This is a genomic window from Pectobacterium peruviense (genome assembly GCF_002847345.1).
Lineage (GTDB): Bacteria > Pseudomonadota > Gammaproteobacteria > Enterobacterales > Enterobacteriaceae > Pectobacterium > Pectobacterium peruviense.
Genome location: NZ_LXFV01000013.1, coordinates 1 through 57,671, shown reverse-complemented (window position 1 = coordinate 57,671; position 57,671 = coordinate 1). Strand labels below are relative to the sequence as shown.

The window sequence follows — 57,671 nt, the reverse complement described above, 5'->3', positions numbered from 1 at the left end:
ATCGGGATCGGCGGCGGCGCGCTACTCGGTAATCAGGTTATTACCCATTTGGGCCTGCCCGACATCGGCTACATGGGGGCAGCGATGGCGATACTGGCGACGGTGTGCTGTATTTTTACGTTTGTTCGCTATTCCCATGTGCTAAAAACATCATTAACGAACTGAGTACGGGCAGCGACCCAGACGATCTGTTTTCTGTGAGGGCATGATGAATCCACACTATGCGCGTCTGGTGACGCTGGCGGCGGTGAGCGCAACGGCCGTTGCGCTGGTGCTGTTTGTGATGAAAGTGTTTGCCTGGTGGCATACCGGTTCGGTCAGCCTGCTGGCATCGCTGGTTGATTCGCTGGTGGATATCGCCGCATCGCTGGTGAACCTGCTGGTGGTGCGCTATTCGTTGCAGCCGGCGGATACTGAGCATGCGTTCGGCCACGGTAAGGCGGAATCGCTGGCCGCGCTGGCGCAGAGCATGTTTATTTCCGGTTCGGCGCTGTTCCTGATCCTGACGGGTCTACAACATTCGCTGGAGCCACAGACGCTGCACGCGCCGGAAGTCGGCATGTGGGTGACGCTCATTGCGCTGGTGGCTACGCTGCTGCTGGTGTCGTTCCAACGCTGGGTGGTCAAGCACACACACAGTCAGGCGGTACGGGCGGATATGCTGCATTATCAGTCCGACCTGTTGATGAACGGTGCCATTCTGGTGGCGTTGGCACTCAGTTGGAAAGGCATTACTCGCGCCGATTCCCTGTTTGCGTTGGGTATTGGCGTCTATATTTTATATAGCGCATTGCGTATGGGTTACGACGCCGTGCAGTCGCTGCTGGATCGCGCACTGCCGGATGAAGAACATCGCGCCATTGCTGAGGTGATCGTGAACTGGCCGGGTATTCGCGGTGCACATGCGTTGCGCACCCGACGTTCTGGGCCGACGCGCTTTATCCAACTGCATTTGGAAATGGATGACGCCCTGCCGCTGGCTGAGGCGCATCAAATCGCCGACGATCTGGAACAGGCATTACGTAAACAGTTTCCGGGTGCCGATATTATTATCCATCAGGATCCGGTTTCCGCCGTGCCGGAAAATCAACGTGGCAGGCTGACGGCGTAGTTGACGGTATTTTCAGCATTTTATGTTAAAAACGTGATAGGCCATGAAAATTTATGCACAATTTAGCCTGACCTGAATCAATTCAGCTTCGGGTGTTTGTTATAATATGCTAATAAAAGAATAAGGCGTTGCTGCCTGCGTAACGGCGGCGGTGAATTTACGATAGAAGAATCCTGCAAAATTACATCTACAAGTCCAGAGGTTGTCATGATTAGAAGAATCGGAGTGTTGACGAGCGGTGGCGATGCACCAGGTATGAATGCGGCAATTCGAGGTGTGGTTCGTGCTGCACTGTCGGAAGGGCTGGAAATCTACGGCATTTATGATGGCTATCAGGGCTTGTACGAAGATCGCATGGAGCAGTTGGATCGCTACAGCGTATCGGATGTAATTAACCGCGGCGGTACGTTCCTTGGTTCCGCGCGCTTCCCACAGTTCCGTGATGAAGCGGTGCGTCAGGTCTGCGTGGAAAACATGCAGAGACGCGGTCTGGATGCGCTGGTGGTTATCGGCGGTGACGGTTCCTACATGGGTGCTAAACGTCTGACGGAAATGGGTTTTCCCTGTATCGGTTTGCCGGGCACGATCGATAACGACGTGGCGGGTACAGACTACACCATCGGCTACTTTACCGCGCTGGAAACCGTGCTGGAAGCGATTGACCGACTGCGCGATACCTCCTCTTCCCACCAGCGTATTTCGATTGTTGAAGTCATGGGACGCCACTGTGGTGACCTGACGCTGGCGGCGGCAATTGCTGGCGGCTGTGAATTTATCGTCCTGCCGGAAGTGCCGTTCAGCCCGGAAGATCTGGTTAGCGAAATTAAAGCGGGTATCGAGAAAGGTAAAAAGCACGCGATTGTGGCAATCACCGAGCTGGTGTGCGACGTCGATGAGCTGGCGAAATACATTGAGAAAGAGACGGGGCGTGAAACCCGTTCGACCGTACTCGGCCACATTCAGCGCGGCGGTTCGCCGGTCGCGTACGACCGTATTCTGGCTTCCCGCATGGGCGCTTATTCTATCGAGCTGCTACAGCAGGGCTACGGTGGTCGCTGTGTCGGTATCCAGAATGAAAAAATGGTGCACCACGACATCGTTGACGCCATCGAGAACATGAAACGTCCTTTCAAAGGCGACTGGTTAGAGACGGCGAAAAAGCTGTTCTGATCTAGGAAAGTTGATGTTTTCGCTGAATGGCGGCTACACAAGTTTTGCTGGTTTTGCCGTTATCCGGCGTAAAAAATTATGCTGAGGAGATAGCTAGCTTAGGATGAGCCGCATGGACGCGGCTCAAGCTTGCGCCACGCAGGGAGCGTGTCGCAAGCGGTCCGTAAAGCTGGGTATCGACGAAGGCACCGCTTCAGCGGCATAATTTCCGCCGAAAGCCTGGGGTCACGGGGCGAGCGGCGTTTGAGCCGTCCCGTGTCGGGCGCGTGCTACGAGGTAGCATAAAAATAACGTCATTATCGCGCACGAAACTATTCCCCAAGTTACATAAAACATATGATCAAGAGACAGCACTAAGTGGAGATGCTATCTCCGTTGCTTCCCCCATTACATCAACCGCCTTAGATATATAACCAGTGAGCATATAAACAGCGGTTTTATTATTTTTTCTGCGCGACCAGACCTGCTAGCCTGCAAATTCCTTCCGTTCTGATGACACACCCATTGCCGCCATGAATATCGATCTTCGCCAACTGCGCCACTTTATTGCCCTGATTGAGCATCGCAATTTTACGTCTGCGGCACAGGCGATGAAGCTGTCCCAATCCGCTTTCAGCCGTAGTATCCAGTCGCTGGAGCAGACCATTGGTACCCGCCTGATCGATCGCATGAACCAGTTGGAACCCACGCCGAAAGGACTGGTGGTGCTGGAGCATGCACGTCGCCTGATTAATCAGACGCACGATCTGTTTAACGATATTCAGCAGTTCAATGAGAAAGAAGCGGGCGAAGTGAATTTTGGCTGCGGCCCGGCACCCGCCGCCTGGCTGATGCCGCAGGTGATCGGGGCTTTCTCTCGGCTGTACCCTAAGGTGCGGATGGTCTTTCGCGTTGATAACTGGCAGGCGCTGGGCCATCGGCTCATGGCCGAAGAACTGGATTTCATCGTGGCGGACATGCGTAACTTTGAATTCGATACCCGCTATCGGGTTCAGCCGCTTAGCCAGCATCGCTGGGGATTTTGCTGCCGTAGCGAGCATCCGTTGGCGGCGCAGGAAGAGATTACCGTCGAGCAGTTCTTTTCCTATCCGCTGGCAGCAACGATTCGTCCACCCAACCTGCACCGTGCACTGGTGCAACTGAGCGGTAAGCTGGATATTCGCACCAGTATTGAGTGTGAAAATGGCTATAGTCTGTTGGACGTGGTGCGCCATTCGGATGCTATCGGGACGACCAATCATTTCAATGAGCCCGATAGGCACGGCATTCATATGTTGAAGATTGCGGGTCTGGACGACAACACCGACGAATTTTATACCCACTACGGCATTATTTATCTGGCAGACGCCCGTCTGTCTCTGCTGGCACGCAAGCTGATCGACACCTTCGTGCAGGTCGACAGTGACCTGCACGGCGCGCCAGCGTCGCTTACAGCGGAGTGATGCTGAACTCGCTAATTTCCTGACGTGAAAATACCGTCCTAAAGCCGAAATAGCCCGGAGCAGGCGTATTTGGGTAGCTCGCGTGGAAATAGAGCACATCATCGACCCAGAAACGTGTTTCCCGCCGATCCACTTCAATCACGATGCGATAGCGATGATTAGGACGCAGCAGATGCGTGGCATCGGTGTATTCGCCAAGCAGCAGGCGCTCGCCGTGGCCATCGTAATAACGAAAGCGCGTGGTGCTGTTCCAGTTGCCGCCCATGCCGACATAGTACAAGTTCAGGCTGTCATATTCGTTGAGCTTACCGTGCCGGGTAAACAGGTTCGGGTGGTGCAGGTCGCGTGCAGCCCAGAACTGATTCAGGTCCGACACGCGGTCATAGGGGCGATCCGCGACCAGAATTTCCCGCGTGAAGGCAATGCGATAGGTGCCCGAGAGCGGGGCATCTAGCCAAAGCGTCAGTCCAGCGGCGCTCTCCAGAGTCAGACGCTCTGGCGTGGTCTGGATCGCCGTGCGGTCAGGATCTTCCTGCTCCACCTGCCATTGTAGCGGCTGACCCGCGGAATCCGTTGCCCAGATAAGCGCCGAACGGTGCGGGGAATCGATAATGTCATGCGTGCCGTTTACCTGTGGTGAGAGGAGGAGCGTGTTTTCAGTACAGCTAGGGTCAATCATGGTGATGTCCTGTAACGTGCTGTCGGGTGACGGCATTAAGAAGAAGGAGGAATGTCATCCAACACGGCCAGTAGGGCGATGGCGGTTAATCCCCACTGGGCAACGGCGTTGGTCGCCAGATTGGTTGCCGTGGTACTGCCGGAATGTTTATCAATGGTGGAGTCAATCACCGGCTCGTTGATCGGGGAGAGCACTTCAGGGGGCGTCAGGCGTCGTTGCGTGAGCGTCGGGTTGGCAATACCGCCGCTGCCCGCGGTAAATTCTGCCCACGCGCGCTGCGCCAGCGTACTGTCATTCAGTTGTCGTGCGGCAAAGGCGGTCAGTCGGGCATGGCCTTGAGCCAGATTGAGCTTTTTCACCGTTTTACCTACGGCGGCGCTTAGTGAGACTGGATCGTTATACAGCCGACAGTAGTCGAGCCACGCCCGTCTAAAGTCGGGATCGGGCAGCACCTCAATCAGTTCGCTACAGATTTCTGTCAGACCAAACACTGCGCTGAGGTGTGAGATTTCCACCTGATCCGCAGGAGCGGGAAGAAATCTGCCGGTATCGGGATCGATGGCGGCGCTGCCCGTGAAAAAACCGTGCGGCTGGGCGGCCAGCGTCTGCATACTGTTGAGCAAGCGTTCGCGCATCGCGGGATCGCCGTGGCGTTCCCAGGCAGTGAGCCACGCGGCGGCGACCGCACCCCAGTCGGTGCCGAAACCCAGACTGATATGGTTTGGGTTATCGGGATGCGTCTGGCCGATTTTGCGGCCCGGTAGCACCGTGCCTAGCGTGCGCAGCGCCTCAACTTGTTCATCCATCAGTTCACCGATGCGCTCATCGGCGGTGAGGTAGTAGAGAAAACGGCGGTTGGCGACGGTAGAAATACGCAGCTGTTTGGCGCTGTCGCCCCAGTGGCGGACATTGTGCCGCGACCCCAGCGGACTAAAACGTCCCAGATGGTGCACGTCGACCTCACCGGTGTGGCGTGTCATGGCTTCCGCGATACGAAACACCTCGGCGCGCCCGCTGTGCAGGAAGTAATACCAGAGCCACAGATCGGTACTCAGTTCTGAGTTATCCCATGCGTAGCCGCCCACATCGTAGCGCCAGACGTGACGGTCGCTGTCATAGGTATGCATGACGTCACCGAAATCCCAGAAGCCGTACCATTTTCGCTGCTCGATCTCCTGCTGGTAGGCGTCGAAATATGCTCCCAACTGCTTCTCCAGACTGGTTCGTGCAGGTGTTGCGGCAGAGGCGGGGGCCCACATCGATCCAAACGCCTGTGCGCGGTACAAATCCTGTGCATCTGCCACCAGCAGCGGCGGTTGCTGCATACGTCGTGCTCGATTCACCAGATTTTCCGCGTCGGGCGTCGCGGGCAGAACATCGATAAACAGTTCGCTGGTGCGCGCTACGCCAACTGCGGAGCCGAAGCCCGGTTCATAGTCCTCATAGGTGATCGCCAGCCCTTCGCGCTGTTTGTCATGGGTATCCTGACCCAGCCCGTCATGATAAAAGCGCATATCCATCGGTTCCGCCCACGGCGACCACAGCCACAGCGTGACGGTTGCCACGTCAGTGTGAGCATTTTCGATTTCCAGACTGGCGGGGTAACTCTGCCAGAAATTGCGCAGGCCGAACGCTACGCCGCCTTTCGGCGTGCCGAGATAGCCGACGCCTGCCGCCCGTTCGCCCGTGGCGGAAAGCAGCCAACCCTGTCCAGCCGTGGTGCGTTTGTGGATCTGGAAACCGTCGGGGTGGTGCTGAGTCAGGCGGTAGCTGCCAAACGCGGGGATGTAATCCAGCCGTTTGCCGACCTCCGGTGAAAAATCCGCTATCGGCGGCGTGGCTTGCCCCGCCAGCTGTGCCGCGATAACGGCTGCACCGGGATCGCGACGTAAGCCGCTCAGGCCGCGTACCGCTTCACGAAAGAGCCCGCCTTGATCCGAGACGAAGCGGACGTGTCGATCGTGCAACTCCCCCTCTAGTGGAATGTCGAACGCTAACCCAAGCCCTTTCAGGCTGAGCCGATCGTCATCGTTGTCATAGATCAGGGTGTGTACCACGCGCAGCGAGTCGGTATTCGCATAGCTATACAGCCGGATAACAAAGGGGATGCGCGTAACCCCCTGCTGCTGTGTGTGATGCGTACCGCGTAGCGCAATCACCGTGCGCTGTGGCCCGTTTTGCTCCACCGTAACTGTCTCGATCTCGCCCTGATACGTGTCCTGCGTCAGCGTATTGCCCGTCTCCGCACCGCGCTGCATGCGCAATACCAGCCTGCCGTTGGTTAACGCCAGACGGTTATCCCGCCAGACTTCTTCAATCAGGCGGGAGCCTGAACGTGGAATCACGCACCGAATATGGCCAGTATCGACTGTCCAGCCGCGATCGTGCTGGCTAACCATCCCGACACCCGATGGCGCGCCTGCTTTGGCCGTTGGCCGCAAAACGAGTGTATCTTGTGGCGGTGTCTCACCGCCCAGAGCATGTGCCGACCATTTAATCGAACCGTCCGGCCAACGCGCTAGCGGCCAGCTTTGCAGGTCGTAAACCTGCTGCTGGGTGCCGTGTAACTGGAAGTTGCTATCGCCGCGTACAGCCCCCTGCGGCCAGGGTACGCCCCAGGTGACGCCACTGAAGGCGTGAGGCATCTGTCCGTCCAGCCAGCGCAGGCTGACCTGCGGTACGGTATCGCTAGCTTGGTTGGAGGCCGCTGTAAGAGGTGCGGCGACCGCAGGTTTCCAGAACGGTGCCGACAGCGTGAGTAGCGTACTGTCGCGCAGGAAACGTCGGCGTGAGTAGGTCATCTTGTTCATGACATCAGCCCTTGAAATCGTAGCCGACTGAGATCCCGACCATGCGCGGTTCGCCAATCACGCCCGTTGTGGCGCTGGAACCTCTGACGGAGCGGTAGTAGTTTTTATCCAACGCATTTTTTACCCACAGCGACACGTTCCAACGGTTGTCGCCTTGCTTGCCGCTCAGGCCACTAGACAGATTCAGGACGCCATACGATGGAATGCGATTGCTCTCGGAATCATCAAGCGTACCGTAGGCCCAGCTCCTCCATGACCATTGACCGGAAACTGAGGCTTGCAGGTTATTTGGCGTATCCCATTGATAGCGCACGCGCGTGTTGTAGCTCAGCGTGGGAGATTTGAAGACGCGTTTTCCCGACATATCGCACGAGACGGCGGAGATTTCTGCCGGGCAGCGGGCGTTAGGGAAATTCAGGTAGTTGGTATCCAGAACAGTACCGGCGAGACTGATACTCAGGCCATCAAGCGGGCGTAGCGTCAGTTGGGATTCCCCGCCGCGTGAGCGGAATTTCCCGGCGTTAATCAGGTAGCTGGTATCCGTTTCCTCGTCATAGGCATTATTCTGGAAATCTTCGACCACACTCCAGAACAGTGCGGTATTCCACTCTACTTTGCGCTGTAGCCAGTGTGTCTTGACGCCCAATTCTGCCGAACGGGTTTTCTCTGGATCGACGTACAGTGAGTCTATCCCCAACTGCCTTGCAGCCCCGGACGATACGTTCAGGCCGCCGGATTTTTCCCCGTAGCCCACTGTGACATAAGGGGTGACGTTCGGTGCGGCGAACCAGTTCAGACTGACGGAGCCAGAAGGCAGGCGGTTGGTTTGCGAGAGCGGGCCGGAGGTAAAGTTTGCGCGGTTTCTGCGGATAAACGTCCCCTCTTTTTTCTCGTAGGTCTGTCGCAGGCCGACAATGACGTCCAGCTTATCGGCAGCGTGCCAGGTTCCGCGGCCATAGGCGGAATAGACGGTGTCATCTAACGTACCAACGCGTTGGACATTAATGTTCCGATAGCCACTGCCTACCCACGTCTGGACACGGCTGTCGTTGTAGTAGCGACTGTTTGCCTCGGTATCGAGGTTCTCTCCCCAGTAATCGACGCCCAGCGAATAATCGAATTTATTGCCTTTGGGTGAGTCCAGCCAAAAGCTTTGCGACCAGACGCGATCGCGCACGTCAGCACCGCTGTCGTGATAGAGCGGAATATTCCAGTTATCCGCCGTGCTGGGTAACACACGGAAATAGCGCAGTGATGACAGTGAATTGACGCTATAACCGCTTTTCAGTTTCCAGTTGGCTTCTACCGAGCCGCCGCCTTGTGCCACGCGAATCACGTTTTCGTCATCCATCGCGACCTGACGACCCCCGACGACCTTGAGGCCAGTCTGTTCCGCACGGGTGCGGAATGCGTCGGTTGCACTCACCAGAACTGAAACGGGACGTTGGGTGGAATCGCTGTAGTCGCCGGTGATTCTGAGGCTAAAGCTGTCATTCGGCTGATACAGCAACTGGCCGCGCACGCCGTTATTGGTGCTGCCCCCGAGCTTATGGCCATTTTCGATATTCGTGACGTTTCCACCGCGTTCGGTACGTGACAGGTTGATGCGGCCTGCCCAGTGGTCGCTGAGTAGCCCGGATGCCATCAGTTTGGATTGCAGATAGCCGCGTTGACCGAATGATTGTTCCAATGAATATTCGGGTGTGAAGGTCGGTTTGCGGGTGCGAATATCAATCGCGCCGCCGGTGGTATTAAAGCCGTAGGCGGCGCCCTGCGGGCCTTTCAACACGCGGGTGCTGTCGATATCTAGCAAATCGTTAGAGATAACGCCGGGGCGGGACAAGTAGACGCCATCGACAAACAGGCCCACGCTGCCCGGCATACCGATGTTGGTGCCGCTCTCGCCACCGTCGCCAATCCCACGGATGGTGACGGTAGTATCCATCACATCGACGGTATCGACATCCAGCCCTGTCACGAGCTGTGACAGCTCTTCAAAGCGGTATATCCGCTCTTCTTCGAGCGTTTTGCCGTCAATTACCGATGCCAGTGTAGTCGGCGGTTGAACAGTCGCACGCTGAGCGTTCACTTTCACGCGTTTCAGCTGGACGGGGGCGGCGGTGGTTGCCTCGGTTGGTGGAACGTTATTCGTTGTAATTTTCGGGTCGTCAGCTCGGGCTATAGCAGGAAGCGTTAAGACGCAGCTCATTAAAATGCCCGACGTTATTTTTCGTTGGTGTTTTTTTAAATACTGCTGGTGTTTTTTAAAATACATAGCTTCTTCCGAATGTCGTCAATAGGCTGCCGATTGCCGTGAATATCACGGCAATACGTGGGTTATAATATTTGGGGGAAATAAGTTACTGCGTTGCTTTTAGATAAGAATCATTCAGCCATTTATCAACATCAAAAGGTTGTCGAATAAGGCGCGATTCATAGGCCAATGTGACGGCACGTTTTAATTTTTCTACGAAGGCGGGATCCAATTCTGGCGAAAGACGCTCAGTTAATGGCGGCAATGTATCCCATTCGACGCGTAATATATTTTCTGGGTAACCTGATTGAGTAGCTAAGAGTTGAATAAATTCATCTTTATTTTTGTCGTCGCTAGCCCAGTTTGCCGCTTCTCGCTGAACTTTGACTAAGCGGCGAAGAATATCCTCGTTGCCTTTGGCAAATTTCTCATCGACTAACAGGAAGCCGCTGAGCTGACCCGCACCGTTCAAATCGCGGCTGGATAGCGGAATGTCTGCCAGCCCTTTATCCCGCAGTGAAAGCGTATTGCTGCCGCCCCAGGTGGCATCAATCTGTCCGGCAGCCAACGCCGCGCTGGCCGCTGCGAAATCGAGATTGATCAGCTTAACGTCAGAGGGTTTCAGACCTTGCGAATCAAGCGCGCTGACAAAGGAAAGCTCACCCGCCGTTCCACGAAAGAGCCCGATGCGTTTGCCTTTCAGATCGGGGATTTTCTCAATGCCGGAGCCTTTCGCCACCGCCAGATAGTGATTGATACCGCGTGATGCTACGGCGATCACGCGGGTATCCAGACCGCGCGAACGGCCAATAATGCTGGCTAAATCCCCCAGATAGGCCACGTCGACCTGATGGTTACCAAACGCTTCGTTGATGACGGGGCCCGCGCCTTTGATGAACGTCCAACGCACGCTGATCCCATCTTTGCTAAACTCGCGTTCCAGCAGCTTCTGACTGTGGATGACATCGAGTAAGCCACCGCCGCTGGGTTTTGTACCCGCGCCAATGTCTGGCGCGGCAATACGAATCTCGGTGATCGCTGAGGCGATGCCTGACCAGGCCATACCCATTGCCAATAAGCTGGTTACTAACCATTTTCGTCCTGATGTCGTCATTATTTTACCCGCCAGTAATGAAATCGATGAATAGGGATTGTGTTATTGCGCCTGTTTCGAACGGCGTCATATCGTGTGCAGCACCACATTTAAAGGCTTGGCAATAAACTGACTAATACAAAAAAAGCATTATTATTTTTAGTAAATAGCTAAGTCAGTATTCATCGTCTATTTCATCGGTATGCAACGAACGAAAAAAAACTATTCCAACTATGCATTAGCCTGTCGGTAATTTTTACCTTTAGTCTGAGTGTCGATTATTAACGTTATCGCTTTATTAAAGAAATAAAGAATGAAATGAATATCGATATGCAGATACATACGTTGACTTTATTAAGTAGTCGGGAAGAATCGATTATCCCAATGCTATTTCAGGCGACGTCGTCATTGACACCTGCAACGTGAAATAGAGCGATAAAGATATATTGTCAGGAGCAACCATCATGACGGAATTACTCTATGCGGGAGCCGCGCCGATACCCCGGTCTTATTCACCGGAACCAACGCCGCATGCTAGCCGAGTCAGTAGTGCGGCGCAGCAACGCTTACCGCATCTGAATACGACGCCCACGTCCCGGCCGGAGCGCTGGCTGGCGGTGGGAGCGACGCTGTTATTGCACGCTGGGGTTCTGGCGTTGTTCAACGTCGCGTCGCCGCCGCCCGTGACGGTGCCTGCGCGGCCGCAGCCTGTCAGCGTCGAACTGGTTTCTATGGTGGCAGAGCCTGTGCAGCAAGAGGTTGTTCCGATTGCAGAACCTGAAGTGCCGACGCCACAGCCGGTGGAAGAACCAACGATAACTGAGCCGCAGGTGGATGAAAATGCATTGCTGCCCCCTGTTCCTGAAAAAAAAGTGCCGGAGAAAAAAGTGCCGGAGAAAAAACCTGAACCTGTACCGAAAAAGACGCCGGTGAAAAAGAGCACTCCCGCGCCTAAACCAACCGCGCAACCCCAGAAAGAAACTGCATCTGCAACGGCACCGATAACCCCCGCTCCTGTGGCGCAAAATGCAGTCGCGCAGCCCGTTGACGCACCGTTGACACCGCCGCTCGCCAATGCCGACTACCTGCATAATCCCGCACCGTCTTATCCCGACGTAGCGATTAGCCGTGGTTATGAAGGCACCGTGCTGTTGAACGTGCAGGTACGTGCCGACGGTAAGGTGCAAACCATTCGTATTCATCAATCCAGCGGCTATCCGTCACTTGATGAGGCCGCCAGAGATACGGTGCTGCGCTGGTCTTTTGTTCCGGCGCGTCGCGGCAGTCAGCCGGTTAGCGGCTGGGTCGTTGTTCCTGTCGATTTTTCGCTGAACTCATGAGGTATTGGTTATGACGCTTGGACACATTGAACTCTTTTCTGCGGAAGGTGCGGTGATCCTGTTGCTGTTGCTGTTTTCTCTCGTCACCTGGGGGCTGGGGCTACTGAAGTTCGTCCAATATGGACGTGCGCAGCGGCGCGATCGACGCTTTCGCGAGGCTTTCTGGCAGCAGGATGACGTCAGCCAGACGCCAGAAACCAGCGCAAAGCAGCCCAGTTCACTCGCCAATCTGGCACTGGCTGCGGTCAAAGCGCCGAAGCGGATTAGCGGGCAGCTTGCTCTGAATATTCATCTGCCCGATAGGGTTGAGCGCGCGCTGCAACAGCAGATTCAACGCGAACGTCGTTCGCTGGAAAGTGGGCTGGCGGTGTTGGCCAGCATTGGCAGTACGTCGCCGTTTATCGGCCTGTTTGGCACCGTGTGGGGCATTATGGCGGCGTTGCAGGAAATCGGGCTTTCTGGTTCTGCCAGCCTCGACACTGTCGCAGGGCCGATTGGTAATGCGCTGATAGCCACCGGCGTCGGGATCGCTGTCGCGGTTCCTGCGGTGCTGATCTACAACTACTTTTTGCGTCGTCTCAAGCTGGCCGTCGCGGATATGGATGACTTCGCTCATGATGTATACAGCGTGATGCAGGCGCACGATTTTCATGTCAGCGCACTCCAGACCAGTGTGGAGCCATCGTCTGCCTCTTTCTCCGTGAAGAACCTGAGAGAGGTGGTCTGAGATGGCGTTTACCTCGCGTAATGACGACGACGTGATGAGTGAAATGAATATCACGCCGCTCGTGGATGTCATGCTGGTATTGCTGGTGGTGTTTATCGTGACCGCGCCGATGCTGACCAATGCCATTCCTATTCAGCTACCAAAAACGGCGGCGGTGTCTCCGGTCGATCGCACCGATCCGATTGTTATTAGCATTGATGGTGAGCAGCGCCTCTTCATCAATAAAGAAAACCTAGCGCGGGAACAACTGGTGCCGCGCTTGCAGCAGGCGAAAGCGGGTAATGCAGATTTGGTGGTGCAGGTGCAGGCGGATAAAGAAGCGAATTACGGTGATGTCGCCGCGCTGCTGGCCGATGTCGAGCAGGCGGGGATTACCCGTCTCTCCCTGCTGACGCAAAAATAACGCTGCGGATACCGACGATCATGATGCCTAAATCTCCGCTGCGGATACGTTCCGCTCCTGATACCTCTCTGAGCGCCGTTGCGCTGTCGGCGGGACATTCTGCGCTAGCCATTCCACTGATCGTATCGCTCGTCGTGCCGCTGCTGGTACTTGCTAGCTGGTGGCTTGCGAGTTGGCATGGGTGGATGTCTGAACAGATCCTGCCTTCGCCGCTGGCGGTGGTGGATAGTGCAAGGGATTTTATTCCTGAAGAGCTGATTCACCAGTTACCCATCAGCTTGATGCGGCTGGTGATTGGTTTCAGCGGCGGTATCGTGCTGGGTCTGGTTTTGGGCAGTTTATTCGGTCTGAATCGACGGTTGAATGCGCTGTTTATGCCGCTATTTACCGTCATCGCGCAGATCCCGACGTTAGCCTGGATCCCGCTTTTGATGCTGTCACTGGGGATCGGGGAAGCGCTGAAATTGGTGGTGCTGGTGAAATCGGTCACGGTGCCGGTGACGCTTTACACGTGCGCCGGTATTCAACAGACGCCACAAAAATTGCACGAAATGGCGCGCAGCCTGCGTTTATCACCGGTTGCCTTCCTGCGTTATCTGATTCTGCCTGCGATGTTGCCTTATGTGATGACGGGCGTTCGGCTGGCGTTTTCTACCGGATGGGTCGCCTTGATTGCGGTTGAGCTGTTGGCATCCAGCGAAGGGCTGGGCTATCTGTTGGTACAAAGCCGCCAACTGTTCATGTTGGATTTTGTATTCGTCTGCATTCTGATCATCGGAATATTGGGGTTTGCCGGGGAACGTGTGCTACTGAAGCTGGAGCGTCGCTGGATTCACTGGCCAGCACCGGTGCTGGGGCGCGATAGCCTGAGTTATGCACTGCCGAGTCTGTCGTTGACGCCTTGGTTAGCGCCATTGATATTGCTTGCCTTGTGGCAGGTAAGCAGTACGAGAGAGTGGGTGAACGTGGCTTTTCTTCCCGCGCCGAGTAGCGTGGTTGACGCGCTGTGGTCTGGGTTGATTCAGGGAGGGCTGTTGTCCGATCTCAATGCCAGCCTGCTGCGCGCACTACAGGGCTTTATGCTGGGAAGCGCAATCGGTGTGCTGGTCGGTGCGTTGCTCGGCGGCTGGCGCATCGCCGACAGGCTGTTTAATCCGGCGTTGTCCGCCTTGCGCTGCGTGGCGCTATTTGCCTGGCTACCGCTGATCACGGCCTGGTTCGGTTTAGGCGAGAGCGCCAAAATCGTATTTATCGCTGTGGCGGCATTCTTTCCCGTCATGCTGGCGACCCGTCAGGGAATCGCCCAGCTACCACCTGCGTTGTTGGAAGTGGCGCAGGTTCTGCGTCTGACACCAGTACAGACGCTCCGCACGCTGATACTACCCAGCGTGTTACCGCCGATGTTTTCCGGCCTGCGACTCGCGTTGATGCATGCGTGGACGGGGGCGATTGGCGCCGAGTATTTCATGCCGTCGGGAGAAGGATTGGGCGGCATGATGATTCGTGCGCAACAACTGCTTGAATCCGATCGCATCATGGCCGGTGTGGTGCTGATTGCGGTGGTGGCTGCACTATTTTCCCGGTTGATTACCTTGTCTGAACGGCGGCTGACCCGCTGGCGCTTTGCATGATGGCTAACGGAGGAACGATGTCCCTGCATTTTCAGCACATTACCAAACATTTTACCGTCAACGGTGTCCCGCTGACGGTGTTACAGGACATCGACCTGTCGCTGCATGCTGGCGAGCTGGTTGCGGTCATTGGTGCCAGCGGCTGTGGTAAATCGACGCTGCTGCGTTTGGCGGCTGGGATTGATACCACTGGACGAGGCCGTATTCTGATTGGCGATCGGCCTGTGAACGGCATTCCCGACGAGGTTAGCCTGGTGTTTCAGGAGCCGCGTTTGTTTCCGTGGCTCACCGTAACGGGCAATATTCGCCTCGGTATGCTTAATCTCAATCTTTCTTCTGCCGAAATTGCGCAGCAAATTGCACATTATCTCCAGATGATGGGGCTGGAAGACTTTGCCGACGCATGGCCGCATCAGCTGTCTGGTGGGATGGCACAGCGTGTAGCGATCGCCCGTGGGCTGGTGTCGACGCCGCGCATTCTCTTGCTGGATGAGCCTTTTGGCGCGCTTGATGCGCTGACCAAACAGCAGTTACAGGAACGTCTGGCGGAGATTCGTCGACAAACGGATTTGACGATCTTGCTGGTGACGCATGATGTGGAAGAAGCCGTGTTTCTGGCGGACAGAGTGGTCGTCATGTCACCCCGTCCCGGTCGGATTAGTGCAATTCTACCAGTCAATTTGGCTTATCCGCGCGACCGAACCAGCACCGCCTTGTTGGAGCAACGCCAAGCGGTCAGTCACGCGCTGCATCAGGCGGATACCGTTGAAGCCTGAGCGATCGCTTTCTTCCTAATCTTGAGCATCGACAGTCAGGCTGTTGATAAATTTATTTTGCTGAACGAAAACGGTAGTAACGGAATAGAAGAGTAAAGCGTTTGCGCCAGGGATGGCGCAAGCCGAGCGCACAGGGGTGTGTTTACAGCGTCTTTGCGATCTATCCGTTACTACCGCTCAACTGATTTTTACAGAAACTGCTGTGGAAAAGGCGGTTTTTTCTTTTCTGTTCGCCACGCGAGATCATTCATTTTCAGCATAGTGAAGTGCTGTCATTAACTGGCATAATGCGTATGTCATTCTCGGTCAATACCTTAACAGGATATTCCTATTGGGTATGCGCAGGTGTGTTGGCCTATACTCGTCATACTTCAAGTTGCATGTACGTTGGCTGCGTTCACTCACCCGAATCACTTACTTAAGTAAGCTCATCGGGATTCCTTCTCTTGCCGCCTGCCTGAAACTTGAATTATTTAGAGTAGACACTCGTTAAGGCCGCGCCGGTTAGTGCCGATGCATAATCGTGACCGAGAGAAACACTTATTGCCGATACTTGCCGGTGAAAAAGGGCGGGTATATATCGTTATTATTGAGGTTTTCGCATGAAAAAAGTTACCGTTGCCGCAACACAAATGGCGTGTTCCTGGGATCTGCCCAAGAATATCGAAAACGCTGAAAAACTGGTGCGACAAGCGCATGCAAAAGGCGCGCAGGTTATCCTGATTCAGGAACTGTTTGCCGCACCGTATTTCTGCATCGATCAAAGCCCGGAGCACTATGCGCTGGCGCAGGAGCTGGAAACCAGCCCGCTGATTAAGCATTTCTCTGCACTGGCGGCGGAGCTAAACGTGGTGCTGCCGCTGAGCTTCTTTGAGCGTGCCAATAACGCCTATTACAACTCGCTGGTGATGATTGATGCGGATGGTTCTGTGTTGGACGTTTACCGCAAAACCCACATTCCGAACGGTCCGGCGTATCAGGAAAAGCAGTTCTTCATTCCTGGCGACACGGGCTTTAAAGTCTGGCAGACGCGCTACGCGAAAATCGGCGTGGGCATTTGTTGGGATCAGTGGTTCCCTGAAACCGCACGCAGCCTGGCATTGCAGGGCGCAGAGCTGATTTTCTATCCGACTGCCATTGGTTCCGAACCGGCCTACCCGGACATCGACAGCCAGCCGCACTGGACCCGCGTTCAGCAAGGACATGCCGCGGCGAATCTGGTGCCAGTGATTGCCTCCAACCGCATCGGTACAGAAGCCAGTAAATACATCGACGGTCTGGAAATGACGTTCTACGGTTCTTCATTCATTGCCGATCAAACCGGTGCGCTGTTGGCTCAGGCCAATAAGACGGACGAAGCTATTCTGGTGCATGAATTTGATTTAGAAGCGATTGCTGCTCAGCGCGCCTCATGGGGCCTGTTCCGCGACCGTCGCCCGGAAATGTACGGTACCATTGCCAGTTCAGACGGCAAGACCCGGAGATAAGTGATGTCACAGTTAGCAACTCCTCATCTCACCACGCCACATCAGGATGTTTTTGCGATGCCCGCCGAGTGGGCACCGCATGATGCTGTGTGGATGATTTGGCCGTATCGTACCGATAACTGGCGTGAACGGGGCGTTCCGGCGCAGAAAACGTTCGCGCGCGTGGCGGAAGCCATCGCCCAAAACACGCCTGTTATCATGGGCGTGCCTGCACGCTACATGGCGGATGCGCAAAAAGTGATGCCGGTGAATGTTACGCTGGTGGAAATGGAAAGCGACGATGCCTGGATGCGCGACACTGGCCCAACTATCGTGCTGAATCAGGCTGGCGAGCGTCGGGGTATCGACTGGCAGTTCAACGCCTGGGGCGGTGAGCTGGGCGGTCTGTACGAAGACTGGCGTCAGGATGAGAAAGTCGCAGCACAGGTGCTGGATTATCACCAGGTCGCGCGCTATGCCGCACCGCTGATTTTGGAAGGCGGCTCGATCCATGTCGATGGTGAAGGCACGCTGCTGACCACGGCAGAATGCTTGCTCAATCCGAACCGTAACCCGCACCTGAGCAAAGCGGAAATCGAACAGTTGATGCGTGATTACCTCAGCATTTCGACGATTATCTGGCTGGAAGAGGGCGTGTACAACGACGAAACCGACGGGCATATCGATAACATGTGCTGTTTCGTGCGCCCCGGTGAAGTGGCGTTGCACTGGACCGATGATGAAAACGATCCACAGTATGCACGCTCCGTAGCGGCCTATGAGGTTCTGTCGGCAGCGCGCGATGCGCAAGGGCGTGAGCTGAAAATCTGGAAACTACCTGCTCCCGGCCCGCTCTATGCGACCATCGAGGAAGCGCAGGGCGTGGACAGTGGTGATGCGGTTGAGCGTCTTGCTGGTTCTCGCCTAGCAGGGTCTTATGTGAATTTCCTGATCAGCAATCAGCAGATCATTTTCCCACTGCTGGATGAGAAGACGGATGATGTTGCACGCGATCTGCTGCAACAGATGTTCCCTGGCTACGTGATTAGCGGTGTGCCTGCGCGGGAAATCCTGCTGGGTGGGGGAAATATTCACTGCATTACGCAGCAAATCCCAGCGGTGAAGTAACCGCCGAGCCGTGAACGGATGGCTTAAAAGAAGGGTAGTGAGTGTCCTGCTCGTCATAAAAAAAGCCGGTTGGCGCAATAGCGTGAACCGGCTTTTTTATCAGACGAACATTTGTCCGTCTGTTTTTCGATAAAAACTTAGCCGCGTTTAGCGTCGGCTGCAGCTTTCACGATAACGGCAAAAGCGTCGGCTTTCAGTGATGCACCACCGACCAGCGCGCCGTCGATGTCTGGCTGAGTGAACAGCTCTGCGGCATTCGCAGCATTAACAGAACCGCCGTACTGAATGATAACTTGTTCGGCAATAGCCGCATCTTGTTTGGCAATGTGGTCACGGATGAATTTGTGAACAGCCTGAGCCTGTGCTGGCGTTGCAGATTTACCGGTACCGATAGCCCATACAGGTTCGTAGGCCACAACGGTGTTTTCAAACGCTTTCGCGCCCAGCGTATTCAGCACGGCATCCAGTTGACGTGCGCACACGGCTTCGGTCTGGCCTGCTTCGTTTTCGGCTTCAGTTTCGCCAATGCACAGTACTGGAATCAGGCCTGCATCTTTCAGCACACCAAATTTCTTCGCAATGAATTCATCGCTTTCTTTATGGTAAGTACGACGCTCAGAGTGGCCAATGATGATGTATTTCGCACCGATATCTTTCAGCATGTCGGCAGACGTTTCGCCGGTGAAAGCACCAGAAAGGTTTACGTCAACGTTCTGCGCACCCAGTGCAATGCGGCTGCCTGCCAGTTGGTGATTAGCCTGATCGAGGTAGATTGCAGGGGGGGCAATGGCTACGCCACAACCGTCAACGGTGCTGAGCTCTTTACGCAGGCCCGCGATCAGTTCGTTGACCATGTTGGTGCTGCCGTTCAGCTTCCAGTTACCCATAACTAATGGATGTCGCATCTTTTTTCCTCCAGCCGGAATCGCAGTGAATCAATGTGTTAATGAATAAACGCATTAATGAAGTAAACAGTACTGCCGTTAGGCAATATAACTTGCCCACAGTATAGAGACGAAATGTGACCGTGGCTCTGTTTTTTGTCATTAATTACCGTGTTGATCACGGTTCAGATAGCGTTAGCTTAATCGGTTCAACAGCAAAAGTTAGCCCTTTTTCGCCGTCATCTGCAACAACATAGCGTAAGGCTCCTTCCGTTTGCTGATAAAAGCGCTGTCCTTTGCCTTTTCCCAGCAGTTCGGTGACTTTTTTCATACTTTGTTCTTCCGTCAGCGACGGGGCGAACGTGCGTGCCAGTGCTGCCATATAGTCGATGGCCTGTTTACGACGCGCTGCGGTTTCTTGTTCGTTCTGCGGCTGCGGTAGCCAGGTGATTTGCAGTGTTTTGATTTTCCCTGTGCCTTTCTCTAGCGCGGTTGAAGCATAGAGGTGGTCGTTGATCCGGCTAGCTGCACGGGTCAACATGCTGATGATATTGCCGGTATCGACAACCCGAAATTCACCGATCGGCAGCGTCGGGTTACTCAGGTTATAGCGGGAACGGAATTGCGTGATGGTTTGATCGAAGGTTGGGGCACCGGCCAGCAGGTACGGCGCATTGGCTGAAGCTTTGGGCGGAAACGTTGGATCGGCTCCCGCGTGAGTCTGGTACAGCACCAGCGATGATAAAACCAACAGTGAAGCGATGCGTTTTCGTGTCATAGGGGTTCGGGTCAACCACTTCATAAGATGTCCAGGCCGATAACGGCAGAATACGTTTGATTAAAGCGGCATTTGTACGTCGTTGTCAAAAATCGCGTAAAGATTGCAGGTAAACATCTTGGTTGAGGTAAAATCGCTCGGGCTAAAATACAGATTAATTCGGCCAGACAGGCTAATAATTCAGGGCGTTATCGTTAATGACATTACAGCAATGGTGCTTCTCGTTTAAAGGCCGTATTGGCCGTCGTGATTTCTGGCTCTGGATGGCTATTTGGGTAGCGCTGATGGCGGTATTGTTTACGCTTTCTGGCCAAAACTGGCTAGATACGCAACTTACGGCGTTTGGTTTGGTGGTATTACTGTGGCCGACAGCGGCGATGATGGTGAAGCGGCTACATGACCGTAACAAAAGTGGCTGGTGGGCGCTGCTGTTAGTGGTGGCGTGGGTATTAGCCTCAGGGAATTGGTACATGTTTTCCGCTATCTGGCAGTGGGGCATTGGCCGCTTCTTGCCGATCCTGATTGTCGTGATGACGTTGCTCGACTGCGGCGTTTTTCTGGGGACAAAAGGGGAAAACCGATTTGGAGCAGAGGCGGAGCCGTTTCGCTTCCGCCGCTAATTGGGAATAATTCGCTGTTTACCAATAGTTCTCGGCAGTCATATGACCGGGCCTGCGGCGCAGGTGCTTGGTCATTTGCCGCTCTTCTTTCAGCAACAGCTGAGTATCACGCACCATCTGCGGGTTACCGCACAGCATGACATGGCTGGTGGCGGTATCCATCGGTAAGCCCACAGCGGCTTCCAGCGTGCCGTTGCTGATCAACGTAGGAATACGGCCTGTCAGTGAGCCTGCTTCCTCTTCCCGGCTAACCACCGTTTGAATATGCAGTTTGCCGTGGTAGCGCTGCTGTAACTGCTGCATCAGCGGCAGATAGCTCAGATCGCGTGAAAACCGAGCGGCATGAACCAGCACGATGTTCTTAAAACGCTCCAGATCCTTGCCTTCTTGAAGGATCGACAAATAAGGGCCGATGCCCGTGCCTGTTGCCAGCATCCATAGCGTTTCACAATCAGGAATCTCTTCCAGCACGAAAAAGCCAGCGGCCTCTTTGACGATCATGACTTCCGAACCCGGCTGCATGGCATGCAGATGAGGGCTAAGTTTGCCTTCCGGCACGGTCACCAGATAGAACTCAAGTGTAGGATCGCTAGGTGCATTCACGTACGAATACGCGCGCTGCACTTTTTCACCCTCAATCTCCAGCGCCAGCTTGCCATACTGCCCGGCAGTGAATGAATCGGCGGGTGCATGAACCCGAATGCTAAACAGACTTTCTGTCCAGTTCTCTACCTGAACCACTTTGCCTGTTACCCACTCAGCCATAATTTTCTGCTCCTGTTGTACCCGTCATACTTCAAGCTGCATGTGCGTTGGCAATACTCGGCTCATCTCTGAGCCTCGCCCTGAGGGGCCGCCGCAAGCGGCGTTCAAATTGGCTAAGCCAATTTGTTCTTACTCACCCCAGTCACTTACTTGAGTAAGCTCCTGGGGACTCGCGCGATTGCCGCCTGCCTGCAACTCGAATTATCTAGAGGTATCGACGCCATTATTCGTGCACGTCAGTCGTGCGTCTAAGATACGCCATTTATTAACAACTGTGAAACAATCAGTCAGCCGGACAGTGGCCTGCTACAACAGGAATTCGTGCAGCTTGCGATCCTTACGATCCAGATAGTGCGTCGATTTAATCCGGCGGATCGTACGAGATTTACCGCGGATCAATAGTGTTTCTGTGGTGGCCATGTTGCCTTTACGCGCGATTCCGTCCAGCAAATCACCTTTGGTGATGCCAGTCGCGGAGAAAATCACGTTATCGTTGCGCGCCATGTCATCAAGTTTGAGGACACCACCCGCTTCGATGCCCATTTGTCGGCAGCGTGCCAGCTCGTCTTCGCCTATGCGGCGGTTTTCAGCGCTATCGCCTTTCACTTCATGACGTGCCAGCAAGCGCCCTTGCATGTCGCCGTCGAGCGCACGGATAACCGCTGCCGAGATAACGCCTTCTGGCGCACCGCCGATGCCGTACAGTACGTCAACTTCGCTGTCCGGCATGCAGGTGAGGATTGATGCGGCTACGTCGCCGTCTGGAATGGCGAACACTTTCACTCCCAACTGCTGCATTTCCGCGATGCAGGCATCGTGACGCGGTTTAGCCAATGTAGTTACGGTTAACTGGTTGAGCGGTTTACCTAGCTTCAGCGCGACATTGCGCAGGTTATCCGCCAGCGGCAGGTTGAGGTCAATCGACCCTTTCGCTTCAGGCCCGACGATCAGCTTTTCCATGTACATGTCTGGCGCGTGCAGAAATGTCCCTTTTTCGCCGACGGCCAGCACGGCTAGCGCATTCGCCTGACCCATTGCTGTCATCCGCGTGCCTTCAATCGGATCGACAGCGATATCAACGGCATCGCCCTTACCGGTACCGACCTGTTCACCGATGAACAACATGGGCGCTTCGTCGATTTCCCCTTCGCCGATGACAATCTGACCGTTGATATTGACCTGATTTAGCATAATCCGCATTGCCTGTACGGCGGCATTGTCTGCGGCATTCTTATCGCCACGGCCTAACCACTTATAGCCTGCCAGCGCGGCTGCTTCGGTGACGCGCGAGAACTCGATGGCTAATTCACGTTTCATAAATACCTGTCTGTTGTCGTTCGGAAGGGAGTCGCCTTATGTTAGCCACTTAAGCCTGAATTTAGGGGGAAACACGGTGATGGGGTTCCCGCAGGGAGACCTCGCACCGTGGTCGCCCCCGGTATCTCGGTTCTTAAACGATCAACATTAGGATATGGAATAGGATTTTATCACAACGGGGAAGGGGGGCGGTTAAGTGATGCGGAAAAAACGGACGCGACAGGCGCGCCCGCTATGGGGGAGTTAGGCGTCGTGATCTTCCCAGTTACGAGCACGAGCAACGGCTTTCTGCCAGCCGCTGTAGCGCACGTTACGTTCCACCGTTTCGATACTAGGGCGGAATTCACGCTCAATAGTCGCTTTGCTCTTCACTTCATCCAGATCGTTCCAGAAACCAGTGGCAAGGCCAGCCAGGAAAGCGGCACCCAGCGCGGTGGATTCACGCACTTCCGGACGTTCCACGCGCGTGCCGAGGATATCGGATTGGAACTGCATCAGGAAGTTGTTGGCGACTGCGCCACCGTCAACACGCAGTGATTTCAGACGCGTACCTGCATCTGCCTGCATTGCATCCAGCACGTCACGGGTCTGGAAGGCGATGGATTCCAGCGTTGCACGGATGATGTGGTTAGCATTCACGCCACGGGTCAGGCCGAAGATCGCGCCACGGGCATACGGGTCCCAGTAAGGAGCGCCCAAACCGGTGAAGGCGGGTACGACATAGACGCCATTGGTATCCTTCACTTTCGTTGCGAAGTACTCAGAATCCATGGAGTCGCCGATGAGCTTCAGCTCGTCACGCAGCCACTGGATAGAGGCACCGCCAACGAACACGGAACCTTCCAGCGCGTAGTTCACTTCGCCGCGTGGGCCGCAGGCGATGGTGGTCAACAAACCGTGTTTGGACTGCACGGCTTCTTTACCGGTATTCATCAACAGGAAACAGCCGGTGCCGTAGGTATTTTTTGCCTGCCCAGGATTGACGCAGAGCTGGCCGTACAGCGCCGCCTGCTGGTCACCTGCGATACCAGCGATAGGAATACGCGTGCCGCCTTTACCGCCGATGTTGGTCTGACCGTAAACTTCTGAAGACGCGCGCACTTCCGGCAGCATCTCGCGCGGGATATCCAGCGCTTCCAGCATGCGGGTGTCCCATTCCAGCGTATGAATGTTGAACAGCATGGTGCGGGAGGCGTTGGTGTAATCCGTTACGTGAACACGCCCTTGTGTCATTTTCCAAATTAGCCAGGTATCGATGGTACCAAACAGCAGTTCGCCGCGTTTAGCGCGTTCACGGGAGCCTTCAACGTGGTCCAGAATCCATTTCACTTTGGTGCCAGAGAAGTAGGGGTCGACTACTAGTCCGGTGGTGTTGCGAACGTACTCTTCTAGGCCGTCTTTCTTCAGTTTCTCGCAAATTTCAGCGGTACGACGACACTGCCAGACGATGGCGTTATAAATCGGCTTGCCGCTCTCTTTTTCCCATACGACGGTGGTTTCACGCTGGTTGGTGATACCAATACCTGCGACTTCATCCGCGCTGATATCGGCTTTCGCTAGTACTTCGACCAGCGTTGAGCTTTGTGTGGCCCAAATTTCCATCGGGTCGTGCTCTACCCAGCCCGCTTTTGGGTAAATCTGGGTGAATTCACGCTGTGAAACGCTAACGATATTCGCATCGTGATCCAGTACGACGGCGCGGGAGCTGGTTGTGCCCTGGTCGATCGCGACAATGTATTTTTTTTCCGGGTTCATAAATCCAATCCTGTAATGATTAACCGTGAAATAGGATGGTCGTGGCGTTAAGTTTAACGGCTTTCACGACGCGTAGTAGCTTCTGCCTCGGGTTCGCACACATCGCATGGCAGATTACGGCCAATCAGTGCGCGATAACCGAAGGCACCCAGACAGGCACCGATAATCGGGCCAAAGATAGGAACCAGGAAGTAAGGGATTTCGCGTGCGCCAGTAAAGGCGACGTTGCCCCAGCCCGCGAGAAAAGCGAACAGCTTAGGACCAAAGTCACGCGCCGGGTTGAGGGCGAAGCCAGTCAACGGCCCCATGGATGCACCGATAACGGCAATTAGAATACCGATCAGCAGGGGAGCAAGCGGCCCGCGCGGGATGCCGTTACCATCATCGGTCAATGCCAGAATCAGGCACATCAGAATCGCGGTGATGACAGTTTCAACCAACAGCGCCTGCATAACGGAAATGTGCGGGTTCGGGTACGTGGAGAAAATGCCCGCTAAGCTCAGGCTTTCCGTGCTGCCGCGCACCATATTGTTGGTTTGTTCAAAATCGACGAACAGATTGTAATACAGGCCGTAGACCAGTGCGGCGGCACAAAATGCCCCTGCAATCTGCGCCACAATGTAAGGCACAACCTTGCGTCCATCGAAGCAGGCAAACAGCCACAGGGCGATAGTGACGGCCGGGTTGAGGTGAGCACCGGAAATGGCGGCGGTCAGATAGATTGCCATCGCAACCCCCAGACCCCAAATGATGCTGATCTCCCATTGCCCGAAGCTGGCTCCCGCCAGTTTCAAGGCGGCGACGCAGCCGACACCGAAGAAAATCAGCAGGCCAGTACCGAGAAATTCGGCGATGCACTGGCCTCTTAGCGTTGAACGTTCTGCTTGGCTCATATTTTTTTCCTGCTGGGTAACGTACAGAGTGGTAGGTCTAAGGATACCGTCTGGCGGCATCCCCTGTTTTAAATGTATTTATGATGTGAATTTATCGTTAATGAGCGAAAACGAGAAATATCGAAATTGAAATGTGTGTTGCGCGTCAAGAAAATGAGCGTATTCGCTTATAAAATGACTCGTAGTGGTTTTTCGTCCACGGTTGATAGTAACGCTCAGGTTAAATTTATTAACACAATCGGAGTAACGGAGAAGTAAACGGGGGCGTTTTCAGTTTGAGTCGCTCGTTTTTCGGTTTGTATTGCCGGTTTTTCAGTTTGTACTGATAGTGTTAAGTAAGAAAAGCTGCGACACTCGCGTAGTGGGGGATGTGCGCTAGACAGGGGGCCATTGGCTACATACAATTTCGTTATGGTCTGTCTTGCCAGCCGTCCCGCGGTCAGGATTATGTTTGCGGGCGGATGACGCGACACCGTGAGTGTTGGTTACAGAGTCCGAAAGCCAGCGTTAACCGATCTTTGCCTTGTTGCGATTAAAAGGGGTTTGAAGAATGTCATTTGAAGTGTTTGAAAAGCTGGAAGCGAAAGTTCAGCAGGCGATTGATACTATCACGCTGTTGCAAATGGAAATTGAAGAGCTGAAAGAGCAGAACAACACACTGTCGCAGGATGTTCAGGCGGCAGCGGGTTCACGTGAAGCGCTGGTGCGCGAGAACGAACAGTTGAAAGAAGAGCAAGTAGTGTGGCAAGAGCGCCTGCGCGCGCTGTTAGGCAAAATGGAAGAAGTCTAAGTAGACTTACTGGCTCAGGCGAAGGAACGGCTTATCGATTGAGCCAAATAAAAAAGGGCGTATATCGCCCTTTTTTGTGATGATGTTGCCGCAATAAAAACGCAGAAACTCAACGATATTATTCAATATCCAGCGGGTCTTCCGACAGAATAATGCCCGTGTTGTCGGCATACAGATGGTCACCGGAGAAGAAGGTTACGCCACCGAAGTTGACGCGGATATCGCTTTCGCCAATGCCTTCGCTACCTGCGCCGACCGGAATGGCTGCCATCGCCTGAATACCGATATCCAGCTCCGCTAAATCGTCAACCTGACGCACCGCGCCATACACGACAATGCCTTCCCACTCGTTTTGGGTCGCCAGTCGAGCGATCTCCGCATTGATCAACGCGCGGCGCACTGAACCCCCGCCATCGATCAGAAGTACGCGCCCGAGGCCGTTTTCTTCAAGAAGATCAAAAAGCAGGCCGTTATCCTCAAAACATTTCACTGTGGTGATTTTGCCACCAAATGAAGTACGCCCACCAAAGTTGGAGAACAGAGGCTCAACAACATTCACCTCTTCGTGATAGATATCGCACAGTTCGGAAGTATCGTATTTCATAGGATTAACGTCAGGTTGCCGCCGGAATCATGAGTATATCCCTTTCTGACAGCTGTTGGCAAAATCATCAAATGTTAACTTGATGCGCATCAGTAAATGCATGCCGCTTTTTGCCTGTGCTCAATTTACCCGCACTAACTCAGTATCACGCCAACGGCGAACAAAATATTGGTCAACAGCGCGCCTTTCACCGTTTTTTCCAACATTGGACGCATACTGAAGGCGCTACTTTCACGCAGTACATAACGGGCCTGCTTAATCAGCAGCGGGAGTGCCAGAATAAAGAGCCAGCCCGCCAGACTGTGCAGATAAAACGTCGCGAACAGGCCAAGGCAAACTGGAGCCAGCAGCAGCAGTATCGTGTGGTAGAAGCGTGCTTTTTCCGCGCCAAGACGTACCGCCAGCGTGTTTTTCCCACTGATGCGGTCGTTGTCGATATCGCGCAGGTTATTGATATTCAGAACGGCTGTTGCCAATAGACCACAGGCCGTCGCAGGCAGCATAACAACGCTGTCGAAGTGGCCAGTTTGCAAATAATACGACCCCGCGACGCTAAGCCAGCCGAAAAAGATGAGCACCGAGATATCGCCGAGCCCGATATAGCCGTAGGGTTTATTGCCGACGGTATAAGTGATAGCGGCGAAAATCGCCAGTAGCCCTAGAATCAGGAAACCGAAGATATCCGCTGGTTTTTCACAGGCGAGAATCACCAGACTCACACCCGAAATGATGGTGAGTGCCACGGTTACGATTAGCGCATTGCGCAGTTGCGACAGCGTAATGACACCCGTTTGGATGCCGCGCAACGGCCCGATGCGTTCTTCGGTATCGCTGCCTTTTATCGCATCCCCATAGTCGTTCGCCAGATTGGAGAGGATTTGCAGCAGTCCGGCGGTTAACAACGCCAGTAATGCTACGCCCGGTTTAAAACTGCTATGCCAGCTCGCAATCGCCGAGCCGGTGACGATGGAGGCAAAAGCTAATGGCAACGTTTTTGGACGAAGACTATCCAGCCAGGCTTTGGTTTTGCTGCTATGGGTCGATATGGTCATGGTGTGCTTCAATTTTTATTGACGATTCAATTGCGTGAATCATCCGTTTATAAACAAAAAAAGTCAGTGATGGCGGTGCCAGAAACAAAAGTGGGAGGCCTACGCCTCCCACTTTATCGTTAATAGTGCGATCCGCGAAAACGGATTATAAGATAAATCGGCTCAGATCTTCATCTGCTACTAATTCATCCAGATGACTACGTACATAATCTGCGTCAATCATAACGCTTTGACCATTCATTTCGCTAGCGTCGTAAGAAACGTCTTCGATCAGACGCTCCATAACGGTATGCAGACGACGCGCGCCGATATTCTCGGTGCTTTCGTTCACCTGCCAGGCGGCTTCGGCAATGCGACGGATACCATCGGCGGTGAATGAAATATCGACACCTTCCGTCGCCATCAGCGCTTTGTACTGTTCGGTCAGCGAGGCGCTCGGCTCTGTCAGGATGCGCTCGAAATCTTCTGTCGTCAGCGCTTGCAATTCCACACGAATCGGCAGACGTCCCTGCAACTCTGGAATCAGATCGGACGGGCTGGCAACCTGGAATGCGCCCGACGCGATAAACAGGATGTGGTCAGTTTTGACCATACCGTGCTTGGTCGATACGGTGCAGCCTTCAACCAGCGGCAGCAGGTCGCGCTGAACGCCTTCACGAGAAACATCCGGGCCGGAGCTTTCGCCACGCTTACAAATTTTGTCGATTTCGTCGATGAACACGATACCGTGCTGCTCAACGGCTTCAATCGCCTGCTGTTTCAGCTCTTCTGGGTTCACCAACTTAGCCGCTTCTTCTTCTATCAGCAGCTTGAAAGCATCTTTAATTTTGACCTTACGCGCTTTCTGCTTCTGTCCTGCCAGATTCTGGAACATGGACTGTAGCTGATTGGTCATCTCTTCCATGCCCGGCGGAGCCATGATCTCTACGCCAACGGGGGCGGCTGCCAGATCGATTTCGATCTCTTTGTCGTCCAACTGGCCTTCACGCAGTTTCTTGCGGAATGCCTGACGGGTTGCGGAAGGCTCCTGAGTGCCTTCTGATTGTCCCCAGTTGTTTTTCGCCGGAGGAATCAGCACGTCCAAAATGCGGTCTTCCGCCATCTCTTCCGCACGGAAGCGGTTTTTTTCGATGGACTGGTGACGCACCATTTTGATCGCGGAATCCGTCAGATCGCGGATGATGGAATCAACTTCCTTACCCACGTAGCCAACTTCGGTGAATTTGGTCGCTTCCACTTTGATGAACGGCGCATTGGCGAGCTTCGCGAGGCGACGAGCGATTTCGGTTTTACCTACGCCAGTCGGGCCGATCATGAGAATGTTTTTAGGCGTCACTTCATGGCGGAGTGCTTCGTCCAACTGCATACGGCGCCAGCGGTTACGCAGCGCGATGGAAACGGCGCGTTTTGCTTTGTGCTGGCCGATGATATAGCTGTCGAGTTCGCTGACTATCTCGCGCGGGGTCATTTCAGACATAGTTGATCCTTACGCCTTGGAGGCTAATTCTTCTATCGTGTGGAACTGGTTGGTGTAGATACAGATGTCGCCAGCAATCCCCAGAGATTTCTCGACGATATCACGGGCACCCAGTTCGGTATTTTCCAGTAAAGCACGGGCTGCGGCCTGCGCATAAGGGCCGCCGGAGCCAATAGCGATCAGATCGTTCTCAGGCTGCACGACATCGCCATTACCAGTAATGATCAGTGAGGCATTTTCGTCCGCGACAGCCAGCAAGGCCTCCAGTCGACGCAGCATACGGTCGGTACGCCAGTCTTTCGCCAGCTCGACAGCGGCTTTCACCAGATGACCCTGGTGCAGTTCCAGCTTGCGCTCGAAAAGCTCAAAAAGGGTGAAGGCATCCGCGGTGCCACCGGCGAAACCGGCGATGACGCGGTCATGGTAGAGGCGACGTACTTTACGTACGTTGCCTTTCATCACGGTGTTGCCCAGAGTGGCTTGTCCATCACCGCCAATGACCACTTGGCCGTTGCGGCGTACGCTTACAATTGTTGTCACGAGTCAGTCCCCGTTTGAAGAAAAAGACCCCCGCATGATTCGGGGCACATTGATGTTATAGATGGGGGAAAGCGTGGGGTTTTTCAACCCCCGCTAGCAAGAGGAATACAGTTTGATGCGCCCGCACCTTTAAGACGTTGAAGCATGCTATCGGCGGCAGCGCGGTTGTTGTAAGGCCCCAGCATGATGCGGTTCCAGCCACCGTTGGAGGTGATGCGGCTTTCGATACCCGCAAACGCCAGCTGCGCTCTCACGGATTCGGCGGGGTCCATAGTTTTGAAGGAGCCGCATTGAATCGCCCAGCGTTGTGTTTTTTCGACTTTTGGTGCTTCAGGCTGTTTGACCAGCTGTTGCTTCGGTGCTTCCTGTTTTGGTGTTTCTTGTCTTGGAATGTCTTGCCTTGGAACAACAGGCGTCGTTTGCGTAACGACTGGTGCACGCGTTGCAGGCTGGGTTGTCACAACAGGCGGTTGCTGCATCGATTGCGTCGGTGGCTTAATGGTCACCTGTGAACGCGGAACCTGCGTCTGGTCGTTATACGGCACCTCAGAAAGCTGCGTTGGCTGACGCCGCATATCAGACTGCATCTGTTCCAACAGCTGGCGCTGTTCATCTGTCAACTGCACAGGCGACCGGATCTCTCCACCCGCCGAAGGTTCCGTTGGCGTCGTAACGCCCAATTGACGATTTTCCAGCTCTTTGATGTAACGCCAACGTTCTTCCGGCTTGGGTGGCAACCCGTTACCCTTGCCCACGTTCTGATGCGGAAGGACAGGGGAGTCGTCGGGTTTATTATGGGCGATAAAGTACAGACCGCCCGCGAAGGTGACCAAAACGGCAACAGCGAGCGCGACCATTGTTTTGGACGCGCCTGAAGCGTTGCCTTTTTTTCGGCTATTTGTCGTTTTCCGACGCGTTGCTGATGAACGTCCTCGGCTCACGTAGTCTCTTTGTGCCACTGTCGTTTCGCTGTGAATTGATAGGTAAATGTACCCGTCATACTTCAAGTTGCATGTGCGTTGGCTACGTTCACTCACCCGAATCACTTACCTGAGTAAGCTCATCGGGATTCCTTCCCTTGCCGCCTTCCTGAAACTCGAATTATTTAGGGGATAACATAATTAGGGGGTCATGTTACTGAACCCTCAAATATTTGACCAGCACCTGAAGTCTTAAAGCCTGTTACGGGCGTAATTTGGCGCGGCGACGCTGTCTCGTATAACCAGCTCACTGGACAACAGACGTGAACCGCTTTGTACTGTGTTACCTTGCAACTGCTCTAAGAGTAGCAGCATTGCCTCGCGTCCGATCTGATAGCGTGGTTGAGCGACAGAAGTCAGAGGAGGCCAGCAGTACTGCGCTTGCTCAATATCGTCGAAGCCGATGATGGAGAGATCGCGCGGGATATCCAGCCCCATCTTTCGGGCCTGCGCCAGCACGCCCAACGCCATGAGATCGCTATGGCAGAAGATAGCGCTGGGTGGCTGTGGATGTTGCATCAGCGCAATCAGGCCGTTGATTCCCGTTTCGTAGGTGAAATCGCCCCGAAAGATATACTGGTTATCGATAAGAGTTCCGTTACGGCGCAGGGCTTGAATATACCCTTGCAAGCGGTATTGGCTCAGATGCATGTGCTCTGGGCCCGCAATGCAGGCGATACGCTGATGACCGGCCTGATGCAAATAGTGTACGGCTTCAAAGGCGGCAGTCAGGTTATCGATGTGCACGGTTGGTAGCGCCAGGTCTGGCGAAAACTCATTCGCCATCACCATCGGTGGCAGATTGCGCTGCTCTTCCTGGCCTGCATCAAACGGCAGATTAGAACCGAGCAACACCATACCGTCGATCTGTTTGGTAATAATCAGGTCGACGAAGGTTTTCTCTTTCTGATGTTGATGAGCGCAATCGCCAATCAACACCAGATAGCCGTGTTCGGCTGCCGTTTCCTCGATCCCACGAAATATTTCAGAGAAATAAGGATCGCAGATATCTGGCACGATCGTCAGGATCGTACGTGACTCGTTACGCTTGAGGTTTCTGTTGAGTGCGTGAGGCGAATAGCCAACGGCGATGACAGCCTGCTCGACCTTCCTGCGGGTGGTCGCAGAGACTTTCTCTGGGTTCATTAACGTTCGGGATACGGTGGCGGTGGAAACGCCCGCCTCATCCGCCACGTCTTTCATCGTCGCCGTGGTGACGCCTTTCTTCTGCTTCAACGCTTTTCTCCTTGCGTCAGCGTTAACTGGCGCTGACTGCCAGCAGAACGCTCCTGTCTGCTGACTCTCTATGATTACGGGTAACGCTTTTCGGCGCAGTATGCCAACCGTGTAGCACCGGGCTCCAGCATACTGCCTGCGCAAACAGTGATAACAGATTGAACGCAGGTTTTGTTGCTTAATTTGCACAGAAAGTGTGATGAATGTCGTGTTCTCGACGCCGCTCGCAAAAAATGTGTGGCAAGAAACCGAAATGATCTAACAGGAAACGCTAACCGTCGGTGGGGTCGACATCCAGCATCCATTTCACTTTACGTGCTTGCGGTAGCGTACCGATCAGCGCCAACGACGTTCTGACCAGTTTCTGTAACAACGCTCTGGAGGGATGTTGTAGTAAGAGCTGCCAGCGGAAGCGCCCCGCACGTTTTGGCTGCAAAGCGGGCACCGGGCCCAGTAGCCAAAGTGATTCATCCCGCAGCGGGCTCGCCTCCAGCAGATTACGCAATTGCTGGAGGAATAAAGCGGCCTGCTGATTATCGTGATCGTCAGCGCGGAAGATGATATGGCTGGTAAATGGTGGCAGAAAAACACTTTTTCGTTCTGTAAGCGCCTGGCTGGCAAAGGCATCGTAGCCCTGTTGCAGTAGCGTTTGTAATAGCGGGTGTTCTGGGTGGTGAGTTTGCAGCGCTACCTCGCCAGCCTTGCCTGCACGCCCCGCGCGACCTGCCACCTGAGTGTAGAGCTGGGCAAAACGTTCGGCTGCGCGGAAGTCGGCGGAGAACAGCGAGCCGTCAACGTCCAGTAAAGCAACCAGCGTGACGTCAGGGAAATGGTGGCCTTTCGCCAACATCTGTGTGCCGATAAGAAGACGTGCGCCTCCCAGCCTGACCTGGGAGAGCTGCTGCTCAAGTGCGCCTTTACGGCTGGTGGTATCACGGTCGATGCGGGTGATCGGGACATCTGGAAAGATCGGGGCAAGACTTTGTTCCAACTGCTCGGTGCCTAGACCGACGGGCACCATATTGGTTGAACCGCAGCCGGGGCACTGTTGTGGAACCGGACGCTGGCTGTCGCAGTGGTGGCAACGCAACATCTTCTGATGCTGGTGGTAGGTATAATAGTGATCGCAGCGCTGACATTCGGCGATCCAGCCGCATTCATGGCACATCACCACGGGGGCGAACCCGCGCCGGTTGAGGAACAAAATAACCTGATTATCGTTCGTCAGATGGTGACGGATACGGGTAATCAGCGGCTGAGATAATCCTGCTGTTAGCGGCAAGCCTTTCAGATCGATAACATGCTGTTTGGCCAGTGCGGCATTGCCTGCTCGTTTGGTCAGATTCAGTCGTCGATACTTGCCGATCTGGACGTTATATAGCGTTTCCAGTGCGGGCGTCGCTGTTCCCATCACAATCGGAATATCTTCCTCTCTGGCGCGGAAGACTGCCAAATCACGGGCGTGATAGCGCCAGCCTTCCTGCTGCTTGTAAGAGCTGTCATGTTCTTCATCGATCACAATCAGCCCTAAACGCGCAAAGGGGGTAAATAGCGCGGACCGCGTCCCTATGACGATTGCGGCTTCACCGCTGCGGGCGCGCAGCCAGACGGCGAGGCGTTCGCTGTCGTTGAGTGCCGAATGCAGTACATCCACCGGGGCGTTAAAACGTTCGCGGAAACGGGCGATGGTTTGTGGCGTCAGGCCAATTTCTGGCACTAACACCAGCGCCTGTTTACCCTGTGCCAGCACGTTTTCCAACACGCTGAGATAGACTTCGGTTTTACCCGAACCGGTGATTCCCGCGAGCAACCAGGCGGCAAAGTGGTTATCTTCGCTGCGAATAGCGCCAACGGCGGTGGCCTGCTCAGTATTCAGGCGCAGGCGTTCAGTAGCCATGCTAAAACTCTGACGCCAGTCATGAGGCGTTTGCTCTGCGGCTTTTAACTCGCATAATCCCTTGCTGCGCAGCGCCTGTAACGCCGTCTCCGTCAGCCCGATTTCGCTCACTTGGTGGCGATAAAGTGGTGACTGAAGTAACGCCGCCAGTGCCTGCTGCTGTTTAGCGGCGCGTTTGAGTGCGCTGAGCGGTGTCGCCCGGCCTTGTTCGGTGGCAAACCACTGCCAGAGTGGTGCGCGGTGCGCGGGTTTCCCCTGACGCAGCAATATCGGCAGCGCATGGAACAGCACTTCGCCGATCGGATAGTGATAGTACTCGACTGCCCACAGTAAAATACGCCACAGGCTGGGGGGAAACAGCGGCTGTTCGTCCAGCACGTCATGCACGGGTTTTAATTGCTCAAGCGGAAGTGCGCTGGTGTCGCTCAGTGCGGTAATAATGCCGATAGCTTTGCGGTTACCAAAAGAGACGCTGACGCGTGTGCCGACCTGCGGAGTCACTCCTCCTGCGGGTAGCAAATAATCGAATGTACGTGCCAGTGGCACGGGCAAAGCGACCTGAGCGACAGACATAACTTCTCCGTGGTAGTCGACGTGATTTGCGCGGTGATCCACGACATAACCGAACGGTCTATATCATGCGCGACGCAGGTAAAAAATAAAGCAAGGCGCTAGTGTACATGCTGCGAGGGATAATGTGTGGATGCGATTGCATCGGGGTATCAGATTCTGTATGATCCGCCGCCATTGTGCCGTTCGCATAATGAACTTACTTACTCAACTTTCGTGTGGTGTCTGGCGGAACAGGGCTGGATAGCGACACGGCCTTAACAGAGGTTTCCCATGAAAAAAGGTATTCACCCGAATTATTCTGAAGTTACTGTAACTTGCTCTTGCGGTAACGTGATCAAAACCCATTCTACCGTGGGTCGTGACCTGAACCTGGACGTCTGTGGCGAATGTCACCCGTTCTACACCGGCAAACAACGTGATGTTGCAAGCGGTGGCCGTGTTGACCGCTTCAACAAGCGTTTCTCCGTACCAGGCGCTAAAAAATAAGTTCTACTGGCTAATTATTGGCACAGTAACTTTCAACAAAGGCACCTATCGGTGCCTTTGTTGTTTCTAGCGTATCAATATCCCTACTGATGTTTCACTAGCAGCCCCAGAACGAAAATACCGCCTAATCCTGCCGTAATAATCCCGATAGGTAATTCCTGCGGCGCGAGTAGCTGCCGGCTGAGCCAATCGCCACCGCACAGCAGTATCGCCCCGAGCACCGCTGTCAGCGGCAGAAGCTTTTTGTGCAACACGCCGCTCAACGGGCGAGCCAGATGGGGAATCATCAGTCCGATAAACCCGATCACGCCGGTCAGCGCGACCAATAGCGAGGTGGCGAACGCGCAGCAGATGAAGATTTCCACTCGTACGCGAGACAGATTAACCCCCATTGAAGCCGCAGTTTGCCCGCCTGCCAACAGCGCATCAAGCGCACGCCAGCGCAGGGCGGTGAGGCTAAATAGCAGCAGGACGCTGAACACCGCAAAAGGTAAGGTATCCCAACGGGCAAGCCCCAGCCCGCCGAGTGACCAGAAAAGAATTGAGCTGGCAGCGCGTTGATCGCCGGAAAACACCAGATAATTCGTCAACGCGCCGAACAGAAAAGAGATCGCTAATCCGCAGATGATCAAGCGTTCTGCGCCACGCGCCTGTTGCAGCAGAAACAGCACGGTCACGGCGACGGCCGATAATATTCCGCCACAGAAGGCCGCTACTGGCAGTGCCCAGTCACCGAGTTGCTCACCAAAACGAGTGATGACAGCGACGGCACCCGCCGAGGCTCCGGCAGACAGGCCGAACAAAAAAGGGTCAGCCAGATCGTTGCGAGTCGCCGTTTGCAGAAAGGCACCGACCATCGCTAAACCCGCGCCACACAACGCTGCCAGCAGGCTGCGGGGAATGCGCAGCTCCAGAATGATGCGTGAGGTCATCGGCGAGACGTCTGCTGACGATAGCCCCAATACGCTGGCGACCTGCGTAAGGGGAATCGTCGTGCTGCCTGTCGCAATATTTAACAGCATCAGCCCAACCAATATCAGCAGCGCGATAACGAAAGTCGCGGCATAACGTGAAGACGTTGGGCTCACTTAAAGGCATCCGGGTAAAGGGCGTGCGCCAGTTTATCAATGGCAGTGATGTTGGCGGGCCCTGGTGTTAGCTCCGCATATTGGAGCTTCAGATAACGATGTTGCTGTACCGCAGGGGTAAATTTCATCAGCGGGTGTGATTCCAAAAAGAGTCTTAATGCCTCTGCGCCGTTGCCCGTCTGGTAATCCAGCAAAATGATAAAATCAGGCTCGCGTGCCGCCACGCTTTCCCACGATGTGGAGGCCCAGCTCGTTTCCATATCGTCCATCACGTTCTTGCCACCCGCTGCCTCAATGATGGCGGTTGGCATAGCGAATTTACCGCTGGTAAAAGGCTTATCGTCGCCAGAGTCATACAGAAAAATCTTCTGCTTTGGCCGATTGCCGATACGGGCTTGCAGGGTGGCAAGGTGCTGTTTCCAGCCATCGACCTGTTCCTGAACTTGTTCCTGCTTACCGAAGATTTTCCCCAGCTTCAGCAGGTCGCCATAGAGCAGATCCATGCTGGCTTTCGGACGCTGCTGTTGCTGTTCGGTGAAAACACAGCTTTCGCTAAGAACGAGGGTCTGAATACCGTATTTTTTCAGCGACTGCGGTGTGACTTCTCCGCCTACTTTCATGCCGTAGTTCCACCCGGCAAAGAAGAAATCCGGATGTACGGCCAGCAGGTTTTCCAACGTCGGGTATTTTGCTGCCAGTTCAGGGATCGTGCCCTGCTGATGGATAAAATCTGGCGTTGCTTTATACCAGCCAGTGATTCCGGTCAGCCCAACGATATTTTTTTGTAAGCCCAGTACAAACGCCATCTCTGCCATATTCAGGTCATGAATAACGGCGCGCTGTGGAGGCTGGGTAAAGGTTAGCGGTTGCCCACAGCTGTCGACCGTGACCGGAAAACCCGATGCATGTGCCCAGCACGACGTCAATGCCAGCAGTCCAGACAGAAGCGTTATTTTCATCAGGGTTCCTTAGTGCAGTTCAGGGGCTTCAAAGATGCGAATGGGTGAACCGTTTAGCGGATGTGGCACCGTAAAGCTTTCCATCCCAAATACGGATTTCACACAGTCAGCGCTCAGCGCGTGTGCAGGCGTTCCCCAGCGGAGTAGCGCACCCTGCTGCAAAACGGCGACGCGATCGGCAAAGGGCGTAATCAATGGCAGATCGTGCAATACCGCTAGTGTTGAAATACCGCGTTTCCGCACGAGAGACAGCAACTGCGCGCGCGCTAACGGATCGAGATGGTTGGTCGGTTCATCCAGCAGCAGGAGCTGCGGCGTTTGTGCAAACGCGCGTGCCAGCGCGGCACGCTGACGTTCCCCGCCGGAGAGTGTACCCAGCAGGCGGTGGCGCAGCGGTAGTAATCCGGTATCGTCCAGCGCTTCATCAATGAGTTGGCGATCGTGCGTAGGTGTGCTGAATCCATGGTGCGGAATGCGCCCTAAGGCGACATATTCCGCGACCCGCAGGCGCAGGTCTGGTGCATCACTTTGCGCCAGAATCGCGATGCGCTTTGCTCGCTCATGACGGCTGAGTGCGTTCAGCGGTTGACCGTTCAAATGGACATACCCTGCCGTTGCGCTAAGTTCACTGGTCAGCACGCGCAACAGCGTGGATTTGCCGCTGCCATTTGGCCCAATCAGTGCCAAACGCTCGCCCGAGTGCATGGACAACGAAATATCACTGAGTCTTGGAGCCCGATGGGCGTCGGCAACGGAAACATGGTGAAGCTGTAGCAGTACAGGTTTGTTGGAGAGAGGCTCTGTCATGATGCGGCATATCACCGTTATATGCTAAAAATGATATGTTATAACATAACAAATTAAATGCAATCTCGATTCACAACGTGGGCGGAAAAGGAAACGAGTGGAAGAAGAGAGGGCGGTTGATGTTAATGAGGCGTGGTGTGTCTTTGCATAACAAAACCCCGCCAAAAAAAGCGGGGTTTTGTTAGAAAGATCGATTGCAACGAGCGATCAGTATTCCCACGTATCCGGGTCGATACCCATTTCACGCATGATGATTTTCGCTGCCTCAGGAATTTCATCGCTGCGCTCTTTACGCAGGTCTTCATCATTCGGTAACGGTTGACCTGTGAACGCATGCAGAAACGCTTCGCACAGCAGCTCGCTGTTGGTGGCGTGGCGCAGGTTGTTCACCTGACGACGTGTGCGTTCGTCAGTTAGTATCTTCAATACTTTCAAGGGAATAGATACTGTTATCTTCTTGACCTGTTCGCTTTTTTTACCGTGTTCAGCGTAAGGGCTGACATACTCGCCGTTCCACTCAGCCATGGGATACCTTAAAAATTAATCTAATGAAGACAGCATCTGTCATGAAATGCCACAATTCTAGCGGTTATTATGCTTATGCTCAATCTATACGCAAAGAAGTTTAGATGTCTAGATGTGTTGACGTCTATTAAAACTGCGTTTACTCTTGAGTTCCTATCTTTTCAGCCTCCAGCCAGGAAATGAGCCGATGACGCGTAAACAGGCAACGATCGCAGTCCGCAGTGGGTTAAATGATGACGAGCAGTATGGCTGCGTTGTCCCCCCCATTCACCTCTCCAGCACGTATAACTTTACCGGATTCAATCAGCCACGCGCACACGACTATTCGCGTCGCGGTAACCCTACGCGTGATGTGGTACAGCGTGCGCTTGCCGAACTGGAAGGCGGTGCGGGTGCGGTAATGACGAGCAGCGGGATGTCGGCGATTATGCTGGTTTGCACGGTGTTCCTGCGCCCTGGCGATTTGCTGGTGGCTCCGCATGACTGCTACGGCGGTAGTTATCGTCTGTTTGACAGCCTGAGCAAGCGCGGCGCGTTTCGCGTCAAATTTGTCGATCAAGGTGATACTCATGCGCTCAACGCGGCGTTGGCAGAAAAGCCGAAGCTCGTGCTGGTGGAAAGTCCGAGCAATCCGCTGCTGCGTGTCGTCGATATTGCTGCGATTTGTCAGGCTGCGCGGGAAGCGGGTGCAGTCAGCGTGGTGGATAACACCTTCCTGAGCCCGGCGTTGCAGAAGCCGCTGGAACTGGGAGCCGATCTGGTGGTGCATTCATGTACCAAGTACCTGAATGGTCACTCCGACGTGGTGGCGGGTGCCGTGATCGCCAAAGATGTCGATACCATTACTGAACTGGCCTGGTGGGCGAACAATATTGGTGTGACGGGCGCGGCGTTTGACAGTTATCTGCTGCTACGTGGCCTGCGTACCTTATCGCCGCGCATGGCGGCCGCGCAGCGTAATGCGCAACAAGTGGTTGAATTCTTACAGACACAGCCGTTGGTGAAAGCTCTGTATCATCCTTCACTGCCGAACAATCCCGGCCATGATATTGCCCGTCGTCAACAATCTGGTTTTGGCGCTATGCTAAGTTTTGAGCTGGATGGAGATGAAGACACCCTGCGACGTTTTCTGGCCTCGCTGGAGCTGTTCACGCTGGCGGAATCGCTTGGCGGGGTTGAGAGCCTCATCTCTCATGCTGCAACGATGACGCATGCGGGTATGGCGCCAGAGGCGCGTGCCGCAGCGGGTATCTCTGAAACATTACTGCGTATTTCCACCGGCATTGAAGACGGCGATGATCTGGTTGCCGATCTGGATCGTGCGTTTCAAGCCGCAGCCAAGAGGTAAGAATGAGTGCATTAGGAGTAGCGCCATCGGTAACAGGCCGACAGCTGCATAAGTTTGGCGGTAGCAGTCTGGCTGATGTGAAGTGTTACCTGCGCGTAGCCGGTATTATGGCGGAGTATAGCCACCCCGGTGATTTGATGGTGGTGTCTGCCGCAGGCAGTACCACAAACCAGCTGATTAGCTGGTTGAAACTGAGTCAGAGCGATCGTCTGTCGGCGCATCAGGTTCAGCAGGCATTACGCCGTTATCAAAGTGAATTGATTGCCGGGCTTTTGCCTGCGCAGGATGCAGAGGCGCTGACAGCCCAGTTTATTCGCGATCTGGAGCGTTTGGCTGCGCTGCTGGATGGCAAGATTACGGATGCTGTCTACGCCGAAGTGGTTGGGCACGGTGAAATTTGGTCGGCTCGCTTGATGTCCGCCGTGCTGAATCATCGGGATATGAATGCAGCCTGGCTGGATGCGCGTAATTTTCTCTGTGCGGAACGTGCCGCGCAGCCTCAGGTTGATGAAGGGCGCTCCTGGCCGCTGTTGCAGCAATATCTGACGCAACATTCAGGGCAGCGTTTGGTGGTAACCGGTTTTATCTGCCGTAATGACGCGGGTGAAACGGTACTGCTGGGTCGCAACGGGAGTGACTACTCCGCGACGCAAATTGGTGCGCTGGCGGGTGTTGAGCGCGTGACCATCTGGAGCGACGTCGCCGGGGTTTATAGCGCTGACCCGCGCAAAGTGAAAGATGCCTGCCTGCTGCCATTGCTGCGTTTGGATGAGGCCAGCGAGCTGGCGCGTCTGGCCGCTCCTGTGCTGCATACGCGTACCTTACAACCCGTTTCCGGTAGCGATATCGATCTGCAACTGCGTTGCAGCTATCAGCCTGAACAGGGGTCGACGCGTATCGAACGCGTGCTGGCCTCGGGTACGGGGGCTAAAATTGTCACCAGCCATGATGATGTGTGCCTGATTGAAGTCCAGGTTCCTTCCGAACACGATTTCGCGCTGTTGCAAAAAGAAGTCGAACAGCTTCTGAACCGTGCGCAGTTGAAACCGCTGGCGATTGGTGTTCATCAGGATCGTAGCCTGCTGCAACTGTGCTACACCTCCGAAGTGGTGGAAAGCGCATTACAGCTGCTGACACAGGCCGCGTTGCCCGTTGAACTCAGCGAGCGTGATGGGTTGGCGATGGTCGCCATGGTTGGTGCGGGCGTGGGTAAAAACCCGTTACACAGCCACCGTTTCTACCAGCAATTGAAAGATCAGCCGATTGAATTTGTCCGCCAGGCCGATGATGGCATCAGCCTGGTGGCCGTTTTGCGTGTTGGCCCGACGGAACATTTGATTCGCGGCTTGCACCATTCGCTGTTCCGCGCAGAAAAGCGTATCGGTCTGGTGCTGTTCGGCAAGGGAAATATTGGTTCACGCTGGCTGGAGCTGTTTGCGCGTGAACAGAGCAACCTTTCTGCACGTACCGGCTTCGAATTTGTGCTAGCTGGTGTGGTGGACAGTACGCGCAGCCTGTTGAATTATGATGGGCTGGATGCCAGTCGCGCGTTGGCTTTCTTCGAAAGTGAAGCGCAAGAGCGGGATGGCGAAGATCTGTTCCTGTGGATGCGTGCGCACCCCTTTGATGATTTAGTGGTATTGGACGTTACCGCCAGTGAATCGGTTGCCGATCTGTATCTGGATTTCGCCAGCTATGGTTTTCACGTCATCAGCGCCAACAAACTGGCGGGTGCATCCGGCGGCAATAACTATCGTCAGATCCGCGATGCGTTCGCCAAAACGGATCGCCACTGGCTGTATAACGCGACCGTTGGCGCGGGTTTGCCGGTCAACTTTGCCGTACGCGATTTACGGGAAAGCGGCGACAGTATTCTGTCGATTAGCGGGATTTTTTCCGGCACGCTCTCTTGGCTATTTTTGCAGTTTGACGGCACTGTACCGTTCACCGAACTGGTCGATCAGGCTTGCCAGCAGGGGCTGACCGAACCGGATCCGCGCGTTGACCTCTCCGGTCAGGATGTCATGCGTAAGCTGGTGATTCTGGCTCGCGAGGCGGGATATGATATCGAACCTAGTCAGGTTCGGGTCGAGTCGCTGGTTCCGCCGAGCTGTGAACAGGGATCTGTCGATTACTTCTTTGAAAACGGTGATTCTCTGAACGAACAGATGCTGCAACGTCTGGAAGCCGCACAGGAAATGGGCTTGGTTCTGCGCCATGTCGCACGCTTTGACAGCAACGGTAAAGCGCGCGTCGGCGTTGAGGCAGTCCGTCCCGATCACCCTCTGGCTTCGCTGTTGCCGGGTGACAATGTATTTGCGATTGAAAGTCGTTGGTATCGGGATAACCCGTTGGTTATCCGTGGGCCGGGTGCGGGGCGCGATGTGACGGCGGGTGCGCTTCAATCTGATCTAAGCCGTTTGGTGCAGTTACTGTAATTGCAACATCATCGTTGGCCGTTTCCGCGTATTGGGGAGACGGCCAATACTAAAGAGATACGTTCCTTCACTTCCCTACCTTCCAAACGTTTTCTGCCGCTATGCCCCGTCAGTCTTGTCATTGAAATGTCATGGTGACAACACGCCACTGACACGATCTCACCGCACAATCTGCGCATTGTTTGTTTATCGTGGAATGCACAGCTGTGCAAAAAACAACGTCCTCTGCGGCAACCCCGCACATTGTTATCGACCATCTACATGTTGGATACGGCACGACAGCCGTATTGAACGATATCCATCTGGAGATTGCGCAGGGCGAATTCGTTGCGTTGCTCGGTTCGTCAGGGTGCGGCAAAACGACGTTATTACGTACGGTTGCTGGTTTCTCGTCACCGCGTTCGGGAGCGATTCGCGTTAACGGACAGGATATGACGCAAGCGCCGCCAGAGAAACGCGGAATGGCGCTAGTGTTTCAGAGCTATGCGCTGTGGCCGCATATGACGGTAGCGCAGCATATTGCGTACGGGCTGCGCTTGCGCCGTGTACCGCGTGCGGAAATAGCCAGTCGCGTAGCGGAACTGGAAACGATGCTGGGTTTGACGGGGCTGGGCGCCCGTAAGCCTGCGGAACTGTCCGGTGGGCAGCGCCAGCGCGTCGCTCTGGGTCGCGCGTTGGCGGTACGACCCGATATTCTGCTGTTGGACGAACCGCTCTCCAATCTGGATACCCGTATTCGTCTACAGCTGCGTGATGAAATCCGTGCGCTGCAACAGCGGCTGGGGTTGACCGCGATCCACGTTACGCACGATCGGGAAGAAGCGATGGTGATGGCGGATCGTATCGTGATTTTGAATCAGGGTCGCATCATGCAGGCGGGTAGCCCACAAGAGGTGTATCACCATCCGGCCAGCTCGTTTGTCGCGGCGTTTATGGGCGCGGAAAATCGGCTTGTGCTGGACGCTCGCTATGACGGCGATACGTTGATGATTCCTGGGGATGCAGAAAGCCACTCACTGGTGCCTGCGAACACGTCGCTACAGCCCGGCCCGATAGAGGCGCGCTTCCGTGCGGAGGCTGCTCAGCTTTACGATCCGGCAGACGTTCCTCTCATCCAGCTCGGCATGTTGATGCGCTACGGCACGGTGCTGTCACAAAGTTACCCCGGCGGATACTGGCTGCATACGATTGCCAGTGGATCGTGGCGGATACAGGTTCATGCCACTCACCCTTATGCCATTGGACAGCGGGTTGCCGTGCAGATCCCCGCCGAGGCACTGTTTCTTTTCCCGCTGGCAGAAGAGCCCACGTCGCTGACGGCGGAACCCAATACGACTTCACTTTATTCCCCGCTTCCTGGCCTGACGGCCTGACCCTGAATTGGAGACAAATGATATGAAACGCATTTTTGCTGCAACGCTGATGATGAGTACGCCGCTGGCTGCTGTGCAGGCACAGGAATTAACCGTGTTGACGGCGGGCGATCAGAATATGGTCGACTATGTGAATGAATACTTAGGGCCGCTGTTTGAGAAGCAGCATCCCGGCGTAAAAGTGCGCGCTGTTGGCACTGGTCCGGGCGATGCAGGGTCGCAGAAAATCCTTGAGCGCTTTACTGCGCAGCAGGCTGCGGGTGCCAAAGTATGGGACACCGATGTCGCGGTTGTGCATGAGAAATTTGTCGGTCCGATGGTGCAAAAGGGCGATCTGTTGAAGTATCGCGATGATATCGCCAGCGGCAAGCTGGTCAGCATGGCCGCAGCAGATAAAGCCATGGGCACAGATGTGAAAGGTTATGTGATGCCGATGTTCAGTAGCCAGACGGCACTAGCTTATAACCCTGGCATGGTGGCTAATCCGCCTAAAAGCTATGACGAGATCCAGCAGTGGGCGGCCGCGAATCCGAAGATGTTTGGCTATAACGGCATTAAGGGCGGCGCATCGGGCGTCAGTTTTGTGATGGGCTGGATTTACGCTTACGGCGGCGATGCACAGAAGCTGATGAACGGACCGTTTGACGAAGCGGAAGCGAAAAAATGGCAGCCAGCGTTTGAACGCCTGAAAGCCTTTAACAAGAACGTGACGCTGACGCCGGGCAACGCGGGCACGCTCGATATGTTGAGTCGTGGTGAAATCGCCATGGGGCCGGTGTGGGTCGACATGTTCTATTCCTGGAAAGCGAGTGGACAACTGCCAGACAATTTCAAACTGCTGCTTCCTGCACCGGGTATGCCTGGGCAACCGATGCACTACGTCATCCCCGCACAGGCACCGAATCGTGAACTGGCGAAACAGTTTATTGAACTGGCAACCAGCGCCAAAGTGCAGGCTGAAGGGATTGTCGAGCGCTTTAACTGGTATCCGGGGATTGATGCCAAGTACGTTCAGGCTGAGCTGAAACCTGAAATTTGGCAACGCCTGTTTACCGATGTGACGCCTGATGAGTTGGCGAGCAAAGGCAAGACTTTCCCTATCGCGCCTTATCACACTGCGATCCTGAACGCCTATGAGCAGGCGATGGCGAAGTAATCCACTCGCGGTATATACACTTAGTACCACATGCGCTCTGGCGGGATGAAGCCAGAGCGCGGAGACATTCATGTTGCAAGTATCCCAATTCTCTTCCCGACTGGCGGGGATCGCGCTTGTGTTACCCGCTTTGGCGGTGGTGGCAGTTTGTTTTATCACGCCGCTAGGGCTGTCGGTTGGGGGCGCTTTTGTCAGTCAGAATGGCGTGGGCATTGATAATTTTGTCACGGCATTGACGCTGTATCTGCCCGATATCCTGTTTACTCTGATGATTGTGAGCCTCGCTACGTTGTTGATCGGCCTGCTGTCCGTCCTGATTGGCGGTTACCTGACGTTGGGGGAAAGCCCGCGCATGGTGGCGTTGCTACGTTGGGTATATCGCTGGCCGTTGTTTATCCCGTTTATTGTGACGGGGCAAATTTTACGTACGTTTCTGGCTAAGAACGGCTGGCTGAATGGCGCGCTGGATGCGCTCGGCATCGTTGATATCGCCAGCGCCAGTAATTGGCTGGATTGGCGTGGCATTGTATTCGCCTTCGTCTGGAAACAGACGCCGTTTGTGGCGCTGTTGGTCGCGGGTGCGATGGCGTCGCTGGATCGCACGATGATAGAGTCCGCCCGTAACTTAGGCGCATCGCGCCTGCGTATTCTGTGTGAAATTGTGGTGCCGCAGGTTGGGCAAACGCTGCTCACTGGACTCATTCTCTCCTTCGTCACCATGATGTCGGTACTGTCCGTGCCGATGATGATCAATGCCCAGTCGCCGACGATGTTAACCGCCAATATTGCTTTCCGCATTAACGCCTACGGCGATTATGGTGTGGCGAATGCATTGGGGGTGATTTCCCTGCTGATGACTGGCCTGTTTGCTGTGATTTATCTCCGCCTGAATATGAGAGAGAAGGCATGAAGAACGTACTGTGGTGGATCCCGAGAATGCTGATTCTGGGGACACTGATCTTCTTGATCTTTGGACCATTGGCGAACCTCTTGCTGTGGTCGGTAGCGGAAAAATGGTTCTATCCTCATCTGTTGCCCAATGACTGGGGCTTTGCTTTCTGGAAGCGGGTGTTTTCACCGCGCGGTGTGGCCTGGGAAGCATTGGGGAATAGCGTGCTGGTGGCGGTGTTTACGGTGCTGGCATCGCTGTCGCTGGCGATTCCGGCTGGGTATGCATTGGCGCGTCTGCCGCTACCCGCTCGTGGCCTGATACTGTTGGTATTCCTGATCCCACAGGCGTTTCCGAACCTGACGGTGTACGTCAATATTGCTCGCCTGTTTTATCAGTGGGGGCTGAACGGCACGTTGCTGGGCGTCGTGCTGGTTCACACGGTACACGGGTTGGTGTTTGCCGTTTGGATTGCTTCAGCTGCGTTCTCTGCGGTAGGGCGTGAAATGGAACAGGCAGCACGTTCAATAGGCGCAGGGCCGTGGCGCGCCTTTGTCGATATTACTCTGCCGCTGGCTATGCCGGGTCTGATGGCGTCTGCCATTTTTGTTTTCCTCGAATCGCTGGATGAGTTTACCGGCAGCTATTTTGTAGGCGCGCCGGATGTGCAGATGATGCCACTGCTGCTCTATACCGCAGGGGCGGGCGGTAACTATCAGATTGCCTCTATTACCGCGCTGGTACTGCTGATTCCTTCAGTCTTGTTCATGCTGGTCGTGGAGCGTTTTCTGAAAGCTGACGTTATGGCAAGGATAGGAAAATGACGGTGGGTAAACCGGGTTACGTTAGCGCACAGGATGTCGCGCGTCGGGCTGGTGTATCGCGCTCGGCGGTGTCCCGTAGTTTTACCCCCGGTGCAAGCGTGTCTGCTGCCACCTATGCCAAAGTGATGGCAGCAGCGCAGGAGTTGGGATATCAGGTTAACGATTTGGCGCGTGGCTTGCTGACGAACAGTAGCCGTCTGGTGGGGCTGGTGGTGACACATCCTGAGGTCGGGTTTCGTGCCAATTTGGTCGCGGAGCTATCGCAGGCGTTAATTCAACGCGGCTCGATTCCTGTTCTTATCAACACCAGCCATGTGCGAGAAGCGATGGTTGCAGCGCGTTCAATTCTATTCGGCCATCGGGCAGAAGCGACGATTGTGCTTTCCGGCTCGCCGCCTAAAGAATTTGTCGAATTGGCACAGCTAAATGGGCAGCCGCTGATTGTCATTGGGCGGCACGAACCGGCGTGCGACAGCGTACACATCGATAATGATACCGCCGCGCGCATGGCGGCGCGGCTGTTTGCCTCATCGGGTAGAACGCGTCTGGCTCTGGCCGGAGCGGCTTCGGCAACGCCCAATATCATGGAACGTGAACAGGCGTTTTGTGAGGAGGCGCGCGCATTAGGGCTACCCGTTGCTGTCGTGCGTGGTGGTGATACGGATTATGACGACGGGCTGGCGGTGGGGCAGACGCTGTGTTCACTCCCAGAAGCTGCCAGACCGGATGCGGTGTTCTGCGTTAACGATTTAGTCGCGTTTGGCGTAATCGATCGTGCAAAGCAATATGGGCTTGCTGTTCCGCAAGATCTCATGGTTATCGGGTTTGACGATATTCCTGCCGCAGGGTGGGATGCCTATGCGTTGACAACATTTCGTCAGGATCCCGCAACGATGGCGGCACAGGCGTTGGCGTTGCTCGATCGACGCCAATCTCATCTACAAGAACCCGCGTGCCGAGCGAAAGTGGCCGCTCCGTTAATCCGTCGCCAGTCTGCGTAACGGTATTGATGAACAACAGCGCGTGGATAGTAAAACCGAGGACAACGATGAAACTGATTCAACTTTCCGACCTGCATCTGACCGCAGAAGGCGGCAACTTGCATGGTCGCGATCCCGAACTGCAACTGAAAGCGGCGATTGCGGATATCAACGCACACCACTGTGATGCCGAGCTGGTGGTGATCTCCGGCGATCTGTCCGATGACGGCAGCGCGGCATCTTATACGTTTCTGGCATCGGCGCTGGCTGAACTACAGGTTCCCTGGCGTGTGACGATGGGGAATCACGACGATCGGGACGTGTTTTTGGCCCAGTTCCCGACGCTGTCGGATGAAAACGGATTTGTGCAAAGTGTGACGGCGGTAGGGGATGATTGCGTCATTCTGCTGGACTCGTTACATGCAGGTGAAGTGGCCGGAACGCTGTGCTCCGTGCGATTAGCATGGCTTGAGCAGCAGCTTCAGGCCGCGGAAGGAAAGAATGTGTTCCTGTTCCTGCACCATCCACCGATGTCGATCGGGCTACCTGCGCTTGATGACGTTCGGCTGGTTCCCGAGGCGGCAGAGGCGCTGTCTCAGATATGCCACCGCGTCGGTAATGTGCGGCATATTTCGGCGGGGCATGTGCATCGGCCTGCTAGCGGTGGCTGGCGAGGAATATCGTTCAGCACGATACGCGGTACCAATCATCAGTCTGCCTTGCGTTTCGCTCCGGGATTTGAAGTCAGTCTGGAAGCCCCGCAGTACGCTATTTTTCTGACGACGGAAGACGGGCACACCGTACATTTTCACGATTTCTCCTGCGCCTGACGGCGTATTTCCTAGGTTATCGTGATCGCACACGAAATTGTATCCGCGTTGACATAACCATGTGACGAAGAGACTGCACTTTTGCGAGAAACCCATCATGAACTTTTTTCATTTACCGTGAGTAATCATCACCACCTGTCGGGCTGAAAAACGTTGACTCTTTAAGCAGATTACGTCATTTTCTATATAGACGTCTAAACGTATAGACGTGTAACGAATGATAATAACAATCACGGTCAACGGGGTAGCAGGTATGAGCTTTTTTCACGCAAACCAGCGGGAAGCGCTGAATCAAAGTCTGGCGGAATTGCAGGGACGAATTAATGTATCGTTCGAATTTTTCCCGCCACGTACCAGCGAGATGGAAGAAACCCTGTGGAGCTCAATTGATCGACTGAGCAGCCTGAAACCCAAGTTTGTTTCCGTGACCTACGGGGCGAATTCTGGCGAGCGTGACCGTACTCACAGCATTATCAAAACGATCAAAGAACGTACCGGTCTGGAAGCGGCACCTCACCTGACCTGTATTGATGCCTCGCGTGAGCAACTGCGTGAAATCGCGCAGGATTACTGGCAGAGCGGTATCCGCCATATTGTCGCGCTGCGCGGTGACCTGCCTACAGAGGGTGGCAAGCCTGAAATGTATGCGGCGGATCTGGTTTCCCTGCTGAAGGAGGTTGGTGATTTCGATATTTCGGTTGCCGCTTATCCTGAGGTTCATCCTGAAGCCAAAAGCGCGCAGGCTGACCTGATCAACCTGAAACACAAAATTGATGCTGGCGCGAATCGCGCTATCACACAGTTCTTCTTCGACGTAGAAAGCTATCTGCGGTTCCGTGACCGCTGCGTGGCAACGGGCATCGACGTAGAAATCGTGCCGGGTATTCTGCCGGTATCGAACTTCAAGCAACTGCAAAAATTTGCCACGATGACAAACGTGCGCGTGCCGAACTGGATGACAAGCGTGTTTGACGGCCTGGATAACGACCCGGAAACTCGCAAAATGGTCGGTGCGTCTATCGCGATGGACATGGTGAAAATCCTGAGCCGCGAAGGGGTAAAAGATTTCCACTTCTATACGTTGAACCGTGCCGAGCTAAGCTACGCCATTTGCCACACGCTGGGTGTCCGCCCTGACGTGGCACGCTGAGGCGACGCGCAAGATTTCAGGAAGAAAAAGGGCTGTCACGCTGTTGCCGTAGATTCAGATATTGGAATATTTGTCACTACGGCTTGTGGGAGCCTTGAAAGGGAGGAGTCTCAAGGATGAGATTCCTATTCGTCAGGTTCTGCTGACAGCCACAGATCTGAAGCATCGTTTATCTCTCGAGCTCGTTTTATCACTCATCATTTTTATTTCTAATAGCTGTATGATGGCCGCCCGGCAACGTTATTCATCATTCCCTCTGGATATTCGAACGTTATTTTTTACCCGCCTATTTCCATATCGTGAACAGTTTCGTCTTCTGGTCAGCTTTCTAGACATCGATCGCGAGGGTATCGTTGACCAACGCACACAAAATGCTGTCGATACCAAATCGCTTGATGATGTCAGTCCGCTTGTTATAGCGTGGCTGAGGGCTGGTAGGTATGCCCTAGTGGTACCGAAACCGTAAAAATATTGTTTTATTCTTGTAGAAATAAATAGATACGCTTCGGTGGGATATATTATTCATTTTGGATGTTGATAGGGATTGTCGTTCATTGGTATCCTATCTATCGCTGTTAGCTATCATGATAAGGAGAATAATAATGAATATTCGGGACTTAGAGTATCTTGTCGCGCTGGCGGAGCATCGCCACTTTCGGCGTGCGGCAGATTCCTGCCATGTCAGCCAGCCAACACTCAGTGGACAGATTCGTAAACTGGAAGATGAGCTAGGCGTGATGCTGCTGGAGCGCACCAGTCGCAAGGTACTATTTACGCAGGCTGGGCTGCTGTTGGTCGAGCAGGCGCGAACGGTATTACGCGAGGTCAAGGTATTAAAAGAGATGGCTAGCCAGCAGGGTGAAAGCATGTCTGGGCCACTGCACATTGGCCTTATCCCCACCGTGGGGCCTTATCTGCTGCCGCAAATCATTCCGATGCTGCACCGTACGTTTCCCAAGCTTGAAATGTATCTGCACGAAGCGCAAACACACCAACTGCTTGCCCAGTTGGACAGCGGAAAACTGGACTGTGCCATTCTGGCGATGGTGAAAGAGTCTGAAGCCTTTATCGAAGTTCCCCTGTTTGACGAGCCGATGAAACTGGCGATTTATCAGGATCACCCTTGGGCGAACCGCGAACGCGTGGCGATGTCCGATCTGGCGGGTGAAAAGCTGCTGATGCTGGAGGACGGCCACTGTCTGCGCGATCAGGCAATGGGCTTCTGTTTTCAGGCTGGGGCTGATGAGGATACGCATTTCCGGGCGACCAGTCTGGAGACACTGCGTAACATGGTCGCAGCCGGAAGTGGTATTACGCTGCTGCCAGCGTTATCGGTTCCGCGTGAGCGTGAGCGCGATGGCGTCTGCTATTTGCCGTGCTATAAACCGGAGCCTAAGCGTACTGTCGCGCTGGTGTATCGCCCCGGTTCACCGCTGCGCGGACGCTATGAGCAGCTTGCTGATACCATCCGCGAGCATATGCAGGGCTATATGGAAAACCTGTCAAAATAAGCGATTAAGTCCGTTCAACGCCGCCACGCGGTAAGCTTCTGCCATGGTTGGATAGTTGAAGGTGGTATTAACGAAGTATTCGATAGTATTACCTTCACCTTTCTGTTCCATGATGGCCTGCCCGATGTGGATAATCTCAGCGGCACGCTCACCAAAGCAGTGAATACCCAGAATCTGTTTCGTTTCGCGGTGAAACAGAATCTTCAAACTCCCCACATTCATCCCAACAATCTGTGCTCGTGCCAGATGTTTGAACTGTGCCCGACCCACTTCATAAGGCACTTTCATCGCGGTGAGTTCTTGCTCGGTTTTCCCTACGGAGCTGATTTCTGGGATGGTATAAATGCCGGTCGGAATATCTTCGATCAGATGCGCGCTGGCGTCGCCTTTAATGATTGCTTGCGCGGCGAGTCTGCCCTGATCGTAAGCGGCTGATGCCAAGCTGGGATAACCGATGACATCACCGATGGCATAAATGTGTGCCAGCGCAGTCTGGTACATACTATTGACCTTGAGCTGGCCGCGGCTGTCGGTGCTCAGGCCGATATTTTCCAGCCCCAGCGTTTCCGTGTTCCCCGTGCGTCCGTTGGCATAGAGTAGACAGTCTGCCTTCATCTTCTTGCCTGATTTCAGATTGACGATGACGCCGTCAGACAGCCCTTCAATACTGTCGAATTCTTCGTTGTGGCGGATAACCACGCCGTTGTTCCAGAAATGGTAGGACAGCGCATCCGACATTTCCTGGTCGAGAAAGGCCAGCAGCCTATCGCGGGTGTTGATTAAATCGACCTTAACGCTCAGGCCGCGAAAGATAGAAGCGTATTCGCAGCCGATAACGCCCGCGCCATAGATAATGACGTGCTGAGGCTCGTGGTCGAGTTGCAGAATAGAGTCGCTGTCGTAAATGCGCGGATGGTTGAAGTCGACTTCTACCGGATGATACGGACGTGAGCCGGTCGCGATAATGATATTCGCGGCGGTCAGCGTTTCATGAGTATTATCTGGGTAGTGAACGGCAATCGTATGGGCGTCGATGAAGCTGGCTTCACCGGAGAACAGCTCGCACTGATTACGCTCATAAAATCCTTGTCGCATACGGGTTTGCTGACCAATAACGCTGTCGGCATGGCGCAGAATGTCGGAAAATGAGGAGCGAATAATGCGGGAGTTGTCACTGTAGAGGGGGTTTTGATTGAACTCGATAATACGGCTGACGGCGTGGCGAAGGGCTTTTGAAGGAATCGTACCCCAGTGGGTACAGCCGCCGCCGACGTTGTAGTGGCGTTCAATCACCGCAATTTTAGCGCCGTGCTTGGCCAATCCCATTGCTGCACCTTCACCGCCGGGACCGGAACCAATAACGATGGCATCATAATCGAATTGATGTTCTAGAGTCATGGTAGGTTAAACCTGTTTTTATACAAATTAATAACGCGAATTTAACATTGTGCGATTGTAGCATCGACTGCGGCAGAACCCAATCATCCCTGCCTTTACTATGGAAACAGATTCTCACATTCTTAATATGGCAAACTTTGTCTCATTCTGCGGACAATAAAGTTTGCTATAGTGCCTCTCTGGAAAGGGGAGAGATCATTTGGGCAGCATAATGGGTGTCAGAGCACAACAAAAAGAACGGACTCGTCGTTCCCTTATTGAAGCTGCATTTAGCCAGTTAAGCGCTGAGCGTAGCTTTACCAGCTTGAGCCTACGTGAAGTCGCCCGCGAGGCGGGTATTGCGCCGACATCTTTCTATCGCCACTTCCGTGACGTGGATGAGCTGGGGCTGACAATGGTTGACGAAAGCGGGCTGATGCTGCGCCAGTTAATGCGTCAGGCTCGGCAGCGTATCGCCAAAACGGGTAGCGTGATCAGGACATCGGTTTCTACCTTCATGGAATTTATCGGCAATAATCCGAATGCGTTCCGGCTATTGCTGCGTGAACGCTCAGGGACGTCGGCGGCTTTCCGTGCGGCGGTCGCGCGGGAAATTCAGCATTTTATCGCTGAACTGGCGGATTATCTTGAGGTGGAAAACCATATTCCCCGCAGCTTCGCAGAAGCGCAGTCGGAAGCGATGGTGACGATTGTTTTCAGTGCGGGAGCGGAAGCCTTGGACGTTTCGCTGGAACAGCGTAAACAACTGGAAGAACGGTTGGTACTGCAACTGCGGATGATCGCTAAAGGTGCCTATTACTGGTACAGAAAAGAACACGACAGCAGCTTTACCGTGCCATAAATCTGCTATACCAACATGAGAAGGGAGAAACCATGACAGAAAAACCTCACCAAGAAAAAGGTACGCTGGTTCTGGCGCTGATTGCGGGCTTATCCGTCAATGGCGCGTTCGCTGCTTTGTTCAGCAGTATTGTTCCGTTCTCGATTTTTCCTCTGATTGCGCTGGTATTGTCCATCTACTGCCTGCATGAACGCTATTTGCACCACAGTATGCCGGAAGGTATTCCGATGTTGGCGGCGGCCAGTTTTCTGCTGGGTTTATTGATTTACAGCGCCATCGTGCGTGTTGAATATCCAGCCATTGGATCGAACTTTATTCCTTCAATCCTGTGTGTGGCATTGGTTTTCTGGATTGGCCTGAGACTGCGTCGCAGAAAGGCAGCGGAGTCAGTATCAGCCGAAGAGAGTGAAACACTGTAGTAGGTGTGCTCTGGCGGGATGGATGACCCGCCAGAATTGTGCGGTTACTGACGTTTTTCCAGCAGTACGCCACACTCCATGTGGTGGGTGTAAGGGAATTGATCGAACAGTGCCAGACGGCGAATGTCGTGGGTTTCCGAGAGTGTTTGCAGGTTGCTGCTCAACGTTTCCGGGTTACAGGAAATATAAAGAATGCGCGGGTACGCCTGCACCAGTTTCACCGTTTCTTCATCCAGTCCGCTGCGCGGTGGGTCAACAAAAATTGTCTCGCACTGGTAGCTTGTCAGGTCGATGCCCTGTAAGCGATTAAACTGGCGTGTACCCTGCATGGCCTGCGTAAATTCTTCTGCCGCCATACGGATAATCTGCACGTTCTCTATCTGATTCGCGGTGATGTTATATTGCGCAGCCGCGACGGATGGCTTGGCGATTTCAGTCGCCAGCACGCGCTCGAAGTTTCTTGCCAGCGCGAGTGAAAAATTGCCATTACCGCAATATAGCTCCAGTAAATCCCCTTTCGAGCCTGCTGTTGCATCCAACGCCCATTCCAGCATCTTAATATTTACTGCGGCATTCGGCTGAGTGAAGCTGTTCTCTACCTGTCGGTAAATCATATTCTTGCCAGCAACCGGCAGGCATTCATCGACATAATCGCGATCGAGGCAGATTTTGGTTTTCGTCGCGCGACCAATCAACTGTAGGTTGAACCCTTGCGCCGTCAGGCTATCGCGCAGTGTGCGGGCGTGTTCCTGCCATTCTTCGTTCAGTGCGCGGTGATACAGCAGAGAAACGATCACTTCGCCGCTTAGGGTCGACAGGTAATCTATCTGGAATAGTTTACGGCGCAGTACGGGGTCAGGCTGGATTGCGGCAAGTAGCACCGGCATCAGGCGATTAATCAGTTCACTGGCTGCTGGGAATCGATCGACGCGGATGCGTTGTTTGGTCTGCTGGTCAAACATGATGTGGTAAAGCTCGTCACCCTCGTGCCAGATACGGAATTCGGCGCGCATCCGATAGTGACTGACGGGAGAACGGAAGACGACAGGTTCCGGTGCGTTGAAAGGTGCCATCATTCCACGCAGACGCGCCGTTTTCTCTGCAAGCTGGTCGTCATAATCTTCGATGGGCAGGATTTCTGGCGTCATGGTTTTCTCGTCTGAACGGCGTCTAAAAGGGGGTTATTGGCCGGGAATTGTAGGGAATCCGGCCAGGAAGTCCAGTTTTGTTACATTATTATCCTGTAGTGATATAGAAGTCTAGACTTCCACAATTCGCGATTGTAGGATGAGCGTCCGGCCTTGTTTCACAAGTCAAAAGGAAATCCAGTGTAAATCTGGGGCTGACGCGCAGCGGTAAGGAATGTCCGAGCGATAGCATTATTGCAGACACTGTTATGTACCCTAAATAATTCGAGTTTCAGGCAGGCGGCAAGAGCAGGAGTCCCGATGAGCTTACTTGAGTAAGTGATTCGGATGACTGAACGTAGCCAACGTACATGTAACTTGAAGTATGCCGGGTATAGATGGGAAGTCATCGCTTTCGTTGTATCCCCTACCGTCATTGACGGTCTGTGGCAACAGCGGCATCCAAGCCCGAAGACCTGCCGGAATACGTCGCAATTAGTTCTGCATATCGCGTGCTATTAACAGAACCTGCGGCATCCTTATTATTTCTCGGATGCTTTAACAATGATTAAAAAAATTTCGCTGCTGACGGCGCTTTCCGTCACGGCATTTTCTGGCTGGGCGCAGGAAAACAATTCAACTCAGAATCCGTCATCGGAAAAAAATGCTGATGATGTGGTGGTGACAGCAAATCGTTTCGCACAGCCAGTTTCTTCGGTGTTGGCGCCAATTGATGTGGTCACTCGTGATGACATTGATCGCTGGCAGGCGAAAAATGTCTTGGAAGCCATGCGTCGATTGCCAGGGGTGAATATCGCTCAGACTGGTGGGTTGGGGCAAAGCGCATCAATGTATATCCGTGGTTCGGAAGCTCGTCATACTTTGGTACTCATTGATGGTGTCCCTATTGCTAAATACGGTATTACAGGTGATCCAGATTTCAACCTTATTCCGATTGCTTTGGTGCAGCGTATTGAGTTTATGCGTGGCCCACGTTCGGCGATATATGGTGCTGATGCTATTGGTGGTGTGATTAATATCATTACGCAAACAACAGAAAATAAGACAGCACTCAGTGCCGGAGTTGGTTCGAACCGCTATCAGGAATATAGCGGAAGCTTGCATCAGTCAGTTGGTGATAGCACTCGAATCTCTTTAGCTGGAGCTTATCAGGATACTCGGGGATTCAATGTTTACCCAGATTCATCTAATCAGGCGTTAGACTTAGATAAAGATGGCTGGCGCAATAAAACATTCTGGGCAGGTGTTGAACATCAGTTTAACGATTCAATTTCTGGGTTCTTCCGTGGCTACGGTTATGGCAGCAACAGTGACTATGATGCGCTTTCCCAAGACTTTGGTTTTCCTATTCAAAATGAACAGCAGAGCTACAATCATACCTATAGTGGCGGATTACGATTCTCCCATGAGAGTTATGCTTCTCAGTTGATTGCCAGCTATCAGAAATATACTTCAATCCAATATCTCAGTACTCAAGGGCGCTATGGTGCTTATAACTCTCAAGATGATATGGACCAATATGACGTGCTGTGGGGGAATACCTTGGCGCTCAGCCATGGTATGGTCAGCGCGGGCATTGACTGGCGCCAGCAGAAGTTAACTTCAGAAGGTGTTAGTTTTAATACACTGAACCGCGAGAGTAATCGCTATAAGCAGGATAATTCGGGGGCCTATTTAACCGCGCAACAGCAATATGGTGCTGTTATTCTGGAGGGGTCTGTACGCGGTGATGACAATGAGAAATTTGGTAGACATGGTACTTGGCAGCTTGCATCAGGCTGGGAATTCTTCCCCGATTACCGAGTAACCCTCTCCTATGCGACAGGCTTTCAGGCACCCACTCTGGGACAGCTGTATGGGCAGAAGCGTTTCGATATTGAATCAAATGAAAACCTAAAGCCTGAAGAGTCGAAACAATGGGAAGCCGGATTGGAAGGTTTAACCGGGCCATTAAGTTGGCGTTTGTCGGGTTATATTAATAAGATCGATAATCTGATCGCGTATGAGTATGCTTTTGCAACAAATACTGGAACTTATTATAACGTTGATGCGGCAACGATGAAGGGGCTGGAGTGGACGGGATCATTTGAGACTGGTGTGCTGAATCATCAAATCACTTTGGACTATCTTGATGCCCGTAACGATGAAAATGATAAGGTTTTGGCACGTCGTGCGAAGCAGCAAGCAAAGTACCAAGTTGATTGGAACCTGTATGACGTCGATTTTAATTTGAGTTACCAGTATGTAGGTAAGCGGTTTGATAATGCAGCAAATACCCGCCGCCTACCTAGCTACAGTACGGTTGATGTTTCCGCATCATATCCCGTCACCTCTCATCTGACAGTTCGTGGTAGAATCGCCAACCTGTTTGATAAAGATTATGAGACGGCATATGGCTACCGCACGGCAGGGCGAGAATACTATCTCACTGGAAGCTATACCTTCTAACCTGCCATCTCGTCCTACGGTTCTGGTGTTTGATTCCGGCGTAGGCGGGCTGTCTGTTTATGATGAGATCCGGCAACTCCTGCCGGATCTTCACTATATATACGCATTCGATAATGAAGCGTTTCCTTATGGTGAGAAATCACAGCAGTTTATTATCGATCGCGTGGTTGAGATTGTTAGCGCAGTCCAACAACGTCATCAGCTCGCATTGGTTGTGATTGCTTGCAATACGGCGAGTACGATTTCCCTTCCTGCTTTACGTGAACGTTTTACTTTCCCTGTCGTGGGCGTTGTCCCAGCGGTTAAACCTGCGGCTAAGTTGACGCGCAATGGAGTTGTTGGCCTACTGGCGACGCGGGCAACCGTTCAACGCCCGTATACGCACGAGCTGATTGCCCGTTTTGCTACTGATTGCCAGATTTTGTCGCTGGGGTCATCAGAACTGGTTGAGTTGGCAGAGGCTAAATTGCAGGGGGATATGATCTCAATTCCTGAACTGCAAAAAATTCTGCGTCCTTGGCTACGTCTGCCGGAGCCACCCGATACGGTTGTACTTGGGTGTACGCATTTCCCATTGTTAGCAGAAGAGCTGAAGATGGCATTGCCAGAAGGGACGCGTCTTGTTGATTCTGGTGCAGCTATAGCCAAAAGAACAGCATGGCTGATCGCTAATCTGGATAATCCTCCACTTTCTACAGATAAAAATCTGGTTTATTGCCTGATGATTACGCCTAAGGTAGCTACGCTGTGGCCAATATTGCAGCGTTATGGCTTCGATTCGCTGGAAAAACTGCCACTTTAATCGCTTTGTGGGTGAATAGTAGACAAGCGATAATTATTTTGCATTTAGCGCTTGTCAGCG

51 protein-coding genes and 1 riboswitch (1 of these 52 running past the window's edge) are annotated in these 57,671 nt (G+C 53.9%); of the genes, 28 read left to right on the top strand and 23 right to left on the bottom strand.

Annotation, left to right across the window (positions count from 1 at the left end):
• From A0G03_RS11400 to A0G03_RS11385, 4 genes are all read left to right on the top strand, one after another.
• Window positions 1–165, top strand: the final stretch of a protein-coding gene (locus A0G03_RS11400; RefSeq protein ID WP_011095773.1) for a sugar transporter. Its footprint begins 1,023 nt before the window's first position; 165 of the gene's 1,188 nt are visible here — the last part of the coding sequence; its start codon lies off the left edge, out of view; it ends in the stop codon at window positions 163–165.
• A 43-nt stretch (window positions 166–208) separates the two neighbouring features.
• On the top strand, window positions 209–1,111 hold the full coding sequence (gene fieF / locus A0G03_RS11395; RefSeq protein WP_011095772.1) for a CDF family cation-efflux transporter FieF: 903 nt from the start codon (window positions 209–211) through the stop codon (window positions 1,109–1,111).
• Window positions 1,112–1,318: 207 nt separating this feature from the next.
• The gene (gene pfkA, locus A0G03_RS11390) at window positions 1,319–2,281 is read left to right on the top strand and encodes a 6-phosphofructokinase (RefSeq protein WP_011095771.1); all 963 of its coding nucleotides are present in this window, start codon (window positions 1,319–1,321) and stop codon (window positions 2,279–2,281) included.
• Between the two features lie 512 nt (window positions 2,282–2,793).
• Window positions 2,794–3,723, top strand: a complete 930-nt coding sequence (locus A0G03_RS11385) for a LysR family transcriptional regulator (RefSeq protein ID WP_048263104.1) — start codon at window positions 2,794–2,796, stop codon at window positions 3,721–3,723.
• Here A0G03_RS11385 and A0G03_RS11380 read toward each other — a convergent pair.
• The 4 genes from A0G03_RS11380 to A0G03_RS11365 all read right to left on the bottom strand — a co-directional run bounded on the left by A0G03_RS11380 (window position 3,710) and on the right by A0G03_RS11365 (window position 10,580).
• Entirely contained in the window at window positions 3,710–4,402 is a 693-nt protein-coding gene (locus A0G03_RS11380) for a DUF6250 domain-containing protein (RefSeq protein WP_223250587.1), read from the bottom strand. The two genes, A0G03_RS11385 and A0G03_RS11380, sit on opposite strands and share 14 nt — an antisense overlap.
• Before the next feature lie 35 nt (window positions 4,403–4,437).
• A complete protein-coding gene (locus A0G03_RS11375; RefSeq protein WP_048263098.1) occupies window positions 4,438–7,212 on the bottom strand; it encodes an exo-rhamnogalacturonan lyase family protein in 2,775 nt (924 codons plus the stop codon).
• A gap of 4 nt (window positions 7,213–7,216) precedes the next feature.
• Window positions 7,217–9,487 carry a TonB-dependent receptor gene (locus A0G03_RS11370; protein ID WP_048263095.1) on the bottom strand — a complete coding sequence of 757 codons (2,271 nt, stop codon included), beginning with the start codon at window positions 9,485–9,487 and terminating at the stop codon, window positions 7,217–7,219.
• Between the two features lie 85 nt (window positions 9,488–9,572).
• Window positions 9,573–10,580 (bottom strand): ABC transporter substrate-binding protein, encoded by a 1,008-nt coding sequence (locus A0G03_RS11365; protein WP_048263092.1) that lies wholly within the window; start codon window positions 10,578–10,580, stop codon window positions 9,573–9,575.
• A 443-nt stretch (window positions 10,581–11,023) separates the two neighbouring features.
• Here A0G03_RS11365 and A0G03_RS11360 point away from each other — a divergent pair, with 443 nt between their 5' ends.
• The 7 genes from A0G03_RS11360 to aguA all read left to right on the top strand — a co-directional run bounded on the left by A0G03_RS11360 (window position 11,024) and on the right by aguA (window position 18,030).
• Window positions 11,024–11,899: an energy transducer TonB gene (locus A0G03_RS11360; RefSeq protein WP_048263090.1), complete on the top strand. Its 876-nt coding sequence runs from the start codon at window positions 11,024–11,026 to the stop codon at window positions 11,897–11,899.
• Window positions 11,900–11,909: 10 nt separating this feature from the next.
• Window positions 11,910–12,626 (top strand): MotA/TolQ/ExbB proton channel family protein, encoded by a 717-nt coding sequence (locus A0G03_RS11355; RefSeq protein ID WP_048263088.1) that lies wholly within the window; start codon window positions 11,910–11,912, stop codon window positions 12,624–12,626.
• A 1-nt stretch (window position 12,627) separates the two neighbouring features.
• Window positions 12,628–13,029 carry an ExbD/TolR family protein gene (locus tag A0G03_RS11350; protein WP_048263085.1) on the top strand — a complete coding sequence of 134 codons (402 nt, stop codon included), beginning with the start codon at window positions 12,628–12,630 and terminating at the stop codon, window positions 13,027–13,029.
• Window positions 13,030–13,049: 20 nt separating this feature from the next.
• A complete protein-coding gene (locus A0G03_RS11345; protein ID WP_048263082.1) occupies window positions 13,050–14,660 on the top strand; it encodes an ABC transporter permease in 1,611 nt (536 codons plus the stop codon).
• A gap of 17 nt (window positions 14,661–14,677) precedes the next feature.
• A complete protein-coding gene (locus tag A0G03_RS11340; protein WP_048263080.1) occupies window positions 14,678–15,436 on the top strand; it encodes an ABC transporter ATP-binding protein in 759 nt (252 codons plus the stop codon).
• A gap of 602 nt (window positions 15,437–16,038) precedes the next feature.
• A complete protein-coding gene (gene aguB, locus A0G03_RS11335) occupies window positions 16,039–16,923 on the top strand; it encodes an N-carbamoylputrescine amidase (protein WP_011095743.1) in 885 nt (294 codons plus the stop codon).
• A 3-nt stretch (window positions 16,924–16,926) separates the two neighbouring features.
• On the top strand, window positions 16,927–18,030 hold the full coding sequence (aguA, locus tag A0G03_RS11330) for an agmatine deiminase (protein ID WP_048263077.1): 1,104 nt from the start codon (window positions 16,927–16,929) through the stop codon (window positions 18,028–18,030).
• A gap of 137 nt (window positions 18,031–18,167) precedes the next feature.
• Here aguA and tpiA read toward each other — a convergent pair whose 3' ends face one another.
• Both tpiA and A0G03_RS11320 read right to left on the bottom strand, forming a co-directional pair.
• On the bottom strand, window positions 18,168–18,935 hold the full coding sequence (tpiA, locus tag A0G03_RS11325) for a triose-phosphate isomerase (protein ID WP_048263075.1): 768 nt from the start codon (window positions 18,933–18,935) through the stop codon (window positions 18,168–18,170).
• Between the two features lie 157 nt (window positions 18,936–19,092).
• The gene (locus tag A0G03_RS11320) at window positions 19,093–19,692 is read right to left on the bottom strand and encodes a YiiQ family protein (protein ID WP_048263073.1); all 600 of its coding nucleotides are present in this window, start codon (window positions 19,690–19,692) and stop codon (window positions 19,093–19,095) included.
• Window positions 19,693–19,889: 197 nt separating this feature from the next.
• Here A0G03_RS11320 and A0G03_RS11315 point away from each other — a divergent pair, with 197 nt between their 5' ends.
• Window positions 19,890–20,312, top strand: coding sequence for a DUF805 domain-containing protein (locus tag A0G03_RS11315; RefSeq protein ID WP_048263071.1), 423 nt, complete (start codon window positions 19,890–19,892; stop codon window positions 20,310–20,312).
• Window positions 20,313–20,330: 18 nt separating this feature from the next.
• Here the strand turns inward: A0G03_RS11315 and fpr are convergent, their stop codons facing one another.
• The 4 genes from fpr to A0G03_RS11295 all read right to left on the bottom strand — a co-directional run bounded on the left by fpr (window position 20,331) and on the right by A0G03_RS11295 (window position 25,042).
• The gene (gene fpr, locus A0G03_RS11310; protein ID WP_048263069.1) at window positions 20,331–21,077 is read right to left on the bottom strand and encodes a ferredoxin--NADP(+) reductase; all 747 of its coding nucleotides are present in this window, start codon (window positions 21,075–21,077) and stop codon (window positions 20,331–20,333) included.
• Between the two features lie 306 nt (window positions 21,078–21,383).
• Window positions 21,384–22,394, bottom strand: a complete 1,011-nt coding sequence (glpX, locus tag A0G03_RS11305) for a class II fructose-bisphosphatase (protein WP_048263066.1) — start codon at window positions 22,392–22,394, stop codon at window positions 21,384–21,386.
• Window positions 22,395–22,637: 243 nt separating this feature from the next.
• Window positions 22,638–24,149 carry a glycerol kinase GlpK gene (gene glpK, locus A0G03_RS11300; RefSeq protein ID WP_048263064.1) on the bottom strand — a complete coding sequence of 504 codons (1,512 nt, stop codon included), beginning with the start codon at window positions 24,147–24,149 and terminating at the stop codon, window positions 22,638–22,640.
• A 53-nt stretch (window positions 24,150–24,202) separates the two neighbouring features.
• A complete protein-coding gene (locus A0G03_RS11295) occupies window positions 24,203–25,042 on the bottom strand; it encodes an MIP/aquaporin family protein (RefSeq protein WP_048263061.1) in 840 nt (279 codons plus the stop codon).
• Window positions 25,043–25,592: 550 nt separating this feature from the next.
• Here A0G03_RS11295 and zapB point away from each other — a divergent pair.
• Complete coding sequence (zapB, locus tag A0G03_RS11290) at window positions 25,593–25,832, top strand: septal ring assembly protein ZapB (protein WP_005973326.1); 240 nt, start codon at window positions 25,593–25,595, stop codon at window positions 25,830–25,832.
• 118 nt (window positions 25,833–25,950) lie between these two features.
• Here the strand turns inward: zapB and rraA are convergent, their stop codons facing one another.
• From rraA to priA, 7 genes are all read right to left on the bottom strand, one after another.
• Window positions 25,951–26,436 carry a ribonuclease E activity regulator RraA gene (gene rraA, locus A0G03_RS11285; RefSeq protein ID WP_005973328.1) on the bottom strand — a complete coding sequence of 162 codons (486 nt, stop codon included), beginning with the start codon at window positions 26,434–26,436 and terminating at the stop codon, window positions 25,951–25,953.
• 134 nt (window positions 26,437–26,570) lie between these two features.
• Window positions 26,571–27,488: a 1,4-dihydroxy-2-naphthoate polyprenyltransferase gene (locus A0G03_RS11280; protein ID WP_048263060.1), complete on the bottom strand. Its 918-nt coding sequence runs from the start codon at window positions 27,486–27,488 to the stop codon at window positions 26,571–26,573.
• 145 nt (window positions 27,489–27,633) lie between these two features.
• Complete coding sequence (hslU, locus tag A0G03_RS11275) at window positions 27,634–28,965, bottom strand: HslU--HslV peptidase ATPase subunit (RefSeq protein WP_048263059.1); 1,332 nt, start codon at window positions 28,963–28,965, stop codon at window positions 27,634–27,636.
• A 9-nt stretch (window positions 28,966–28,974) separates the two neighbouring features.
• Window positions 28,975–29,505: an ATP-dependent protease subunit HslV gene (gene hslV, locus A0G03_RS11270; RefSeq protein WP_011095730.1), complete on the bottom strand. Its 531-nt coding sequence runs from the start codon at window positions 29,503–29,505 to the stop codon at window positions 28,975–28,977.
• A gap of 83 nt (window positions 29,506–29,588) precedes the next feature.
• Entirely contained in the window at window positions 29,589–30,464 is an 876-nt protein-coding gene (ftsN, locus tag A0G03_RS11265) for a cell division protein FtsN (RefSeq protein ID WP_072062074.1), read from the bottom strand.
• A 213-nt stretch (window positions 30,465–30,677) separates the two neighbouring features.
• On the bottom strand, window positions 30,678–31,721 hold the full coding sequence (gene cytR / locus A0G03_RS11260) for a DNA-binding transcriptional regulator CytR (protein WP_048263056.1): 1,044 nt from the start codon (window positions 31,719–31,721) through the stop codon (window positions 30,678–30,680).
• Window positions 31,722–31,992: 271 nt separating this feature from the next.
• Window positions 31,993–34,191, bottom strand: a complete 2,199-nt coding sequence (gene priA, locus A0G03_RS11255) for a primosomal protein N' (protein ID WP_048263054.1) — start codon at window positions 34,189–34,191, stop codon at window positions 31,993–31,995.
• A 270-nt stretch (window positions 34,192–34,461) separates the two neighbouring features.
• Between priA and rpmE the strand changes: the two genes are divergently transcribed.
• Window positions 34,462–34,677 carry a 50S ribosomal protein L31 gene (gene rpmE, locus A0G03_RS11250; protein ID WP_011095726.1) on the top strand — a complete coding sequence of 72 codons (216 nt, stop codon included), beginning with the start codon at window positions 34,462–34,464 and terminating at the stop codon, window positions 34,675–34,677.
• An 83-nt stretch (window positions 34,678–34,760) separates the two neighbouring features.
• Here the strand turns inward: rpmE and A0G03_RS11245 are convergent, their stop codons facing one another.
• From A0G03_RS11245 to metJ, 4 genes are all read right to left on the bottom strand, one after another.
• Window positions 34,761–35,765 (bottom strand): FecCD family ABC transporter permease, encoded by a 1,005-nt coding sequence (locus A0G03_RS11245; protein ID WP_048263051.1) that lies wholly within the window; start codon window positions 35,763–35,765, stop codon window positions 34,761–34,763.
• A complete protein-coding gene (locus A0G03_RS11240) occupies window positions 35,762–36,724 on the bottom strand; it encodes an ABC transporter substrate-binding protein (protein ID WP_048263048.1) in 963 nt (320 codons plus the stop codon). The genes A0G03_RS11245 and A0G03_RS11240 overlap by 4 nt, the downstream gene beginning before the upstream one ends.
• Before the next feature lie 9 nt (window positions 36,725–36,733).
• On the bottom strand, window positions 36,734–37,531 hold the full coding sequence (locus tag A0G03_RS11235; RefSeq protein WP_048263046.1) for an ABC transporter ATP-binding protein: 798 nt from the start codon (window positions 37,529–37,531) through the stop codon (window positions 36,734–36,736).
• 207 nt (window positions 37,532–37,738) lie between these two features.
• Window positions 37,739–38,056 (bottom strand): met regulon transcriptional regulator MetJ, encoded by a 318-nt coding sequence (gene metJ, locus A0G03_RS11230; RefSeq protein WP_005973355.1) that lies wholly within the window; start codon window positions 38,054–38,056, stop codon window positions 37,739–37,741.
• Window positions 38,057–38,243: 187 nt separating this feature from the next.
• Between metJ and metB the strand changes: the two genes are divergently transcribed.
• The 10 genes from metB (at window position 38,244) to oxyR (ending at window position 50,555) form a co-directional block, all read left to right on the top strand.
• Window positions 38,244–39,404 (top strand): cystathionine gamma-synthase, encoded by a 1,161-nt coding sequence (gene metB, locus A0G03_RS11225; protein ID WP_005973357.1) that lies wholly within the window; start codon window positions 38,244–38,246, stop codon window positions 39,402–39,404.
• A gap of 2 nt (window positions 39,405–39,406) precedes the next feature.
• On the top strand, window positions 39,407–41,842 hold the full coding sequence (locus A0G03_RS11220; protein ID WP_048263044.1) for a bifunctional aspartate kinase/homoserine dehydrogenase II: 2,436 nt from the start codon (window positions 39,407–39,409) through the stop codon (window positions 41,840–41,842).
• Window positions 41,843–42,048: 206 nt separating this feature from the next.
• Window positions 42,049–43,215 carry an ABC transporter ATP-binding protein gene (locus A0G03_RS11215; protein ID WP_048263043.1) on the top strand — a complete coding sequence of 389 codons (1,167 nt, stop codon included), beginning with the start codon at window positions 42,049–42,051 and terminating at the stop codon, window positions 43,213–43,215.
• A gap of 22 nt (window positions 43,216–43,237) precedes the next feature.
• On the top strand, window positions 43,238–44,371 hold the full coding sequence (locus A0G03_RS11210) for an extracellular solute-binding protein (RefSeq protein ID WP_048263041.1): 1,134 nt from the start codon (window positions 43,238–43,240) through the stop codon (window positions 44,369–44,371).
• Window positions 44,372–44,441: 70 nt separating this feature from the next.
• Window positions 44,442–45,281 (top strand): ABC transporter permease, encoded by an 840-nt coding sequence (locus A0G03_RS11205; RefSeq protein ID WP_048263039.1) that lies wholly within the window; start codon window positions 44,442–44,444, stop codon window positions 45,279–45,281.
• Window positions 45,278–46,084, top strand: a complete 807-nt coding sequence (locus A0G03_RS11200) for an ABC transporter permease (RefSeq protein ID WP_039281140.1) — start codon at window positions 45,278–45,280, stop codon at window positions 46,082–46,084. The genes A0G03_RS11205 and A0G03_RS11200 overlap by 4 nt, the downstream gene beginning before the upstream one ends.
• Window positions 46,081–47,085, top strand: a complete 1,005-nt coding sequence (locus A0G03_RS11195) for a LacI family DNA-binding transcriptional regulator (protein ID WP_048263037.1) — start codon at window positions 46,081–46,083, stop codon at window positions 47,083–47,085. Before A0G03_RS11200 ends, A0G03_RS11195 begins: the two co-directional genes overlap by 4 nt.
• A 47-nt stretch (window positions 47,086–47,132) precedes the next feature.
• On the top strand, window positions 47,133–47,894 hold the full coding sequence (locus A0G03_RS11190; protein WP_048263034.1) for a phosphodiesterase: 762 nt from the start codon (window positions 47,133–47,135) through the stop codon (window positions 47,892–47,894).
• A gap of 253 nt (window positions 47,895–48,147) precedes the next feature.
• Window positions 48,148–49,044 carry a methylenetetrahydrofolate reductase gene (gene metF / locus A0G03_RS11185; RefSeq protein WP_048263031.1) on the top strand — a complete coding sequence of 299 codons (897 nt, stop codon included), beginning with the start codon at window positions 48,148–48,150 and terminating at the stop codon, window positions 49,042–49,044.
• 602 nt (window positions 49,045–49,646) lie between these two features.
• Window positions 49,647–50,555 (top strand): DNA-binding transcriptional regulator OxyR, encoded by a 909-nt coding sequence (gene oxyR / locus A0G03_RS11175; protein WP_048263026.1) that lies wholly within the window; start codon window positions 49,647–49,649, stop codon window positions 50,553–50,555.
• On the opposite strand, the gene sthA is transcribed toward oxyR, so the two are convergent.
• Window positions 50,547–51,953: a Si-specific NAD(P)(+) transhydrogenase gene (gene sthA, locus A0G03_RS11170; protein ID WP_048263023.1), complete on the bottom strand. Its 1,407-nt coding sequence runs from the start codon at window positions 51,951–51,953 to the stop codon at window positions 50,547–50,549. The genes oxyR and sthA overlap by 9 nt on opposite strands.
• Before the next feature lie 211 nt (window positions 51,954–52,164).
• Between sthA and fabR the strand changes: the two genes are divergently transcribed.
• Together fabR and A0G03_RS11160 are read left to right on the top strand one after the other, a co-directional pair.
• Entirely contained in the window at window positions 52,165–52,794 is a 630-nt protein-coding gene (fabR, locus tag A0G03_RS11165) for an HTH-type transcriptional repressor FabR (RefSeq protein WP_048263022.1), read from the top strand.
• Between the two features lie 32 nt (window positions 52,795–52,826).
• Window positions 52,827–53,213, top strand: a complete 387-nt coding sequence (locus A0G03_RS11160; RefSeq protein ID WP_048263019.1) for a YijD family membrane protein — start codon at window positions 52,827–52,829, stop codon at window positions 53,211–53,213.
• Window positions 53,214–53,257: 44 nt separating this feature from the next.
• Here the strand turns inward: A0G03_RS11160 and trmA are convergent, their stop codons facing one another.
• On the bottom strand, window positions 53,258–54,361 hold the full coding sequence (gene trmA, locus A0G03_RS11155) for a tRNA (uridine(54)-C5)-methyltransferase TrmA (protein ID WP_048263017.1): 1,104 nt from the start codon (window positions 54,359–54,361) through the stop codon (window positions 53,258–53,260).
• Between the two features lie 133 nt (window positions 54,362–54,494).
• A riboswitch (cobalamin riboswitch) is annotated at window positions 54,495–54,838 on the top strand.
• A 66-nt stretch (window positions 54,839–54,904) separates the two neighbouring features.
• Here trmA and btuB point away from each other — a divergent pair.
• Both btuB and murI read left to right on the top strand, forming a co-directional pair.
• Window positions 54,905–56,809, top strand: coding sequence for a TonB-dependent vitamin B12 receptor BtuB (btuB, locus tag A0G03_RS11150; RefSeq protein WP_048263015.1), 1,905 nt, complete (start codon window positions 54,905–54,907; stop codon window positions 56,807–56,809).
• Entirely contained in the window at window positions 56,754–57,611 is an 858-nt protein-coding gene (gene murI / locus A0G03_RS11145) for a glutamate racemase (RefSeq protein ID WP_048263012.1), read from the top strand. Before btuB ends, murI begins: the two co-directional genes overlap by 56 nt.
• The last annotated feature ends 60 nt before the right edge of the window (window positions 57,612–57,671 follow it).

What these genes read in the sequence shown, in the direction of transcription:
- A0G03_RS11355 (WP_048263088.1), top strand. Translation starts at nt 11,910, where the DNA reads ATGACGCTTGGACACATTGAACTCTTTTCTGCGGAAGGTGCGGTGATC.
- A0G03_RS11220 (WP_048263044.1), top strand. Translation starts at nt 39,407, where the DNA reads ATGAGTGCATTAGGAGTAGCGCCATCGGTAACAGGCCGACAGCTGCAT.
- A0G03_RS11160 (WP_048263019.1), top strand. Translation starts at nt 52,827, where the DNA reads ATGACAGAAAAACCTCACCAAGAAAAAGGTACGCTGGTTCTGGCGCTG.
- tpiA (WP_048263075.1), bottom strand. Translation starts at nt 18,935, where the DNA reads ATGCGACATCCATTAGTTATGGGTAACTGGAAGCTGAACGGCAGCACC.
- A0G03_RS11375 (WP_048263098.1), bottom strand. Translation starts at nt 7,212, where the DNA reads ATGAACAAGATGACCTACTCACGCCGACGTTTCCTGCGCGACAGTACG.
- A0G03_RS11360 (WP_048263090.1), top strand. Translation starts at nt 11,024, where the DNA reads ATGACGGAATTACTCTATGCGGGAGCCGCGCCGATACCCCGGTCTTAT.
- A0G03_RS11280 (WP_048263060.1), bottom strand. Translation starts at nt 27,488, where the DNA reads ATGACCATATCGACCCATAGCAGCAAAACCAAAGCCTGGCTGGATAGT.
- trmA (WP_048263017.1), bottom strand. Translation starts at nt 54,361, where the DNA reads ATGACGCCAGAAATCCTGCCCATCGAAGATTATGACGACCAGCTTGCA.
- glpK (WP_048263064.1), bottom strand. Translation starts at nt 24,149, where the DNA reads ATGAACCCGGAAAAAAAATACATTGTCGCGATCGACCAGGGCACAACC.
- zapB (WP_005973326.1), top strand. Translation starts at nt 25,593, where the DNA reads ATGTCATTTGAAGTGTTTGAAAAGCTGGAAGCGAAAGTTCAGCAGGCG.
- metB (WP_005973357.1), top strand. Translation starts at nt 38,244, where the DNA reads ATGACGCGTAAACAGGCAACGATCGCAGTCCGCAGTGGGTTAAATGAT.
- A0G03_RS11190 (WP_048263034.1), top strand. Translation starts at nt 47,133, where the DNA reads ATGAAACTGATTCAACTTTCCGACCTGCATCTGACCGCAGAAGGCGGC.
- A0G03_RS11315 (WP_048263071.1), top strand. Translation starts at nt 19,890, where the DNA reads ATGACATTACAGCAATGGTGCTTCTCGTTTAAAGGCCGTATTGGCCGT.
- A0G03_RS11370 (WP_048263095.1), bottom strand. Translation starts at nt 9,487, where the DNA reads ATGTATTTTAAAAAACACCAGCAGTATTTAAAAAAACACCAACGAAAA.
- pfkA (WP_011095771.1), top strand. Translation starts at nt 1,319, where the DNA reads ATGATTAGAAGAATCGGAGTGTTGACGAGCGGTGGCGATGCACCAGGT.
- murI (WP_048263012.1), top strand. Translation starts at nt 56,754, where the DNA reads ATGGCTACCGCACGGCAGGGCGAGAATACTATCTCACTGGAAGCTATA.
- hslU (WP_048263059.1), bottom strand. Translation starts at nt 28,965, where the DNA reads ATGTCTGAAATGACCCCGCGCGAGATAGTCAGCGAACTCGACAGCTAT.
- A0G03_RS11365 (WP_048263092.1), bottom strand. Translation starts at nt 10,580, where the DNA reads ATGACGACATCAGGACGAAAATGGTTAGTAACCAGCTTATTGGCAATG.
- A0G03_RS11205 (WP_048263039.1), top strand. Translation starts at nt 44,442, where the DNA reads ATGTTGCAAGTATCCCAATTCTCTTCCCGACTGGCGGGGATCGCGCTT.
- glpX (WP_048263066.1), bottom strand. Translation starts at nt 22,394, where the DNA reads ATGAAACGTGAATTAGCCATCGAGTTCTCGCGCGTCACCGAAGCAGCC.
- A0G03_RS11200 (WP_039281140.1), top strand. Translation starts at nt 45,278, where the DNA reads ATGAAGAACGTACTGTGGTGGATCCCGAGAATGCTGATTCTGGGGACA.
- fabR (WP_048263022.1), top strand. Translation starts at nt 52,165, where the DNA reads ATGGGTGTCAGAGCACAACAAAAAGAACGGACTCGTCGTTCCCTTATT.
- A0G03_RS11210 (WP_048263041.1), top strand. Translation starts at nt 43,238, where the DNA reads ATGAAACGCATTTTTGCTGCAACGCTGATGATGAGTACGCCGCTGGCT.
- A0G03_RS11320 (WP_048263073.1), bottom strand. Translation starts at nt 19,692, where the DNA reads ATGACACGAAAACGCATCGCTTCACTGTTGGTTTTATCATCGCTGGTG.
- fpr (WP_048263069.1), bottom strand. Translation starts at nt 21,077, where the DNA reads ATGGCTGAGTGGGTAACAGGCAAAGTGGTTCAGGTAGAGAACTGGACA.
- A0G03_RS11350 (WP_048263085.1), top strand. Translation starts at nt 12,628, where the DNA reads ATGGCGTTTACCTCGCGTAATGACGACGACGTGATGAGTGAAATGAAT.
- fieF (WP_011095772.1), top strand. Translation starts at nt 209, where the DNA reads ATGAATCCACACTATGCGCGTCTGGTGACGCTGGCGGCGGTGAGCGCA.
- rraA (WP_005973328.1), bottom strand. Translation starts at nt 26,436, where the DNA reads ATGAAATACGATACTTCCGAACTGTGCGATATCTATCACGAAGAGGTG.
- rpmE (WP_011095726.1), top strand. Translation starts at nt 34,462, where the DNA reads ATGAAAAAAGGTATTCACCCGAATTATTCTGAAGTTACTGTAACTTGC.
- priA (WP_048263054.1), bottom strand. Translation starts at nt 34,191, where the DNA reads ATGTCTGTCGCTCAGGTCGCTTTGCCCGTGCCACTGGCACGTACATTC.
- A0G03_RS11195 (WP_048263037.1), top strand. Translation starts at nt 46,081, where the DNA reads ATGACGGTGGGTAAACCGGGTTACGTTAGCGCACAGGATGTCGCGCGT.
- aguA (WP_048263077.1), top strand. Translation starts at nt 16,927, where the DNA reads ATGTCACAGTTAGCAACTCCTCATCTCACCACGCCACATCAGGATGTT.
- btuB (WP_048263015.1), top strand. Translation starts at nt 54,905, where the DNA reads ATGATTAAAAAAATTTCGCTGCTGACGGCGCTTTCCGTCACGGCATTT.
- aguB (WP_011095743.1), top strand. Translation starts at nt 16,039, where the DNA reads ATGAAAAAAGTTACCGTTGCCGCAACACAAATGGCGTGTTCCTGGGAT.
- A0G03_RS11385 (WP_048263104.1), top strand. Translation starts at nt 2,794, where the DNA reads ATGAATATCGATCTTCGCCAACTGCGCCACTTTATTGCCCTGATTGAG.
- metJ (WP_005973355.1), bottom strand. Translation starts at nt 38,056, where the DNA reads ATGGCTGAGTGGAACGGCGAGTATGTCAGCCCTTACGCTGAACACGGT.
- A0G03_RS11295 (WP_048263061.1), bottom strand. Translation starts at nt 25,042, where the DNA reads ATGAGCCAAGCAGAACGTTCAACGCTAAGAGGCCAGTGCATCGCCGAA.
- sthA (WP_048263023.1), bottom strand. Translation starts at nt 51,953, where the DNA reads ATGACTCTAGAACATCAATTCGATTATGATGCCATCGTTATTGGTTCC.
- oxyR (WP_048263026.1), top strand. Translation starts at nt 49,647, where the DNA reads ATGAATATTCGGGACTTAGAGTATCTTGTCGCGCTGGCGGAGCATCGC.
- A0G03_RS11240 (WP_048263048.1), bottom strand. Translation starts at nt 36,724, where the DNA reads ATGAAAATAACGCTTCTGTCTGGACTGCTGGCATTGACGTCGTGCTGG.
- A0G03_RS11340 (WP_048263080.1), top strand. Translation starts at nt 14,678, where the DNA reads ATGTCCCTGCATTTTCAGCACATTACCAAACATTTTACCGTCAACGGT.
- A0G03_RS11235 (WP_048263046.1), bottom strand. Translation starts at nt 37,531, where the DNA reads ATGACAGAGCCTCTCTCCAACAAACCTGTACTGCTACAGCTTCACCAT.
- metF (WP_048263031.1), top strand. Translation starts at nt 48,148, where the DNA reads ATGAGCTTTTTTCACGCAAACCAGCGGGAAGCGCTGAATCAAAGTCTG.
- A0G03_RS11345 (WP_048263082.1), top strand. Translation starts at nt 13,050, where the DNA reads ATGATGCCTAAATCTCCGCTGCGGATACGTTCCGCTCCTGATACCTCT.
- A0G03_RS11380 (WP_223250587.1), bottom strand. Translation starts at nt 4,402, where the DNA reads ATGATTGACCCTAGCTGTACTGAAAACACGCTCCTCCTCTCACCACAG.